This window comes from Alkalibacterium sp. MB6, from assembly GCF_009935905.1.
Taxonomy (GTDB): domain Bacteria; phylum Bacillota; class Bacilli; order Lactobacillales; family Carnobacteriaceae_A; genus Alkalibacterium.
Genome location: NZ_PREX01000009.1, coordinates 1 through 57,671 on the forward strand (window position 1 = coordinate 1; position 57,671 = coordinate 57,671).

General features: G+C 40.0%; 56 protein-coding genes, 2 tRNA genes and 2 other RNA genes. 54 read left to right on the forward strand and 6 right to left on the reverse strand.

Annotation, left to right across the window (positions count from 1 at the left end):
• The first annotated feature begins 100 nt into the window (after nt 1-100).
• The 6 genes from C3945_RS04755 (at nt 101) to C3945_RS04780 (ending at nt 4,978) form a co-directional block, all read left to right on the forward strand.
• Nucleotides 101-173, forward strand: a tRNA-Val gene (locus C3945_RS04755).
• Between the two features lie 31 nt (nt 174-204).
• Nucleotides 205-278: transfer RNA gene (locus C3945_RS04760), tRNA-Arg, on the forward strand.
• A gap of 258 nt (nt 279-536) precedes the next feature.
• Complete coding sequence (locus tag C3945_RS04765) at nt 537-1,022, forward strand: CtsR family transcriptional regulator (protein WP_161878551.1); 486 nt, start codon at nt 537-539, stop codon at nt 1,020-1,022.
• A gap of 3 nt (nt 1,023-1,025) precedes the next feature.
• A complete protein-coding gene (locus C3945_RS04770) occupies nt 1,026-3,521 on the forward strand; it encodes an ATP-dependent Clp protease ATP-binding subunit (RefSeq protein ID WP_161878552.1) in 2,496 nt (831 codons plus the stop codon).
• Nucleotides 3,522-3,697: 176 nt separating this feature from the next.
• Nucleotides 3,698-4,513: a manganese catalase family protein gene (locus C3945_RS04775; RefSeq protein WP_161878553.1), complete on the forward strand. Its 816-nt coding sequence runs from the start codon at nt 3,698-3,700 to the stop codon at nt 4,511-4,513.
• A gap of 105 nt (nt 4,514-4,618) precedes the next feature.
• Nucleotides 4,619-4,978 (forward strand): hypothetical protein, encoded by a 360-nt coding sequence (locus C3945_RS04780; RefSeq protein ID WP_161878554.1) that lies wholly within the window; start codon nt 4,619-4,621, stop codon nt 4,976-4,978.
• Between the two features lie 76 nt (nt 4,979-5,054).
• On the opposite strand, the gene C3945_RS04785 is transcribed toward C3945_RS04780, so the two are convergent.
• Nucleotides 5,055-5,918, reverse strand: coding sequence for a helix-turn-helix domain-containing protein (locus C3945_RS04785; RefSeq protein ID WP_161878555.1), 864 nt, complete (start codon nt 5,916-5,918; stop codon nt 5,055-5,057).
• 99 nt (nt 5,919-6,017) lie between these two features.
• Between C3945_RS04785 and tadA the strand changes: the two genes are divergently transcribed.
• Nucleotides 6,018-6,524, forward strand: a complete 507-nt coding sequence (tadA, locus tag C3945_RS04790) for a tRNA adenosine(34) deaminase TadA (RefSeq protein ID WP_161878556.1) — start codon at nt 6,018-6,020, stop codon at nt 6,522-6,524.
• Between the two features lie 39 nt (nt 6,525-6,563).
• Here tadA and proC read toward each other — a convergent pair whose 3' ends face one another.
• Complete coding sequence (gene proC / locus C3945_RS04795; protein WP_161878557.1) at nt 6,564-7,361, reverse strand: pyrroline-5-carboxylate reductase; 798 nt, start codon at nt 7,359-7,361, stop codon at nt 6,564-6,566.
• Between the two features lie 199 nt (nt 7,362-7,560).
• Here proC and C3945_RS04800 point away from each other — a divergent pair, with 199 nt between their 5' ends.
• From C3945_RS04800 to C3945_RS04825, 6 genes are all read left to right on the forward strand, one after another.
• Nucleotides 7,561-8,574 carry a branched-chain amino acid aminotransferase gene (locus C3945_RS04800; RefSeq protein WP_161878638.1) on the forward strand — a complete coding sequence of 338 codons (1,014 nt, stop codon included), beginning with the start codon at nt 7,561-7,563 and terminating at the stop codon, nt 8,572-8,574.
• A 60-nt stretch (nt 8,575-8,634) separates the two neighbouring features.
• Complete coding sequence (locus tag C3945_RS04805) at nt 8,635-9,039, forward strand: secondary thiamine-phosphate synthase enzyme YjbQ (RefSeq protein WP_161878558.1); 405 nt, start codon at nt 8,635-8,637, stop codon at nt 9,037-9,039.
• 189 nt (nt 9,040-9,228) lie between these two features.
• Nucleotides 9,229-10,128, forward strand: a complete 900-nt coding sequence (locus tag C3945_RS04810) for an ABC transporter ATP-binding protein (RefSeq protein WP_161878559.1) — start codon at nt 9,229-9,231, stop codon at nt 10,126-10,128.
• The gene (locus tag C3945_RS04815; protein ID WP_161878560.1) at nt 10,121-11,404 is read left to right on the forward strand and encodes an ABC transporter permease; all 1,284 of its coding nucleotides are present in this window, start codon (nt 10,121-10,123) and stop codon (nt 11,402-11,404) included. The genes C3945_RS04810 and C3945_RS04815 overlap by 8 nt, the downstream gene beginning before the upstream one ends.
• 90 nt (nt 11,405-11,494) lie before the next feature.
• Complete coding sequence (locus tag C3945_RS04820; RefSeq protein WP_161878561.1) at nt 11,495-11,956, forward strand: hypothetical protein; 462 nt, start codon at nt 11,495-11,497, stop codon at nt 11,954-11,956.
• Between the two features lie 55 nt (nt 11,957-12,011).
• Entirely contained in the window at nt 12,012-12,872 is an 861-nt protein-coding gene (locus C3945_RS04825) for a YtnP family quorum-quenching lactonase (protein ID WP_161878562.1), read from the forward strand.
• 49 nt (nt 12,873-12,921) lie between these two features.
• Here the strand turns inward: C3945_RS04825 and C3945_RS04830 are convergent, their stop codons facing one another.
• Nucleotides 12,922-13,641 (reverse strand): hypothetical protein, encoded by a 720-nt coding sequence (locus C3945_RS04830; protein WP_161878563.1) that lies wholly within the window; start codon nt 13,639-13,641, stop codon nt 12,922-12,924.
• A 199-nt stretch (nt 13,642-13,840) separates the two neighbouring features.
• Here C3945_RS04830 and C3945_RS04835 point away from each other — a divergent pair, with 199 nt between their 5' ends.
• From C3945_RS04835 to pepF, 23 genes are all read left to right on the forward strand, one after another.
• Nucleotides 13,841-14,407 (forward strand): GNAT family N-acetyltransferase, encoded by a 567-nt coding sequence (locus tag C3945_RS04835; protein WP_161878564.1) that lies wholly within the window; start codon nt 13,841-13,843, stop codon nt 14,405-14,407.
• An 80-nt stretch (nt 14,408-14,487) separates the two neighbouring features.
• A complete protein-coding gene (locus tag C3945_RS04840) occupies nt 14,488-15,762 on the forward strand; it encodes a cytochrome P450 (RefSeq protein ID WP_161878565.1) in 1,275 nt (424 codons plus the stop codon).
• A gap of 506 nt (nt 15,763-16,268) precedes the next feature.
• An RNA gene (ffs, locus tag C3945_RS04845) (signal recognition particle sRNA small type) lies at nt 16,269-16,358 on the forward strand.
• Between the two features lie 172 nt (nt 16,359-16,530).
• Nucleotides 16,531-18,255: a DNA polymerase III subunit gamma/tau gene (gene dnaX, locus C3945_RS04850; RefSeq protein ID WP_161878566.1), complete on the forward strand. Its 1,725-nt coding sequence runs from the start codon at nt 16,531-16,533 to the stop codon at nt 18,253-18,255.
• Nucleotides 18,256-18,287: 32 nt separating this feature from the next.
• Nucleotides 18,288-18,605, forward strand: coding sequence for a YbaB/EbfC family nucleoid-associated protein (locus C3945_RS04855; protein WP_161878567.1), 318 nt, complete (start codon nt 18,288-18,290; stop codon nt 18,603-18,605).
• A gap of 63 nt (nt 18,606-18,668) precedes the next feature.
• Nucleotides 18,669-19,265: a recombination mediator RecR gene (recR, locus tag C3945_RS04860; protein ID WP_161878568.1), complete on the forward strand. Its 597-nt coding sequence runs from the start codon at nt 18,669-18,671 to the stop codon at nt 19,263-19,265.
• Nucleotides 19,266-19,271: 6 nt separating this feature from the next.
• A complete protein-coding gene (locus tag C3945_RS04865) occupies nt 19,272-19,499 on the forward strand; it encodes a YaaL family protein (RefSeq protein ID WP_161878569.1) in 228 nt (75 codons plus the stop codon).
• 232 nt (nt 19,500-19,731) lie between these two features.
• On the forward strand, nt 19,732-20,367 hold the full coding sequence (gene tmk / locus C3945_RS04870; RefSeq protein ID WP_161878570.1) for a dTMP kinase: 636 nt from the start codon (nt 19,732-19,734) through the stop codon (nt 20,365-20,367).
• Nucleotides 20,368-20,396: 29 nt separating this feature from the next.
• Nucleotides 20,397-20,726 carry a cyclic-di-AMP receptor gene (locus C3945_RS04875; RefSeq protein WP_161878571.1) on the forward strand — a complete coding sequence of 110 codons (330 nt, stop codon included), beginning with the start codon at nt 20,397-20,399 and terminating at the stop codon, nt 20,724-20,726.
• Between the two features lie 18 nt (nt 20,727-20,744).
• The gene (holB, locus tag C3945_RS04880; protein WP_161878572.1) at nt 20,745-21,737 is read left to right on the forward strand and encodes a DNA polymerase III subunit delta'; all 993 of its coding nucleotides are present in this window, start codon (nt 20,745-20,747) and stop codon (nt 21,735-21,737) included.
• Nucleotides 21,738-21,886: 149 nt separating this feature from the next.
• Nucleotides 21,887-22,231, forward strand: coding sequence for a DNA replication initiation control protein YabA (locus C3945_RS04885; protein WP_161878573.1), 345 nt, complete (start codon nt 21,887-21,889; stop codon nt 22,229-22,231).
• 308 nt (nt 22,232-22,539) lie between these two features.
• Nucleotides 22,540-22,773, forward strand: a complete 234-nt coding sequence (gene nrdH / locus C3945_RS04890) for a glutaredoxin-like protein NrdH (protein WP_161878574.1) — start codon at nt 22,540-22,542, stop codon at nt 22,771-22,773.
• A gap of 2 nt (nt 22,774-22,775) precedes the next feature.
• On the forward strand, nt 22,776-23,147 hold the full coding sequence (locus tag C3945_RS04895; RefSeq protein ID WP_161878575.1) for a ribonucleotide reductase stimulatory protein: 372 nt from the start codon (nt 22,776-22,778) through the stop codon (nt 23,145-23,147).
• Nucleotides 23,134-25,320 carry a class 1b ribonucleoside-diphosphate reductase subunit alpha gene (nrdE, locus tag C3945_RS04900; RefSeq protein WP_237585481.1) on the forward strand — a complete coding sequence of 729 codons (2,187 nt, stop codon included), beginning with the start codon at nt 23,134-23,136 and terminating at the stop codon, nt 25,318-25,320. The genes C3945_RS04895 and nrdE overlap by 14 nt, the downstream gene beginning before the upstream one ends.
• Before the next feature lie 84 nt (nt 25,321-25,404).
• Complete coding sequence (nrdF, locus tag C3945_RS04905) at nt 25,405-26,367, forward strand: class 1b ribonucleoside-diphosphate reductase subunit beta (RefSeq protein ID WP_161878577.1); 963 nt, start codon at nt 25,405-25,407, stop codon at nt 26,365-26,367.
• Nucleotides 26,368-26,485: 118 nt separating this feature from the next.
• A complete protein-coding gene (gene nrdD, locus C3945_RS04910; protein WP_161878578.1) occupies nt 26,486-28,699 on the forward strand; it encodes an anaerobic ribonucleoside-triphosphate reductase in 2,214 nt (737 codons plus the stop codon).
• 1 nt (nt 28,700) lies between these two features.
• The gene (gene nrdG, locus C3945_RS04915) at nt 28,701-29,261 is read left to right on the forward strand and encodes an anaerobic ribonucleoside-triphosphate reductase activating protein (protein ID WP_161878579.1); all 561 of its coding nucleotides are present in this window, start codon (nt 28,701-28,703) and stop codon (nt 29,259-29,261) included.
• Between the two features lie 291 nt (nt 29,262-29,552).
• A complete protein-coding gene (locus C3945_RS04920) occupies nt 29,553-30,338 on the forward strand; it encodes a tRNA1(Val) (adenine(37)-N6)-methyltransferase (protein ID WP_161878580.1) in 786 nt (261 codons plus the stop codon).
• On the forward strand, nt 30,328-30,675 hold the full coding sequence (locus tag C3945_RS04925) for a GIY-YIG nuclease family protein (protein ID WP_161878581.1): 348 nt from the start codon (nt 30,328-30,330) through the stop codon (nt 30,673-30,675). Before C3945_RS04920 ends, C3945_RS04925 begins: the two co-directional genes overlap by 11 nt.
• Nucleotides 30,653-31,534 (forward strand): 16S rRNA (cytidine(1402)-2'-O)-methyltransferase, encoded by an 882-nt coding sequence (gene rsmI, locus C3945_RS04930; protein WP_161878639.1) that lies wholly within the window; start codon nt 30,653-30,655, stop codon nt 31,532-31,534. The genes C3945_RS04925 and rsmI overlap by 23 nt, the downstream gene beginning before the upstream one ends.
• Before the next feature lie 30 nt (nt 31,535-31,564).
• Nucleotides 31,565-32,383, forward strand: coding sequence for a hypothetical protein (locus C3945_RS04935; RefSeq protein ID WP_161878582.1), 819 nt, complete (start codon nt 31,565-31,567; stop codon nt 32,381-32,383).
• A 46-nt stretch (nt 32,384-32,429) separates the two neighbouring features.
• Nucleotides 32,430-33,374, forward strand: coding sequence for an NAD(P)-dependent oxidoreductase (locus C3945_RS04940; RefSeq protein ID WP_237585486.1), 945 nt, complete (start codon nt 32,430-32,432; stop codon nt 33,372-33,374).
• A 227-nt stretch (nt 33,375-33,601) separates the two neighbouring features.
• The gene (gene pepF, locus C3945_RS04945; protein ID WP_161878584.1) at nt 33,602-35,407 is read left to right on the forward strand and encodes an oligoendopeptidase F; all 1,806 of its coding nucleotides are present in this window, start codon (nt 33,602-33,604) and stop codon (nt 35,405-35,407) included.
• A 58-nt stretch (nt 35,408-35,465) separates the two neighbouring features.
• Here pepF and C3945_RS04950 read toward each other — a convergent pair whose 3' ends face one another.
• Nucleotides 35,466-36,743 carry an NAD(P)/FAD-dependent oxidoreductase gene (locus C3945_RS04950; RefSeq protein WP_161878585.1) on the reverse strand — a complete coding sequence of 426 codons (1,278 nt, stop codon included), beginning with the start codon at nt 36,741-36,743 and terminating at the stop codon, nt 35,466-35,468.
• Nucleotides 36,744-36,942: 199 nt separating this feature from the next.
• On the opposite strand from C3945_RS04950, the gene C3945_RS04955 reads away from it, so the two are divergent.
• On the forward strand, nt 36,943-38,379 hold the full coding sequence (locus tag C3945_RS04955; RefSeq protein ID WP_161878586.1) for a 6-phospho-beta-glucosidase: 1,437 nt from the start codon (nt 36,943-36,945) through the stop codon (nt 38,377-38,379).
• 159 nt (nt 38,380-38,538) lie between these two features.
• Nucleotides 38,539-39,513: a LacI family DNA-binding transcriptional regulator gene (locus C3945_RS04960; protein ID WP_161878587.1), complete on the forward strand. Its 975-nt coding sequence runs from the start codon at nt 38,539-38,541 to the stop codon at nt 39,511-39,513.
• Between the two features lie 48 nt (nt 39,514-39,561).
• On the opposite strand, the gene dapD is transcribed toward C3945_RS04960, so the two are convergent.
• Complete coding sequence (gene dapD, locus C3945_RS04965; protein WP_161878588.1) at nt 39,562-40,257, reverse strand: 2,3,4,5-tetrahydropyridine-2,6-dicarboxylate N-acetyltransferase; 696 nt, start codon at nt 40,255-40,257, stop codon at nt 39,562-39,564.
• A gap of 142 nt (nt 40,258-40,399) precedes the next feature.
• On the opposite strand from dapD, the gene C3945_RS04970 reads away from it, so the two are divergent.
• The 10 genes from C3945_RS04970 (at nt 40,400) to eno (ending at nt 51,479) form a co-directional block, all read left to right on the forward strand.
• A complete protein-coding gene (locus tag C3945_RS04970) occupies nt 40,400-41,536 on the forward strand; it encodes a pyridoxal phosphate-dependent aminotransferase (protein WP_161878589.1) in 1,137 nt (378 codons plus the stop codon).
• A 146-nt stretch (nt 41,537-41,682) separates the two neighbouring features.
• Nucleotides 41,683-42,279: an ATP-dependent Clp endopeptidase proteolytic subunit ClpP gene (clpP, locus tag C3945_RS04975; RefSeq protein ID WP_161878590.1), complete on the forward strand. Its 597-nt coding sequence runs from the start codon at nt 41,683-41,685 to the stop codon at nt 42,277-42,279.
• Nucleotides 42,280-42,429: 150 nt separating this feature from the next.
• Nucleotides 42,430-42,990, forward strand: a complete 561-nt coding sequence (locus tag C3945_RS04980; RefSeq protein WP_161878591.1) for a thioredoxin domain-containing protein — start codon at nt 42,430-42,432, stop codon at nt 42,988-42,990.
• A 136-nt stretch (nt 42,991-43,126) separates the two neighbouring features.
• Nucleotides 43,127-44,161: a sugar-binding transcriptional regulator gene (locus tag C3945_RS04985; protein ID WP_237585487.1), complete on the forward strand. Its 1,035-nt coding sequence runs from the start codon at nt 43,127-43,129 to the stop codon at nt 44,159-44,161.
• Nucleotides 44,162-44,192: 31 nt separating this feature from the next.
• Nucleotides 44,193-45,185, forward strand: coding sequence for a type I glyceraldehyde-3-phosphate dehydrogenase (gene gap / locus C3945_RS04990; RefSeq protein ID WP_161878593.1), 993 nt, complete (start codon nt 44,193-44,195; stop codon nt 45,183-45,185).
• Nucleotides 45,186-45,269: 84 nt separating this feature from the next.
• Nucleotides 45,270-46,271 carry a type I glyceraldehyde-3-phosphate dehydrogenase gene (gene gap / locus C3945_RS04995; protein WP_161878594.1) on the forward strand — a complete coding sequence of 334 codons (1,002 nt, stop codon included), beginning with the start codon at nt 45,270-45,272 and terminating at the stop codon, nt 46,269-46,271.
• A 217-nt stretch (nt 46,272-46,488) separates the two neighbouring features.
• The gene (locus C3945_RS05000) at nt 46,489-47,676 is read left to right on the forward strand and encodes a phosphoglycerate kinase (protein ID WP_161878595.1); all 1,188 of its coding nucleotides are present in this window, start codon (nt 46,489-46,491) and stop codon (nt 47,674-47,676) included.
• A gap of 112 nt (nt 47,677-47,788) precedes the next feature.
• Entirely contained in the window at nt 47,789-48,544 is a 756-nt protein-coding gene (gene tpiA / locus C3945_RS05005) for a triose-phosphate isomerase (protein ID WP_161878596.1), read from the forward strand.
• Complete coding sequence (gpmI, locus tag C3945_RS05010) at nt 48,545-50,074, forward strand: 2,3-bisphosphoglycerate-independent phosphoglycerate mutase (RefSeq protein ID WP_161878597.1); 1,530 nt, start codon at nt 48,545-48,547, stop codon at nt 50,072-50,074.
• Between the two features lie 103 nt (nt 50,075-50,177).
• Entirely contained in the window at nt 50,178-51,479 is a 1,302-nt protein-coding gene (gene eno / locus C3945_RS05015; RefSeq protein WP_161878598.1) for a phosphopyruvate hydratase, read from the forward strand.
• A 63-nt stretch (nt 51,480-51,542) separates the two neighbouring features.
• Here eno and C3945_RS05020 read toward each other — a convergent pair whose 3' ends face one another.
• The gene (locus C3945_RS05020; protein WP_161878599.1) at nt 51,543-51,743 is read right to left on the reverse strand and encodes a hypothetical protein; all 201 of its coding nucleotides are present in this window, start codon (nt 51,741-51,743) and stop codon (nt 51,543-51,545) included.
• A 262-nt stretch (nt 51,744-52,005) separates the two neighbouring features.
• Here C3945_RS05020 and secG point away from each other — a divergent pair, with 262 nt between their 5' ends.
• The 6 genes from secG to ssrA all read left to right on the forward strand — a co-directional run bounded on the left by secG (nt 52,006) and on the right by ssrA (nt 57,550).
• The gene (secG, locus tag C3945_RS05025) at nt 52,006-52,236 is read left to right on the forward strand and encodes a preprotein translocase subunit SecG (protein ID WP_161878600.1); all 231 of its coding nucleotides are present in this window, start codon (nt 52,006-52,008) and stop codon (nt 52,234-52,236) included.
• A gap of 183 nt (nt 52,237-52,419) precedes the next feature.
• Nucleotides 52,420-53,166, forward strand: a complete 747-nt coding sequence (locus C3945_RS05030; protein ID WP_161878601.1) for an alpha/beta hydrolase — start codon at nt 52,420-52,422, stop codon at nt 53,164-53,166.
• Nucleotides 53,167-53,168: 2 nt separating this feature from the next.
• Entirely contained in the window at nt 53,169-55,565 is a 2,397-nt protein-coding gene (gene rnr, locus C3945_RS05035; protein ID WP_161878602.1) for a ribonuclease R, read from the forward strand.
• A gap of 43 nt (nt 55,566-55,608) precedes the next feature.
• Nucleotides 55,609-56,073, forward strand: coding sequence for an SsrA-binding protein SmpB (gene smpB / locus C3945_RS05040; protein ID WP_161878603.1), 465 nt, complete (start codon nt 55,609-55,611; stop codon nt 56,071-56,073).
• A gap of 275 nt (nt 56,074-56,348) precedes the next feature.
• Nucleotides 56,349-57,065 carry a histidine phosphatase family protein gene (locus C3945_RS05045; protein WP_237585483.1) on the forward strand — a complete coding sequence of 239 codons (717 nt, stop codon included), beginning with the start codon at nt 56,349-56,351 and terminating at the stop codon, nt 57,063-57,065.
• Between the two features lie 123 nt (nt 57,066-57,188).
• Nucleotides 57,189-57,550: a transfer-messenger RNA gene (gene ssrA, locus C3945_RS05050) on the forward strand.
• Nucleotides 57,551-57,671: the final 121 nt, after the last annotated feature.

Genomic DNA, 57,671 nt, shown 5'->3' on the forward strand with positions numbered 1-57,671 from the left:
ACAGCCGTTAAGCTTCCCAGCGCCGAGGATAGTGAGGGGTTTCCCCTTGTGAAAGCAGGACGTTGCCGTGCAGCTCTTTTTTTATTTACAGCCCTTTTTTGGAGATTTAGCTCAGTTGGGAGAGCATCTGCCTTACAAGCAGAGGGTCAGCGGTTCGAGCCCGTTAATCTCCATTTTTTTATCGACAATTTTACCTTATCACATGCGTCCTTAGCTCAATTGGATAGAGCACCTGACTTCGGATCAGGCGGTTGAGGGTTCAAGTCCTTTAGGGCGCGTTTGCATTGACTATAAAAAGTGGTTTTAGAGCATCTTCTAAGATCACTTTTTTTTGTCTATACCATCTCATCCAGTCCATATCGTCTGTCACTTTTCATTTGCTTCAAGTATTGGTATAATAAGTATTAGTCAAAGATAGTCAAACTATTTCCCGATTTCTAAAAGAAAGAGAAAAGGAGGACACTGATCAGATACTTGATATTTAAATAAAAAAAAGGTAGACTCATCTTCAAGTATCATTAAATCAGTTTTAACTTATGAATAACCCGAATATGACTGACATAATCGAAGCCTATTTAAAAAAGGTTTTGCAACAAAAAGAACAGGTTGAGATTAGACGAAATGAAATTGCTGAACTATTCGACTGTGTACCTTCTCAAATTAACTATGTGATTAACACTCGTTTTACTATTCAGCGTGGCTATTTAGTTGAAAGCAAACGTGGTGGTGGTGGCTATATTCGTATTATGAAGGTGCAAGTCTTGGACGAATTGGATTTGCTTGATACAATGATTGAGGTTATTGGACTTACCATCTCAGAAGCAGATGCTAAATCAGTCGTGCAAAATTTATACGATGAAGAAATTATATCCAAACGAGAAGCGAAATTAATGCTTGTAGCGATGGATCAATCCCTATACACGGGAGAACGGTTCACAGACAACCGAATTAGAGCGAACTTATTGAGAACCATGTTAGCAAATTTAAGATATGAAGAGCCGAATCAAAGAAAGGCGGACTAATATATGAATGAACTATTTACAGAAAAAGCGAAAAAAGCGCTGCTTATTGCCCAAGAAGAAGCTAAAACTTTCCGCCATCGTTCGGTAGGAACAGAACATTTACTATTGGCTTTAATCATTGAAGACGAAGGTATTGCAGGAAAAACGCTTCGTGAGTTGGATATTACAGAAGAAGATATTAAAGAAGAGATTGAACACTTCTCTAGTTATGGACCAACCACCACCTCAGTCAGTTCGATATTACCTTACTCACCTAGAGCAAGACAAACAATAAAATATGCTACAGACGAAGCAAGACGGATGAAACGTCCTTTGGTAGGGACAGAACACTTGTTATTAGGTCTGTTGCGCGATGAAGACGTCTTATCAGCAAAAATATTAAATAATTTAGATGTTAATTTAGCTAAAGCCAGACAGTTGGTTTTGAAAAAGTTAGGTCAGCAAGATGTTTCCCCACGAAATAAAATGGGCGGTAGACGCTCGTCTAAGTCGGATCAAGGGAACTCCAGTGGCACACCAACACTTGACTCACTAGCACGTGATTTGACTCAACAGGCACGTGAAGATCGATTGGATCCTATAGTTGGTAGAGATAAAGAAGTTAGACGAATTATACAAATCTTAAGTAGAAGAACTAAAAACAATCCTGTCTTAGTTGGAGAACCTGGTGTCGGTAAAACAGCTATTGCAGAAGGCTTGGCTCAAAAAATAATAGCTAGCGAAGTGCCACCAGCATTAATTGGTAAACGATTGATGACTTTAGATATGGGATCTTTGGTAGCTGGGACGAAATACCGCGGTGAATTTGAAGAGCGAATGAAAAAAATAATCGATGAAATCTATCAAGATGGAGAAGTCATTCTCTTTATAGATGAATTGCACACATTAATAGGTGCAGGTGGAGCAGAGGGTGCTATTGATGCATCCAATATTCTTAAACCAGCTTTAGCACGTGGAGAGTTACAAACGATTGGTGCGACTACTCTAGACGAGTATCAAAAACACATCGAAAAGGATGCGGCACTTGAACGACGATTTGCATCTATTCATGTCGATCCACCATCAGAAATGGAAGCCGAAGAAATTTTGTTTGGCCTTAGAGATCGTTATGAAGATCACCACGATGTTCAAATTACCGATGATGCGTTACGCTCGGCTGTTCATTTGTCATCTAGATACATTACTACTCGTCAACTTCCAGATAAAGCCATTGATTTAATGGACGAATCAGCATCTAAAGTGAGAATGGACCAAAGTGATGCACCTACTCCTATATCAAAAGCAACTCAAGCACTGGATGAACTAGTTCGCAAAAAAGAAGAAGCAATTCAATCGCAAGATTTCGAAAGAGCTGCATTAATACGGGAAAAAGAAATGCGTCAGCGTAAAAAACTGGAAAAAATCGTTAACCAAAAAGATCGAGACGCACAAGACAGACTTCAAGTGACTGCCCATGATATTGCGGAAGTTGTTTCCCAGTGGACAGGAATTCCCGTTAATCAAATGGAACAAAAAGAAAGTCAACGATTGCTGAATTTAGAGAAAGTCTTGCATGAACGTGTTGTTGGACAATCAGAAGCAGTCGTTGCCGTATCAAAAGCAATTAGAAGAGCGCGTAGTGGATTGAAAGATCCCAATCGACCAATTGGCTCCTTTATGTTCTTAGGACCCACCGGTGTCGGTAAAACAGAACTTGCTAAATCTTTGGCAGAGGCAATGTTTGGAAGTGAAGAAGCATTAATCCGTGTAGACATGTCAGAATTCATGGAGAAACACAGCACGAGTCGATTGGTCGGCTCGCCTCCAGGGTATGTAGGATATGACGAAGGTGGACAATTAACCGAAAAAATTCGTCAAAAACCCTATTCAGTCATTTTACTTGATGAAGTTGAAAAAGCTCATCCCGATGTCTTTAATATTCTCCTTCAAGTCTTGGATGACGGCTTACTGACAGACGGTAAAGGACGTAAGGTTGACTTCAAAAACACTATTCTGATTATGACATCTAACCTTGGAGCTACAGCCTTAAGAGATGAGAAGTCAGTCGGCTTTGGTGCAGTGGATAAACGATTGGATTACGAAGCGATGTCTAAACGTATTCGTGAAGAGCTGAAAAATGCCTTTAGACCAGAATTCTTAAACCGTGTAGATGACACCATTGTCTTCCACTCACTTAAAAAGGAAGAATTGCGTGAAATCGTTAAGTTATTGACGAAAAATGTTGTGAATCGTATGGAAGAATTAGGAATCGAATTGAAAGTCACTTCAGCGGCGATGGATGTTATTGCAGAAGAAGGGTTCGATCCTGAGTACGGTGCACGACCACTCAGACGGGCGATTCAAAATAAAATTGAAGATCGCTTGAGTGAATCGTTATTAGCTGGGGAAATAAGCTTAGGCGACAAAGTAACAATTGGAGCATCCAAAGGTGACATAACGGTAAAAGTAAAAGAAGCCAATGGCGATTCGCAAAAAGAACCACAAACAACAAACCAATAGAGTGAAAAGCACGAGTATGACTGGTTAATGCCGGTTTATACTCGTGCTTTTTTGCTGTTAACTTTTTTATTAACATCTTTCAATAACAAGCCCTATCATTTGTATAAATGTTAGACCAATGATAAATTAGTCTCAGTTACATGATATCACTATAAAAACTAAAGGATAGACTATTTATGTTTATGCACAGCAAGAAATTGCAATACCCGTCAAAACCCAATAAGCCTGATGCGTTAATGGCACGTCGAATGCAGGAGATTTTAGGTGGACAATGGGGAGAAATGTCAGTCATGAATATGTACTTGTTCCAAGGTTGGAACACTCGAGGAAATGAGAAGTACAAAGACTTACTCCTTGATACGGCAACTGAAGAAATTGGCCACGTTGAAATGATTGCGACAATGATAGCTCATTTATTAGACGTTGCACCTTTATCCGTTCAGGAAAAAGCGGTAGCGGATGATCCAGCTGCAGCTGTTATGGGTGGAATGAACCCTCAACATGCGATTGTATCAGGTTTAGGCGCAGCACCTAGGGATGCGAACGGTAATGCATGGACCTCCAACTATATTGTTGCCAGTGGAAACTTATTAGCGGATATGCGTATGAACGTGACAGCTGAATCACAAGGAAGACTGCAAGTGGCTCGTTTATATGAAATGACAGACGATAAAGGCGTTCGCGACATGCTTGGATTTTTATTAGCACGTGATACGCAACACCAACTTCAGTGGATGCAGGCGATAAAAGAACTTGAAGAAAAAGAAGGATTAGTTGTCCCTCCAGTTCCTAAGGCTTATGAGGTAGAAGAGGTTAACCATACACTATATAACTTCTCTGAGGGAGAGGACAGTAAAAAAGTCGTTGACGGAGTGAATGCACCTGACGGTAAACCATTTAATTATGAAGAGGTTCCAAAAGCATTTGGAGAAAAACCAAAATTAAAACCAGCACCTAAAGAAGTGTACAATTCTAAACCTGTAGATATGTAACTTGAATGTGTTTGTCGTCAGTCTTATAGGAAGTCGTATTTTTGGTATAAAAGCTCCTTTTTTGTTAACATAAACTTACTATGAAATGAAAGGGCTGATAAATTAATGAAGAATATTGATGACACACAAAAGAGTATTTTGTTGGGCATGGGAGCCGCTTTTTTAGTAGGCATTGTCACTTTCCTTTTCTCTTCGGATAATCATTCGACCAGCAAGAAAGCTAAGAAGGCAATGAAGGTTCATAAAGCAAAAAAATATATGGATAAATTGCCAGGTCATAAGAGTCATACTCAAAAGTTTATGGATAAAATGCCTGGAAACAAAAGCCACACTCAAAAAGTAATGGACAAATTCCATGCAAATGATATGGAGGATAAGTTCTCTGATATGTCTTCAGATTTCATGGACTATATGAGTGATAAAGCGAAAGACAGCAAGAAATTTATGAAAAAAGTAAAAAGCTAACGACAAAAACTCCGACGGCAGCATATGCCTAGTCGGAGTTTTTTGTTTAGTTAACGATAAGCATGCTTTCAACAGCTTAAAGGACTAACAAGTAGCAAAGTAAGAGGTCATTCATATTCTTTAAAGATAAGCCGGTTGTTTGGTTAAAGCGGTCCATACGGTACTGAAGTGTATTGCGGTGAACGAATAACTGCTTAGCGGCCACACTGACGTTTCCTTGGCTTTCCCACATTGAAAAGATTAATTCTTTCCAATCACTTTGTCCTTCAATTTGCTTTTTTAATTCTTTGATAATCGTACTATTAGCCACAGCTTCATGCGTAAAATAACGAAGAGCCACGTCCGGAAGAGAGCTGATGCGATCATGCATATGAGCAACTTCTTGTTGGAATATGGTCTGTTCTTCTTTAAATACACGTAAGAGCTGGTTGTCAGGCTGCCAAAAGTGACCGATGTAAGCATTGGTTCGGATAGAGAAGTCATCTTCAAGGGTTTTAAGCATGCCCGTGATTTCATCTTGAGATAAAGAGTGAGCTGAATTGTCTTGTAAGACAAAGCACGTATCTCTTGTAATGAAAAAGACATCTAAAACAGGTTCAAATAGATGAAGCACCGAATCCATCCATATAGAATAATCAAATTGTTGATCCATTTTTTCAAGGTACAGTTGTATCAAACGCACTGGTTTAGTTGTTTGAGGAGGTTGTTCCTTCCTTCCTGACATAAACTGAGACCAGTCAGAATTGGAGATAGGAAAGGCGTCTGGCTCGCTTTCTTCCTTTAATAGAGAGAGAAGAGCCTGTTCTTTTTCGTTAATGGTTTCATTAGGAATATGAATCCACTTGTTTTTATAGGATAAGCGAAAGGTGTCTCTTTCTAAAAATGGTTGATCAGTTAATTCAGCATCGGGATATAAGTCTTTTATTTTAAAAAAGTCCACTGTTTTTCCTCCTTAGTAGCTTATACTTATTTTAACACTGTTTAAGGGAAGAAGAAACTAGGGTATAATGAAGAAAAGAAGACTAATGGAGCGGTATAGATGACGGAGTTCACTGAACATGAATTAAATAAATGGATGGATGAGGCTATAAAAGAAGCTAAAAAAGCGGAGGCAATTGGAGAAGTCCCCATCGGTGCGGTCATTGTTAAAAATAATGAGATCATTGGAAGAGGATTCAATCAGCGTGAAAGCACGCAATTAGCCACGACCCATGCAGAAATGTTGGCGATTGAAGAAGCGAATAAAACACTTAATAACTGGCGCTTGGAGGATTGCCATTTGTTTGTCACGCTTGAACCGTGCCTCATGTGTAGCGGAGCGATCGTCTTGTCTCGCTTGAAAAGTGTTCACTATGGGCCAGCCGATCCAAAAGGTGGAGCAGTGAGAACGTTAATGACAGCATTAGAAGATGACCGACTGAACCATCAGTGCGATGTTCACACCGGCCTCAAAGAAGAAGAGTGCGCAGCGTTGTTGACACATTTTTTTAAAGAGTTAAGGCGGAAAAAGAAAGAAGAAAAAGCTAAATTAAAACAGAAAGAATGAAAACAAGCGTGGATGACTAAGTATCCACGCTTGTTTTATTTAGTTATCTCTAGACATGTCTTGATCTTTTTTTATCATACTATCTACCGCTTCAATCAGTGCTCCAGAAAAATCTGATTTCACTAGACTTAACACAGCTTCAACAGTAATCCCACCGGGTGAGCTGACTTGGTCAATTAAATTCCAAGGGGAGTCATTAGATTGCAAGACTGTTTTTCCACTGCCTAAGACTGCTTGTGCGGCAATGTTAGTGGCTTGCTCTTTTGACATACCATACTTAACGGCTGTCCTGGCTAATGTATCAATAAATAAGAAGACCAAAGCTGGTGAACTGCCTGCTAATGCAATAAAGACACTTAACTGTTCTTCAGGGATAACAACCACATCACCGATTGCTGAAAAAAGATCCGTTGCCAAGGTCATTTTCTTTTCTGAAACGGCACTGTTTTCTATAACCGCGGTCATTGATTCCAGCACTTGAGCATTTAAATTAGGCATGGTTCGAATGACTTGTTTAGCATCGATATACTGGCTCAGTTGGTGATTTGTCACACCGGCCATTACAGAAAGGACAAGCTTGTCTTTTGAAAAGGTAAGAGGTGTCAGGACCTCTTCTACTTGATACGGCTTGACTGCCAAGATAATGACGTCTGACTCATCAATAACCGCTTGATTGGATACTAAACCTTTAATATGCCAAGTCTTTTCTACCTGAGTTTTCGACTCTTCTGAACGGGTTGAAAAGAACAGGTCACTTTTAGATACCACGTTTTTCTCTATTAATCCATGGGCAATGGCCTTTGCCATATTACCAAATCCGATAAAACCTATTTTCATTTCGTGTCATTCCTTTTAATCATTTTTAACAGTGTATCATACTAATGGATTCTTTTAGGAAGAAAAAAATAACAATTGATTAAAAAAATCTAATAATTGATAGAAAATTCTGGTATAATTCTTTCATGAAAAAGAGGTCACACCAAAAAGAGGGAGTCTTATGACTAACATATTACCTAAAGATGCTTTGGACTATGAGATGACGGATTGGAAACAGCTCGGATTCTCATATATAAGAACAGATTATAGATTTATTAGCTACTATAAAAACGGTGAATGGGATGAAGGCCAACTTATCACAGATAATGTCCTTCATATATCAGAAGGGTCAACTGCCCTTCATTATGGGCAGCAATGCTTTGAAGGGATGAAGGCATACCGAAGAGCAGATGGACAAATCAACTTATTTCGTCCTTATGAAAATGCTAAACGTATGAAAAAAAGTTGCGAACGACTTGTGATGCCTCCTTATCCAGAAGAAAAGTTTATCGAGGCTGTGAAAAAAGTAGTCCTGGCCAATGAAAAATGGGTTCCTCCTTATGAATCGAGAAGCACCTTATATATCCGTCCGTTCATGATTGGTGTAGGAGATAATCTGGGTATTCATGCTTCTGATGAGTATATCTTTTCTATCATCGTTATGCCGGTCGGGTCTTATTTTAAAAATGGCTTATATCCCTCAAACTTTTATGTAACGGAGTATGATCGGGCAGCTCCAAGAGGGACAGGAGCATCAAAGGTGGGAGGCAATTATGCATCAGGACTCTTACCGGGAAAAGAAGCAAAGAGTAGAAACTTTGCTGATTGTGTATACTTGGATCCAGAGACCCACACTAAAATTGAAGAAGTGGGTGCAGCTAATTTCTTTGGGATTACTCATGACAATGAGTTCTTAACTCCTAAATCCCCTTCTATTCTTAATAGTATTACGAGACGCTCGTTGTTATGGCTAGCCGAAAACCGGTTAAACCTATCTGTTAGAGAAGGCGATGTGTTTATCGACCAAATAGATCAGTTTAAAGAAGCGGGTGCTTGTGGAACAGCTGCGGTTGTTTCCCCAATCGGCGGGTTACAAGTAGGGGATCATTTTCATGTGTTTTACTCGGAAGAGGTTGTCGGACCAGTGACAAAACGTCTTTATAATGAATTGACGGGTATTCAATTTGGCGATATTGACGCACCGGAAGGCTGGATGATGACTCTTAATAGTTGAAATGATGTGATCATCTTTGGTACAGATAAGAGAGAGGATAAAAATGAAGGAGGAATCAGAATGTCTTTTTTGAAGAAAATAAGTGTAACGACTCATTCAAAGCAAGAATTTGTCATGCTCGACCGAGAACTCAATGAGGAGTTAAGAGAAAGTGGTGTCGAGGAAGGGATGATGCTAGTTTATTGCCCCCATACCACTGCAGGGATAACCATTAACGAAAATGCCGATCCAGATGTTAGGGTTGATTTAGACAAAGCGCTAAATGATACCTTTCCCAATCACGATTATTTTGTCCATGGAGAAGGAAACTCAGATGGCCATATGAAGTCATCTGTCATTGGAGCCAGCGAAACACTTATTATTGAAAAAGGGCAGCTCATATTAGGGACATGGCAAAGTGTGTATTTTGCAGAGTTTGATGGACCGAGACATAGACAGGTATATATAAAAATAATTGAAGGATAATCATAGTCAAAAAGGCAGTCGCGTGAATAGTGGCTGTCTTTTTTGCTTAATATCTGTCTTCATCTGTTTAATGGAAATGTGTCTTATTTGTGAAAAATAGTTCCGAAGTCGGATGCAAAGATGTTGAAAGAGGAGTAAACTAAATTCATGATAGTTACACATTGTACATAGGAAGAGAGGAAGAAGCATATGTTAGAAGTGAAAGGGTTGAATAAAACCTTTGGAGACCTTACTGCAGTAGATGAGGTCAGTTTTACGATTCGACCTGGAGAAATAATGGGTTTAATCGGACAGAACGGAGCAGGAAAAACAACAACGTTTCGGATTATACTTGATTTGTTAACGGCAGATCGAGGAGATGTGTTGTGGAATGGGGACATCATAACAAACAAAGTATTCAATACAGTGGGGTACTTACCAGAAGAACGTGGACTCTACCCAAAAGTCACTATTGAGAATCAAATTTTATACTTTGCACAGTTGCGCGGGAAAAAGCCAAAAGACATCAAGCCACTGATTGATGATTGGTTAGAGAAATTCCAAGTGAAAGGAAAGAAAACAGATAAAGTAAAAACCTTATCTAAAGGAAACCAACAAAAAGTTCAGTTGATATGCACATTGATTCATCAACCCAAACTCATTATTTTGGATGAACCCTTTAGTGGATTAGATCCAGTAAACGCCGATTTACTGGAAGAGGGGATTAAAGAAGCTCAAGCGAATGGAGCCTGTATTATATTCTCCAGTCACAACATGAACAACGTAGAAGATTTATGTGACTCTTTAATTATGCTTCGAAATGGGAAACAAATTTTACACGGATCGGTCAAAGAGATTCGTGAACAGTTTGGCCGGACACGGTTATTTTTAGAGTCAGATTTAACAAAAGAAGAACTGTTAGAATTTAATGGTGTGACTCATGTGGAAACCACCCGAGAAGGCATTTCTATTGTACATTTGAGATCAACTGAGGATGGGAAGGCCATCTTTAATGGGGCGACAAAACATGGTTATATTCCTATGTTTAGCCAGCAGCCACCGACATTAGAAGAAATTTTCAAACAAATGGCAGGTGAAAAAAATGAGTAAGTATTGGGTTATTACAAAAGAAGTCTACAAGAAAAACGTGAAATCATTTGGTTTTATTGCCATGGTGCTCTCTCCACTGATTGTTATGTTGTTCATCGGTGGTCTTATTTACTATTTCTCCAGGGAGGACGTCAATCAAGAGCCGGTTCAGATTGCGCTGATATCAGAAGAAGCGGGCTTATCTGATGTGTTCCAAGGAGGCGACTGGAACTTGGAAGTGGATGAATCGATAACAAGTGAGTCAGAAGCAGAAGATGCCCTTGTTAATGAAGCAATTGGTGGCTATTTAGTCATAGAAAGTGAAGAAGATACCTTGTCTATAGATATTGTCCATGCCGGGGAATTGTCTGAGTATATACCTATGTTTTCAGAACTATTTTCGAATTATCAGACGATGTTACGGGCAGGCACCTTGGATCTAACGCCTGATCAGGTCATGTCTCTTTCCGAACCTGTCGAATTAAATGAGCGACAAGTATCCATTGTGGAAGAGACGTTAACGACTGAAGACACGACAGACACTATGGTTCAGCAATTCGGTGCATATTTTGTCAGTATTGCGATAATGATATTTATTATGACCTACGCAGGGATTATTGCTGAAGAAGTGGCCAGTGAAAAAGGCACGCGTATTATGGAGATCATCTTGTCTAGTGCCTCAGTAACCAGTCACTTTTTTGGAAAATTAACAGGTGTCATGCTCATTTTACTAACACAATTAAGTTTGTATGCTGCTGTGGGCTTAGGAGCTTACTTCTATTTCAGAAACAGCGATTTCGTTCAGCAAATTACTCAAACCATAGATATTGGTGCCTTGCTTCAAGAGTTGATGGGCTTCACTATTATCTTCTTTATAGCAGGCGTGTTGATGTATGTGGTATTAGCTGCCTTCTTTGGCTCTCTTGCGACTAAGATGGAAGATGTCAACAAAGCCGTTACACCTATCGTCTTCTTAGCCTTAGCTGGATTTTACGTTGGGTTGTTCGCTTTCAATGTACCGGATCATATGCTAAATGTGGTGTTCTCTTATATTCCGTTGTTTACACCATTTGTTATGCCTTTTAGGATAGCAGCCGGAACTGTTAGCACACTCGGCATTTGGTTGTCTGTCGTTGGCACCATTGCGTTTGCCCTTTTAATATCGGTTGTCTCCTTAGCCTTCTACCGTTCAAACGTCTTAATTTACTCTGATACGAATATCATTGGAACGATTAAACGATCATGGAGCATTATGAAGAGTAATAAACAAGCGAAAAGAAGACGTGCAATTAATTAAAATCCTTACTTATTGCCCTTAAGACTAACTTAATTTAAACTAGTCTTAAGGGCTATTGCATTACTATCTTTTAAAAAAGGGTGATGAATGGTGTTGAAGTTTAGTGAATTAAGACCAGCTGAACGACAAAAAAGATACAAATATTTGATTGTTTACCCGTTGGGAATAGTTGTAGCCGTTTTAAAGATGCTAGAAGTGAATTTCTTTTGGATTCATACGGTACTTTACTTATCTATCCTGCAAGAACTCTATCTTTTTGGAATTATGGATGATCGATTCCCTTATACAAAAAGTGAGTTTGTTTTAGACGCCTTATGTCTTTTGCTCTTCCACCTATTTTCTAGCTGGGTGATTGGGCCTTATATACTGGAGATGTTCAGTTCGTTAGATTCTGATAGTCTCTATCATTTAATACTTTCGGCATCTGTGCCTCCCATTGTATTGTTTTTGTGTTGGTATGCCTATACACAAGTGGGCGTCAAATCAGATGATAATTGGAAATGGAAAATAACAGGGGTGTTTAGTTCGACTGAAACGAAAGTGAATGGCTAATAAATGAAAAGATGAATAGGTGTAAACAATGCGTGATGAAAGGAACGAATAGAGAATGGACACAATGACATTTCATGATATGACGCTTAATTGGCTTGAGGGCGGTGTTGTCTCCTTTGATGGGGGAGCTATTTTTGGTGTGGTGCCGAAAGGGCTGTGGACGAGAAAGTATCCGGTAAATGATAAAAATCAAATTGAAAACGCAACGGATCCCATTCTAATCCTTTATAAGGATAAACGCATTCTCATTGATTCGGGGATAGGGCAAGGGAAATTTACTGAAAAACAAAAACGGAATTTTGGAGTTCGTGAAGAATCTAAAGTGGCAGACCAGCTAAAGACATTGGACCTTAAACCAGAAGACATTGATATGATCTTAATGACGCACATGCATTTTGACCATGCGAGTGGTCTAACTCGCTATGAGAATGACCAACTGGTTTCAGTCTTTCCGAATGCAGCCATTTATGTTAACGAAATAGAATGGAATGAAATGAGACAACCAAATAGTCGCTCAAAAAGTACGTATTGGAAAGAGAATTGGGAAGCCATTCAAGAGCAAGTCATTCCTTATAGCCAAAGTATCGAACCCATTGAGGGTATTGAAATGAGTCATACAGGTGGACATAGTGCGGGGCATGCCATCATTAAATTAAAACAGCAGGGTGACACACTCATTCATATGGCAGATATTATGCCGACCCATGCTCACCAAAATCCATTATGGGTTATGGCTTATGATGATTACCCAATGGATTCAATTGTTAAAAAAGAGCAGCTGATGACAGAAGCGTATGAAAATCAGTATGGATTTATCTTTTATCACGATGCATATTACCGAATGATAAAATGGGATGAATCCGGGCAAGACATGATTAAATCTATAGAGAGATCTAAGAAAAAATATATAAATTAAAAAGATGCCGACAGTAGTCAAACATTGTCGGCATCTGTATTTATAATTTTTAAATAGCTAATAGGATAATAGTGTAACTAACCAGGCCAACCATAAAAGAAGTCATACCGTTTCCACGACAAGCAGGTAATTCATCTTTAATCGCATTGAGGATTAACCCACCTGCGACAAAGGCTTCAAGCAAGCCCATCACAACATGTGGAATATGAATAAGGACGCCAATAAGCCAACCAATTAATACAGCAGCAACTAACAATTTGATACCATAACGGTCATATAAATCTTCGAAATGATGTCTTAATACCCAATCATTGGTTAAAAAGTGAAGGCCGATGGCAAATAGGTAAAAGAAGGCAGTCACTGTTGAGGTAAACCCAATATCTGATAATAAAATTCCGATTATAAAGTTATATAGGAAATACGCACCAATATGAGCCCAGAATAGACCAGATGAACCGAAAGATTTATTCGCAATGTTTATACGAGTTGATTTTAATAACAATTCTAAAAAGTAAAACACAACAATACCAGCAAGGATAGATCCAAAGATAAGGTGAGAAGCATTCGTCGCACTTAGGCTGAAGCTTTCCATCACGTCGTGCTGATAGGATTGGATAGTTGGAATTAAATGGAAAAAGACATAAGCTAAAGAGATGCCTCCTACAAAAGAGGTGAATTGATTAACAGAGAATAAATGTAATTTGAAATATTTTGAACCCAAATGAATAAACGTAAAACCTAGAGCAACCATAATATTTGCAACTGACACTGTTGTTTCCTTCTTTCTGATAAGTTACTGACTACTCAGCAAAATTGATTATAGTCCTACCTCATGAGATAGTCAAGTAAGTTTCATGAAAGTTTCTGAAAATAGTTGACGAAAATATGGCGCTGCAAAAAGCTTGTTACTATAGGCTTTTATAAGAATGTTAGATAGAATAAAGCAACAGATTTTAAGGAGAATGCACATGAGTCACTACAAAGTTCTTTTAGCAAAACATAATCACCTTGAAACAGATCGTCTAATCCTTCGTCCGGTTACGTTAAAGGATACAGAAGACATGTATGAGTATGCCTCAGATGAAGAAACGACTTACTATGTATTTGATCGTCATCAATCACTCGACGATACAGAACGCTCAATCGTTCAATATTTTATTGAAGACCCCTTAGGAAAATATGGGATTGAGTTAAAAGAAACAGGGAAAATGATTGGAACGATTGATTTAAGAATTCGTCGAGAAGATCGACGGGCCATCATGGGTTATACATTGAACAAAGCTTTTCATGGGAAAGGGTATATGACGGAGGCCGGGAAAGCTATCTTGAAACTTGGTTTTGATGTGTTAGAAAGAGACTGCATTGCAGCTCTTCATGATGAACGCAACGTTGCCTCTGGGAAAGTAATGGAGAGACTGGGCATGCAAAAAGAAGGGACACTCAGACATGTCGAAAAATGGAAGAAAGGGGAGTACTTTAACGATGTGTATTACTCCATATTAAAAGAAGAGTACGATGCTATGAAGCTTAACTAACGAAGGGCTTTCAATTGCACTCTTCTATTCGTTATTCTTATACTTAGTAGTAAGTATGACGACTATGAAGGAGGAGCAAAATGCAATCAACAAGACCGTTTCCGAAAGAAAAAGTGTTAGAGAGTGGTTTAAACGTTTTAAGAGAAGGCTACATGTATGCACCTAACCGACATAGAGTGTATAAAGCAGATGCGTTTGAAACGAGACTATTAGGCAAGAAAGCGATTGTCATCGGAGGAGAAGAAGCGGCTAAATTATTTTATGATGAAGATAAAATGAAACGAGAAGGAGCAGTACCTGAACCGGCCAAAGCGACTTTACTAGGAAGAGGCGGTGTGCAACAACTCGATGACGAGAAACACCGCAATCGAAAACAGTTATTCATGCGCTTATTATCTAAAGACCGAGTAGATATCTGGGCGAAGCATTTTGAAAAACAGTTACTACTAGCTATTCAAGACTGGCTTTCAAAAGACTCAATTAATTTATATGAAGAAAGCCAAAAGATTTTGACTAAAGCAACATGTGAATGGGCAGGGGTCCCGCTATCTGAAAAAGATAGTGACAAACGAACTAAACAATTGGTCAGCACATTTGAAACGCCTATGACAGTTAGCCACAGACACGTGGAAGGTAGAATAGGAAGACATAAGCTGGAATCGTGGATGAAAACGTTGATTCAACAAGTTCGCGATGGGGAGTTAGATGTTAAAGAAGACACGGCTCTCTATCAGACGGCATGGTACAGAGAACTCGACGGAGAGCTACTCGATCTGAAAACGGCAGCAGTCGAAATGCTGAACTTTATTAGACCTCATGTGGCCTTATCTGTTTATTTCGCTTTTACAGCGTTAACCTTGCATCAATTCCCGGAAGAAAGAGAAAAATTGAACGGGAGCAACCCTTATCACCTTCATATGTTTATTCAAGAAATTAGACGGTATTACCCATTCTTCCCTTTTAACGGAGCGATTACCAGAAAAGACTTTGTCTGGGAAGGCTATTCATTTGAAGCGGATACCATGGTGGTTATGGACTTTTATGGAACGAACCATGATAACCGTATTTGGGACAACCCGTCCGTATTCAATCCTAGTCGATTCAGTGATTGGCATACTAGCCCAACGGATCAAGTTCAAATGAAATTGCTTGCGCAAGGTGGAGGAGATTACAATACCGGACACCGCTGCCCTGGAGAATGGAATACGGTAAGAGCGATGGAAATAGTGACCGATTACTTGGTCAATAAATTAACCTACACTGTACCTGAGCAGGATTTAGCTTACAGTTACGTGAAAGTGCCGACCATACCTAAAAGTGGCATGGTATTAACAGACATTGATTATATCGGCTAAGGTAGGGAGGAAGATACTTGAAAAAAGTGATGAAATGGTTAGTGCTTATCGGTATCGGTTTAATAGGCGGTATGGGTGGTCCGTTAACCCGAAAAAAAGAAGAGGAGTAAAGGAGGGGGAAAGAAGATGAAAAAGTTAAGATGGCTGACATTGTTACTCTTAATTATAGCGGCTGGATTGGTCTATTTTTCTGACGAATCATTAGATGAATTGGACAATCTGGATATGCTGAACTAGTTAATCAACTGATAGGAAAGAGCCCTTAGTCACTCGTCGATAAACGCTAGTGAGAAGACTAAGGGGTCTTTTTTTATTGAACAAAAACTATCCTCACAAAAGTTAATGATCAGCTAAGTAGGTAATAGTCATAAATAAATAGCATCAAATGATTTATTGGGAATCCTATTATAGCAAACGTGTTCAAAAAGTTGTCAAATCTATTTGATGAAATCTGTGAATAGACTAGTATTCAAATAATGGGTATGGTAATATAATAATTGCCGAGAGGCCACAGGGCAATGGTGGACGTATGAACCGTGTCAGGTCCGGAAGGAAGCAGCACTAAGTACCGTTCCTCCATGTGTCATGTGATTACATAGTCTTTATTTTTTCAGCACTTATTCATAGAAAAGATGTTCCTCAATGAGGGGCATTTTTTTTTTTTCGAAATAAGTTCACTGAATCGATTGGAAAGACCAAATTTCTTTTTCTTTTACTTGTATTTTAGCCTATAATGATAAAGAGTACCTTATAGAAAAGAGGGGGAAAATGAGCTACCAAGCATTGTACCGAGTATGGAGACCGCAACGGTTTGAAGACGTCGCTGGTCAAGAAGCGATTACTAAAACATTAAAAAATGCTATCAGCCAAGGCAACACTAGTCACGCCTATTTATTCTCTGGTCCAAGAGGGACAGGTAAAACAAGTGCCGCAAAAATATTTGCTAAAGCAATGAACTGTCCACATGTGTCAGAAGGCGAACCGTGTAACGACTGTGCATTATGCAAATCGATCACTCAAGGAAAACTGGGAGACGTTATCGAAATAGATGCGGCGAGTAACAATGGCGTAGATGAAATTAGAGATATTCGTGAAAAAGCGAATTATGCCCCAACTGAAGCAGTTTACAAAGTGTATATCATAGATGAAGTCCATATGCTTTCGATGGGCGCTTTTAATGCCTTGTTGAAAACGTTAGAAGAGCCACCAATGAACGTCGTATTCATTTTGGCTACTACGGAACCTCATAAAATACCGCTAACCATTATTTCCAGAACCCAAAGATTCGATTTTAGACGTATTTCACCTCAAGATATTATTCGACGAATGACTTATATTTTGAATGAAAAACAAGTCGATTACGAAGAAGATGCTCTTTTGGCTATTGCCAAAGCAGCGGAGGGGGGCATGAGAGATGCACTCAGCATTTTAGATCAGGCCTTATCATTCTCAGATGGCAAAGTGACACTGGATGATACACTAAGAATCACTGGGAGTATCACACAGGATTTGCTGATTGCCTTTATTGGAGCGGCGATGGATAATGACACAGAAAAAGGCCTAACCTTACTCCATCACATTCTGCAAGAAGGAAAGGATCCAAACCGTTTGGTTGATGATACCATTACCTTCTGTCGAGACATTTTGATATACCAAAAGACACAAGATGAGACTGTACTTAAAATGAGTAAGGTAGATGATTCGTTTATTCACCTTTCAAATCAGGCTCAACCTGAAAAAATTTACGAGATGATTCGAACGATGAATCAGACCCAACAGGAAATGCGATTAAGCACGCATGCCGAAGTCTATTTAGAAGTGGCTACTGTTCGCTTGACTCAGCCTATAGCAGTAAACACTGAAGCAAAAGCAAGTACAACTCCAATTCCGTCCGATAACCAAGAACTAAATGATATCAAACATAAATTAAAGCAGATGCAAAAACTGATTGATCAACTGAAACAAGGCGAGGGCAATAGAACAACCGAAGCAGTCGCTCCAGCTAAACGCAAAGCTAAGAAACAGTCTAGCTTTAAAGTGAATACAACTAAAGTGTACAAGGTTCTCGAACGGGCAACAAAAGAAGATTTAGCAAAATTAAAAGATGTCTGGCCAGATTTAATGGATGCTTTAGAGACCAGTCAAAAAGCAATTATGAAATCATCTCAACCGGTTGCTGCCAGTCCCAATGGTTTGGTGGTCACCTTTGAATATGATATTCTATGTGAAAGGGCGTCAAATGACACTCTACTAATTGAAGCAATCGGTGACTATTTAGAAAAAGTGATTGGCCATCGTGCGGAGTTGGTGTCCGTACCAGGTAGAGAATGGCCGGTTATACGTAAGGCCTTTATTCAACAAATGAAAAAAGGATCTCAAGATGATGATGAATTAAATGAGAATAAAGAAGAAGAAAAACAGCCCGTTGACGAGCCAGTAGTCACTGAAGCGTTTGAGCTCTTCGGTAAAGACATTGTCGAAGTGAGAGACTAAACTAGATGTGATAATAAGAAAGGATGTTAAACATGCGTGGAATGGGAAATATGCAAGGTATGATGAAAAAAATGCAAAAGATGCAAAAAGAAATGGAAAAGGCTCAAACAGAGCTAAATGAAACAGACTTTACCGGAACCGCTAACGATGACTTAGTGACTGTGGTTTTTACAGGAGACAAAAAGTTAAAGAGCGTCTCTATTAAAGAAGAAGTCGTTGACCCTGAGGATGTAGAGATTATTGAAGACCTTGTTTTGATTGCGGTAAATGATGCTTTGGAAAAAATTGACGAAACAACGGAAAGAACGATGGGTAAATACTCTAAAGGCTTGGGTATTCCAGGCATGTAATTTTATAAACGAGATGAATGTAAATCTGTATAATGAAAGGTTTACAATAGAAAGGAAACGGTTATGCACTATCCAGAGCCGATTGCACAATTAATGGAAAGTTATATGAAGCTGCCAGGTATTGGGGAAAAAACAGCAGCTCGCTTGGCCTTCTATACAGTTAATATGAAAGAAGACGACGTCACGCGATTTGCCAAATCATTAATTAGTGTGAAGCGTGATTTACAGTATTGCTCCATTTGTGGAAACATGACGCAACACGATCCGTGCGATATTTGCCGGGATAAAAACCGTGATCAGTCTATTATTTTAGTAGTGGAACATGCAAAAGATGTTATTTCTATGGAGAAGATGCAGGATTTTAAAGGCTTGTATCATGTCTTACACGGTGTGTTGTCACCAATTGAAGGAACAGGACCAGAAGATATTAATATACCTGTCTTAATTAAACGTCTTCAAAGTGACGAAGTAGTAGAAGTTATTATCGCGACTAATGCGACTGCTGAAGGTGAAGCAACAGCAATGTACTTGTCACGGTTAATTAAACCTTCTGGGATTAAAGTGACTCGTTTAGCACATGGCTTGTCGGTTGGCAGTGACATTGAGTATGCCGATGAAGTCACTCTACTCAAAGCTGTCGAAGGTCGAAGGGAAATGTAACTAGTCATGGGTTTGTTTAGAAAAAAAGGGAAGTTAAAGCGTGAGTACGATGATAAACTCATGACTTTGATGATTAAACAGAAAAAACAATGGGAAAACAGCAGACGATTTGAAGCCATTACAATCGAAGAGCATCCAAGAAGCTTGGTTCAGAAAAAAATGCAGAAGGCCAAGTGCTTTTACTTGTTTAAAGAAGCTCGCATCAGACGGATTGAAGGCAATTATTTAGATTAGCTGCTGAGTTGACTCAGTCGTAAAAAAACTATCAAATGAAGGGCCATTAAATGAGGCTGCTTCTTTTGATAGTTTTTTTATGTCTTCTTCTCCTCTTCGACTACGAATGCATATTGATACTCTAATGGTGAATAAGAGGATTCAAAGAGGGGTGTGGAAACATATGGACAAAGCGGTTCGCACTCACGTATAATGAAGATAAGAATACGGTGCGTTAAATGGAGGAAAATCAGTGAAAGGTATGTTTATAACCGTTGAAGGCCCGGATGGAGCTGGAAAAACAAATTTAATTAAGCGTCTGGTTAAGGCAATAGAAGCCGAAGACACCCGCCCATTAGTGGTGACGAGGGAACCAGGTGGAAGCCAGATAGCAGAAGAAATAAGAGAGATTTTACTTACACCACGGCATATGAATATGGATCCTCGAACAGAAGCCTTACTTTTAGCAGCTGGTAGGAGGCAACACGTGGTAGAGAAGATCAGGCCAGCTTTAGAACGTGGAGATAATGTCTTATCCGACCGTTTTGTCGACAGTTCAATTGTTTACCAAGGGCAGGCTAGAGGAATCGGTATTGACGTTGTGAAAGAGATTAACTCGTTTGCCGTTGAAGGGCTCAAGCCGGATTTGACCATTTATCTAGATGTCGATGCGGAAGTTGGACTCAACAGAATCAAGCATAAAGATTCAAATCGAAGTCAAGACAGATTGGAACTGGAAAAAGTTGCTTTCCATGACGAGGTCAGAAAAGGGTATCACACATTAATTGAAGAAGAACCCGAGCGCTTTGTCGTGATTGATGCCAGCCAAAGTGAAGAAGACGTATTCCAAGAGACATGGAGACGGGTTAAGGATCGACTAATTAAATAAATGAAAATGAAACGAGGAGGAAGTTAATTATGAAACTAATCATTGCGATTGTTCAAAATCAAGACAGTAGACGTTTGTCAGATGAATTTGTAGAAAATGGTATCCGTGCAACAAAATTATCCTCTACAGGTGGTTTCTTAAGAGCAGGAAATACGACCTTTTTAATTGGTGTGCAAGATAGAAAAGTGGACAGCGTCCTTGAATTAATTAAAGAAAATTGCTCGACCCGTAGCCAAACAATGATGAGTCCGCCATCATATGATTTCACACTGGAGACAGATTTGACCTATCCAGTTGACGTAGAAGTCGGAGGCGCGACACTATTTGTCCTACCGATTGATCAATTCTTACAATTTTAAGAGACAGGGAGACTAGAGATGTCGACCAATACAATTAAACAGCCGAGTATTCAGCGGCTGTTTATTCAATTACTGCAAACGAATCGTCTCCAGCATGCTTATCTCTTTGAAGGTAAGATGGGAACGGGAAAAAAAGACATGGCAAAATATGTCGCTAAAGGCTTGTTTTGTATTGAGCAAACGGGAGAGCCATGCCAAAACTGTCATGCCTGCAATCGAATAGAAACGAAGCAACACCCTGACGTTGTCGAGGTGGAACCAGACGGTCAATCCATTAAAATAGGTCAAATTCGAGAATTGAAAGAGGCATTCACCAAGAGTGGGTTGGAGAGCCGGAAGAAGATAGTAATCGTGGAAGACGTTGAGAAGATGACTAATCAGGCAGCAAACAGTTTATTGAAGTTCCTTGAAGAACCGGATGGAGACATATTGGTTATCTTACTAACAACGGCTAGACATAGACTGCTTCCGACTATTCTATCGAGATGCCAACTGATTCACTTTCCTCAGCTGTCCAAAAAGATGCAAAGAGAAAACCTTGAAGCCGCTGGTTTATCTGAAGACCGTGCTGCCTTATTGAGCCAACTAACTGCTGATACAACCGAGGCTTTAGAGCTAGCTGAAAATGACACATTAAAGGAGTTGATTCCTGTTGTCTGGAAATGGTTTTCGTTTATCTTCAAAAAAGACGGTCAATCCTTTGTCTTTGTTCATACAGATATCATGCCATTAGTGAAGGACAAAAAAGACCATATGCGGACACTCGACTTACTATTGATTCTTTTACAAGACATACTAAACAGTCAAGTATCCGAGGATTATGCAGTTGCTTACTTAAAACACAAGTCGGCCATACAAAAAATGGCTGATTCCGTATCGATAGTGTCATTAGCTCACATGATGGAACACGTGCTAACTGCCAAGAAACAGCTGGAAAGTAATGTTGCGGCACAAGGTGTTTTTGAAGATTGTACCTTGCAACTGATGACTATAATGACAGATGAGCACTAAATAAAAAGTAAAAAGACCGATCCAATAGTTTGAGTTCCTTTGGCTATTTGACTTCAATCATGGTATGCTAGTTAAAGATATGAGGTAGGTAAGATGACTATCTTAAAGAAAGTAGCAATCAGTAAAGAAGAGTAAAGAAGTGGTGAAAAATGGATAAAAAAGAATTATATGATACCTTTTCTGATCTAGAATCCCAAGCAGAAGCCACATTAAACATCATTAAACATGTAAAAGAAGAAATGTCCCATTTGACAGAAGAAAACAATGTCTTGAGAATGGAAAATCAACACTTGAGAGACCGTTTGGCTGAAATCACCAAACAACAATCAATTGAGAAACAGCTCACCGATACCGGTATGACTAAATCTCGTCTGAACTTAGAAAAGATTTATGAAGACGGCTTCCATGTGTGTAACTTGTTTTATGGTTCACGAAGAGATGGAGACGAGCCATGTGCCTTTTGTTTGGAAGTTATTTATGGTGAAAGAAAATAGAACCACTATATGTAGTGTATTGAAATTTTTTTTTAAACCTTTAAAAATAGGATACACTCCCGATTTCCGTGCGTTATAAGCGGATTGACGGGAGTGTGTTTTTTGTTTCACATACTATATGTTGTGGTTGGTAAAATTAATTACCGTATATGTAGTGTTTAATGCTTGCAATTTATATAGAGTCATGTAGAATAATAACTATCAAAGGAAAAGAAACGACCAATCGTTTCTAAATCGTTAGCTACTACATGTTGTATGTAGAAACTAATGTCAAATCCTGCATAGAGACCATAACGGAGGGAAATAAAATGAAAAAAGCACCAGTAATCGTGTATTCAAAGCCAAATTGCATGCAATGCAATTTTACTAAAAAGTTCTTAGAAGACAAAGGTATTCCATATGAGATTAAAGACATTGAGCAAAACGAGTCAGCAGTTAAGGAAGTAAAAAGCATGGGCTTTAGTTCGCTACCTGTCGTATTGGCTGAAGGCATTGAGGCGTTCCATGGCTTTAGACCGGATATTTTAAGCAAACTAGCGTAAAAATGAAAATCATTTATTTCACATTGACTGGACAAACTCGTAAATTTGTAGACAAGTTAAATATGGATGTGCTGGAGTTAAATCCAGCAGATCCATTTGTTTCTGTAAGTGAGCCCTTTATTATAGTGACGCCAACTTATGATAAAGAAATGACAGACTTATGGGATGACTTTTTAGAAACAGGAAACAACCAGGACTTTTTCAAAGGAGTTGCTGGTGGGGGTAATTTGAATTTCGGAAAGCTATTTGTCTTTACGGCTAAAGATTTAGCAAACGATTATCACGTTCCTTTGCTTCACGAGTTTGAATTTCAAGGAAATGACAATGACGTATTAAAATTGAAGAAAGCGGTGGATGATCTTGGCTTCAACTAGTGCAGTAAAAACCAATTCTAACGACGTAACCTATTTTAAATTAAACAATGAAATCAATCGCCCGGTAAATAATCAGATCCCTTTGCATAAAGACCAGGAAGCAGTTAAGGCTTATTTTAAAGAGCACGTCAACCCTATGACGGTTCAGTTTGATAGCGTATCTGAAAAATTAAACTACTTGATTGATAATGATTTTATCGAAGAAGGATTTATCAGACAGTATTCAGAAGCATTTTTAAACCAAATGTTTGAAGATCTTTACACTAGACAATTCCGTTTCCGTTCATTTATGGGAGCGTACAAGTTTTATACTCAATATGCGCTGAAAACAAATAATGGCGAACAGTATTTAGAACGCTTTGAAGACCGTATTGCATTTAATGCCTTGTTTTTGGCAAACGGCGACGAGGAACTTGCGTTAAAGATTGCTGATGAAATTATTAATCAGCGCTACCAGCCAGCCACTCCAACCTTTTTAAATGCTGGACGTAAACGAAGAGGGGAGTTTGTCTCTTGCTTCCTCATTCAAGCAACGGATGACATGAACAGTATCGGAAGAACCATCAACTCTGCTTTGCAGCTGTCTCGTATTGGTGGAGGAGTGGGCGTTAACTTAACGAATCTTCGTGCTGCAGGTGATCCGATTAAGAAAATCGAAAATGCATCTAGTGGTGTACTACCAGTCATGAAATTATTGGAAGACAGTTTTAGTTATTCCAATCAGTTGGGTCAACGAAACGGTGCAGGGGCTGTCTACTTGAATGTATTCCACCCTGATATTTTAAGCTTCTTATCAACTAAAAAAGAAAACGCAGATGAAAAAGTGCGTGTGAAGACACTGTCTCTTGGAATTGTCGTTCCAGATAAATTCTATGAGTTGGCCGCTCACAACCAGGAGATGTATTTATTTAGTCCGTATGACGTTGAACGCATTTATGGTGAGCCATTTGCTTATGTGGATATCACAAAAGAATACGACAATTTAGTCGCTAACCCAGAAATTAAAAAAACAGCTATCAATGCCCGTGAGTTGGAGAATGAAATCTCTAAACTGCAACAAGAATCAGGTTACCCTTATGTGATTAACATTGACACAGCGAATAGGGAAAACCCCGTTTATGGAACGATCACAATGAGTAACTTATGTAGTGAGATTCTTCAAATTCAAGAACCATCACTCATTAAAGATAACCAAGAATATGAAGTCATGGGAACGGACATCAGTTGTAACTTAGGTTCAACAAACGTGGTTAACTTGATGAATACGCCAGATTTTGGACAGTCAGTTGATACCATGGTTCGTGCATTGACTTATGTAACAGATCATTCAAGCATTGATGCTGTTCCAACAGTTAAACACGGGAACGATAAGTACCATACAATCGGTTTAGGAGCCATGGGCTTGCATACCTTCTTTGCTTTAAATAAGATGCATTACGGATCGCCTGAATCGATCGAATTTACAGATGCTTATTTCTTGCTGTTAAATTACTACACATTAAAAGCGAGCAATAAGATGGCTAAAGAACGTCAAACCGTTTTCCATAACTTTGAAAAATCCAAATACGCTGATGGTACGTATTTTGACAAGTATGTTAATGAAGCATTCACCTTTGAGTTTGATAAAAACCAAAAACTGTTTGAAGAGCGTGGCATTGCTATTCCAAGTGTTGACGATTGGAAAGCTTTGAAAGAAGACATTAAAGAGCATGGTTTATACCATCAAAATAGATTAGCTGTTGCTCCGACTGGTTCAATCAGTTACGTGAATGAGACGTCTGCAAGTATCCACCCCATTACTCGTTTGGTGGAAGAGCGACAAGAGAAGTTAACAGGTAAAACGTATTACCCAGCACCTTATTTATCTAATGAAACGATGCCTTATTACACGAGTGCATACGACACTGATATGAGAAAAGTCATTGATGTCTATGCTGCTGCTCAAAAACATGTGGACCAAGGTATGAGCTTAACTCTCTTCATGCGTTCCGTCTTGCCAGAAGGTCTTTACGAATGGAAAGAGGGAAGAACGAATAAACAAACAACACGTGACCTCTCCATTTTAAGACATTATGCTCACAATAAAGGGATTAAATCGATTTACTACATTCGTACTTTTACAGATGACGAAGAAGAAATCGGAGCAAATGCTTGCGAGAGCTGCACGATTTAACACATTACACATGCATGCGAACCTTGACATGAGGGAGGAGAGTCGGCAAGGAAGACTTTCCTCCTTAAATAAGGAGACAGAAAAATGGTAGAATCATACAAAGCAATTAACTGGAATCGTATTGAAGATATGATTGACAAGTTAACATGGGAAAAATTAGTTGAACAGTTTTGGACGGATACTCGTATCCCTTTATCCAATGACCTAAGGGACTGGAGCCGTTTAAGCTTGGACGAAAGAGATATGCTGGCTAAGGTATTTGGAGGCTTGACGCTCTTAGATACCCTACAGTCGCAAGACGGCGTATCGTCTTTAAAAAAATACAGCCGTACCCAACATGAAGAAGCGGTTTACAATAATATGGAATTTATGGAATCGATGCACGCTAAAAGTTACAGTGCTATTTTCAGTACATTAAATACCAAAGCAGAAATCGACCAAATTTTCGAATGGACGCATACGGATCCAAGACTTCAGAAAAAAGCACAAATCATCAATGCTATTTACCAAGAAGGAACAGAGTTGCAGAAGAAAGCAGCTAGTGTCTTTTTGGAGTCTTTCCTATTCTATTCGGGATTCTTTGCACCCCTTCACTATTTAGGGAATGGGAAATTAGCCAACGTTGCTGAAATTATTAAGTTGATTTTGCGTGACGAATCGGTTCATGGGACTTACATTGGCTACAAATTCCAAATTGGTTACAATCAATTAGAAGAATCGGAACAAGAAGAATTAAAAAACTGGACATATGATTTATTATTCAAGTTATTCGAAAATGAAATGGAATATACAGCGGATCTTTACGATGCCATTGGCTGGACAGATCGCGTGGGGACATTCTTAAGGTACAATGCAAATAAAGCCTTGCAAAACCTTGGCTTTGACCCTCTGTTTCCGGATTCAGCTGACGACGTTGATCCGATTATTATGAATGGCATTTCTACAGGAACCAGCAACCACGACTTCTTCTCGCAAGTAGGGAATGGTTATTTGGTTGGAATGGTAGAATCGATGGAAGATAGCGATTATCTGACGTGGACCACCTAATTACTAATGACAGCCTTCATTTGCCCACCTTGTAAAAAGGGTGGGTCGATAGGTTGGCTTACCTATTTTTTTGCACTTAAATGTGAATTATTGAACAATTAAGAAAGTAGTGATTAAGATGAATACTAACTTGGAAGAAATAGCCGTACAACAATTGGAATTAAACTTAGGAAGTGTAGTGGAGAATCAACCGGTATTGACTAAACGAGTGTTAAAACGAGATGGGCGTGTACAGACATATAATCGGAAAAAAATAACGGAAGCCTTGTTTCAAGCAAGCCAGCAGATGGATTTGTCTTATAGTATAGATGAATTAAAGGACATCTCATTGTCAGTTGAGGAGATGATAAGTGATGACGCAATGGATGTGGACACGAAAACGATTGATAAAGTCGTTCTTTTCGTACTCAGCAACTTAGGGATGACTGATCTTACAACAGCTTATGTGACAAGACGAAAAGAAAAAGCTAAAGAACGTGAGAACAGGCGCGATGTGAACATAATGATTCAGAGTTTACTGGAAAAGGAAAAATCGATTGTTAATGAGAACGCTAACAAAGATAGTAAAGTGTTTAATACACAAAGAGACTTAACAGCAGGGATTGTTGGAAAAGCAATAGGATTAAAACTACTGCCGCCTCATGTAGCCAATGCCCATGAAAAAGGAGATATTCACTACCATGATTTAGACTACACGCCTTATGCCCCAATGAGCAATTGCTGTTTAATTGACTTTAAGCATATGTTTGAAGAGGGGTTTCAAATTGGGAATGCAGAAGTCGAATCACCTAAATCCATTCAAACAGCAGCTGCACAGACAGCCCAGATCATAGCGAATGTGGCATCGAGTCAATACGGCGGATGCAGTTTCGACCGTATTGATGAAGTGTTGGCTCCTTATGCCCAGCTCAATTATGACAAACACCTTGCCACCGCTCAAGAATGGATCGAAGGGCATGAAAAGCAAGAAGCTTTCGCCAGAGAGAAAACAAAAAAAGACATTTATGATGCCATGCAGAGCCTAGAATATGAAATCAATACGCTATATACCTCTCAAGGTCAGACACCTTTTACAAGTTTAGGTTTTGGATTGGGGAAAAACTGGATAGAAAGAGACATACAACAAGCGATACTATTGGTCCGCTTGAAAGGTCTTGGTAAAGAAAAGCGGACGGCTATTTTTCCTAAGCTGATTTTCACGTTAAAAAGAGGACTCAATCTAGATGAAACGGACCCAAATTATGATATCAAACAACTGGCTTTAGAGTGTTCGACTAAGCGTATGTATCCTGACATATTAAGCTACGATAAACTGGTTGAATTGACAGGGAGTTTTAAAACCCCTATGGGATGTCGGTCATTCCTTCAAGGGTGGAAAGACGAACAAGGCAACGAAGTAGCTGCCGGTCGAATGAACCTGGGTGTGGTCACATTAAACGTTCCTCGGCTAGCTATTGAGGCAAAAGGAGACATGGACTGCTTTAACCACCTGTTGGAGGAACGTCTAGCATTAGTTAAGGATGCACTTTTCTTCAAAGCTAACCGAGTGATGGAGGCCGAACCATCCAATGCACCCATTCTGTATATGCACGGCGCTTTTGGTAAACGACTCACTAAAGATGATGACGTCTCTCAGCTCTTTTTGAATAAGCGTGCGACGATATCCTTAGGTTACATTGGTCTTTATGAGACAGCCACGCTATTTTATGGGGCAGAATGGGAAGATAATGAAGAAGCAAAGCAGTTTACGTTAACTATATTAAAAAAACTAAAGGCACAGGCAGATCAGTGGGGTCAGGAGAGTGGCATTCATGTCAGTGTCTATTCAACACCTAGTGAAAGTTTGACGGACCGCTTTTGTAAACTCGATAAAGACAAATTCGGCATAATAAAAGATGTCACGGATAAAGGCTATTACACAAATAGTTTCCACTACGATGTACGGAAAAACCCAACACCATTTGAAAAGTTAGAGTTTGAAAAAGAGTATGCACCGTATACAGGGGGCGGGTTTATTCACTACTGTGAATACCCTAAACTACAAAGTAATCCGAAAGCATTGGAAGCTGTTTGGGATTACGCTTATGACCGTGTGGGTTACCTAGGGACCAACACACCGATTGATCGCTGTTACCAGTGTGATTTTGAAGGAGATTTCAAGCCAACAGAACAAGGCTTCACTTGCCCGAGTTGCGGGAATACGGATCCTGAAACCTGTGATGTCGTGAAACGAACCTGTGGGTATTTAGGTAATCCACAAAAAAGACCAATGGTAGAGGGACGTCATAAAGAGATAGCCTCTCGCGTGAAACACATGAAGGGCAGGGCTTAGTATGCCAGCAAATCCAATCGAATGGACATCAAAAACCTTTAGTAAGAGTTATATTGCTGACTATAAAGCTTATAATTTTGTGGACGGAGAGGGAGTCAGGTGTAGTCTTTATGTGAGCGGCTGTCCCTTTGCCTGCAAGGGTTGCTACAATAAAGTAGCTCAAAACTTTTCATACGGCACCCCTTATTCAGTTGAATTGGAAGAGCGCATTTTAAAGGATCTAGAAGCCGAGTATTGCCAAGGACTAACTTTACTTGGTGGGGAACCCTTTTTAAATACAGATGTGACCTTGTCCTTATGTCGTAAAGTGCGAAAGCAGTTTGGAGATGAAAAAGATATTTGGTCCTGGAGCGGCTACACTTGGGAAGAACTATTGCAGGGCACTCAAGATAAACTAGAGTTGCTTCAATATATCGATGTTTTGGTAGACGGTCGATTTGAAAAACAGCTGAAAAATTTGAATCTTGCATTTCGTGGAAGTTCTAATCAACGTATCATTGATGTCAAACGATCCTTTGCCTCAAATACAGTCGTCTTGTGGAAAAATGGAAAATACCATTAACTTTTTCCTGCAGGATTCCTATTACGATGTATGTCTATCATTGACTAAAAAAGCTTTAACCTAGATGCTTGAGGTTAAGGCTTTTTTGATTAAGGTTAAAGAAAATGATGACCATTCAAGGTGAGTCGTCCATCTGAGTTGTAATCAAAAGCCTAAATGATTACAACTCAAGAAGGAAAGCCATTGTGAGTTGAAACCAAAGAACACATAGTAGTAGCTACTCTTACTTTAAAATAAAAACAGTATGAACCATCTCATGGCATCGATAAATTTGGTATAATGGATAAAACAATGATAAAGGAAGCTAAAGTAGTGACGATTCAATTAAAAGAAGATGAACGGGTAGATCAACTGATGCAGTATGGATTGGAAATCATCCAAAGTCCGTCTGTATTCTCATTCTCGCTGGATGCGGTCCTGTTGGGAGATTTCGCTAAAGTTCCGAAACATAACCGAGCGAACATTGTGGATTTGTGTTCAGGGAACGGTGCGGTTGCATTAATGTTAAGCCAGCAAACGGATAGTCCGGTAACAGGAATCGAAATTCAAAGTCGATTAGTCGATATGGCTCAGAGAAGTATCGAGTTGAATAAATTAGAGAATCAAGTATCTGTGATTAAAGCAGATGTAAAAGACATTAACCAACATATCCCAAAAGATTCGGTAGACGTATTGACCTGTAACCCTCCTTACTTCAAAATCTCAGATAAGAGTCATAAAAATCCGAATGAGCATTTAGCCATTGCCAGGCATGAGTTGCATTTAAATTTACAAGAATTGATGCAAGCGAGTTCGGGTTTACTCAAAATGAAAGGCAAAGCGTATTTTGTCCACCGTCCGGATCGCTTTTTAGAAATAATGGACGAGATGAGAAAAGTAAACTTAACGCCCAAACGAGTCCGGTTCGTCTACCCAAAGGAAAATAAAGAGGCGAACATGCTACTCATTGAAGGCATTAAACACGGGAAAGAGACAGGCTTTAAAGTGTTACCCCCTTTGTATGTGTACCAAGAGGATGGGACGTATTTTCCAGAAGTGAAACGAATGATTCATGGGGATGAGTCACATGATGCTTAGTTATTTTTACGTTCTTTACTGTAAGGACGGCACGCTTTACGGAGGGTACACAACGGATATTAATAGACGACTGAACGAACATAACTCTGGAACAGGGGCTAAATATACTCGTCCAGCCTATAGACGTCCTGCTCATATGCTTTATGCAGAAAGTTACGATACGAGAAGCGAGGCAACGAAAGCAGAGGCAGCATTTAAAAAATTAACACGACGTCAAAAAGAAAACTTTTTAAAAACGAACGGGGTCAAGTTTCCCCTAATTAAGCAAAAAGAGTGCATAGTGAATGAGTCAGCAGGGAGAAACGAGGATAATGATGGAAACACAAAAGAGCTTTGAACCAAAAGACAAAGGCAGCCTTTATTTAGTGCCAACACCTATCGGGAATTTGGAAGATATGACCTTTCGAGCAATACGGTTATTGAAAGAAGTAGACCTCATAGCGGCAGAAGATACGAGAAACACGCAGAAATTATTAAATCATTTTGACATAACCACACCGCAAATTAGTTACCATGACCATAATGTTAAAGAACGAACCGAGCAATTGATTCAAAAATTAGTGGACGGCCAAACGATTGCTCAAGTTAGTGATGCGGGGATGCCTTCCATCAGTGATCCAGGAGTAGAGTTAGTGAAAGCTGCCATTGAGGCTGGGATATCGGTTATTCCACTGCCAGGAGCCAACGCTGCTTTGACTGCATTAATCGCTTCAGGGCTAGCACCACAGCCCTTTTACTTTTACGGCTTTTTGCCTAGAAAAAAGAATGACCTTAAACAGGCATTGAATGACTTAAACAAACGCGAAGAAACACTTATTTTTTATGAATCCCCTCATCGGCTTAAGCAAGTCATCGGAGAAATGCGAGCGATATTTGGATATGACAGACAAGTCGTTTTAGCAAGAGAAGTAACGAAACGCTTTGAAGAGTTTATAAGAGGGAACTTAGAAGAAATCAGTGAATGGACTCTTAGCGAGCAGGTACGGGGTGAGTTCGTTATCATCGTAGAGGGGAATGCTCATGTAGTGGAAGAAGGTAACCCAGAATGGGAAAAATGGTCAGTTAAGGAACATGTGGAACACCTAATGGAAGAAAAGAACGTTTCTAGTAAAGAAGCAATAAAAGAAGTAGCTATTAGTCGTGATTTGCCAAAAAGAGAGATATACTCAGCTTATCATCAACTAGATGAACACTAACAAACTCAAGACAGAGGAGGAATACCAGCGATGGATAATACAAAAGTGGGCGTTATGAAGAAAGCATTATTAGGTGTCTTACTATCTTCAACATTAGTTCTGGCCGCATGCCAGATGACAGAGGAAGAGCCGATGGATCCGGTAGAAGAAACAGGGACTGAAACGTCAGAAGATAGTAAAGCAGAGGATACTGAAACAGAGGACACTGAAGTAGAAGATACGTTAACTGACGATGATGACCCAGAACTGATGTATAGTGAGATGCTTGCCCAAGCTCAATTATTAGTTGAATCAAATCAGTACGAAGAAGCCGCTGGGACCTTGACCCTGTTGCTTGAGTCCGACTTGAATAACTACCCTGATATAAAGGAACAAGCAGAAGCTTTGAATGCTGAAATAACGGAAAACCAGACAGGCATACAGTTAATCTCTGGTGGAACGGATATAGAAGCATCTATTTTCAAAGAGGAGCGCCAGTCCGAAATCATTGCTCAACTTTATCAAGACGAAACAGGTCAGGCAATTGAAGACGCCACAGATGAGCAACTGCACATTTGGATTGAACAAGACGAAGAAGATAGTCAAATAGAAGAATCAGACATGACAAAAGAAGAAGCAGAAGACTATGCTTTTGAACAACTGTTAGAGCGAGTGGATCTTGAAAACGACGCTTACTTCTTTTTTGTAAATCAAGAAGACGCTGAATGGGTTCAATTGGAAGCACGCGAATCAGTTGACCAAGATGGCGTTGCATGGTCTAATTTAATTGGCATGTACCGTTACAATATTCAAACGGATGAATTGCTTCAATTAGATTCAGCGACTGGGGAGTATAACAGCGTCGAATAAGATAACGGAAAACTAGAATAAAAAAGGGGAGATAGCTTTGTCTAAGGTGTTACTAAGTTACTATGAATTAACAGAAGAACAGCAGGATACGGTAAAAAAGTTGGATTCAGATATCGAGATTATTTCTTCATTAGGCGAAGCGGCTAACCTATCTGACATCAACATCATTTATGGTTGGGATAAAGAAGAGTGCCCTCAATTACTAGAAGATGACGATTCTCAAGTTCAATGGATTCAACTCAATTCCGCTGGCGTTGACTATGTCGATCTGGAGTTACTAGAGAAAAAAGGGATTCAGTTGACGAGTGCTGTCGGCATTCATGCCAATGCTATCTCAGAAAGTATCTTTGGTTTACTGTTAAACTATACGCGAGGCATCGGCTACTCTTTTAAAAAGCAATTGGAAGGTATTTGGGATAAAGATGTGCCACATATCAGAGAATTGACGAATAAAACCATAGTCATTGTCGGAGCGGGACACATTGGTACGCAGACAGCAAAACGAGCCAAAGCCTTTGATATGAAGACTATTGGAATTAACCGTAGTGGGCGTTCAGTCGATTTTATGGATGAACAATTTACTCAAGAAGATTTTGAAAAAGCCCTACCTAAAGCAGACGTTGTCGTCAATATCCTGCCGTCCACTGATGAAACTCAGAACCTGTTCAACCTTGATTTGTTTAAGAAAATGAAAGAGTCGGCAATCTTTATTAATGTGGGACGTGGAACGACTGTTGTCGAAAAGGATCTGTTAACAGCCCTAGAAGATGGTTTGATTGAATTCGCTGCACTGGATGTCTTTGAAGAAGAACCATTACCAAGCGATCATCCGTTTTATCAAAGGGAAGACATGCTCCTCACGCCACATATTGCTGGTAATTTAGATGATTACGCAGCTAGTTTATTTCCTATTTTTGAAGAAAACTTAGAAGCTTTTTCTAAAGGCGAAGACTTAACAGTCAATGTCGTGGATCTAAAAAGTGGTTACTAATTAATGTATAAGCTCTCTTTCTAAATGGAAATGATTTAGAAGGGGAGCTTTTTTTGCTAGTTTGATGTGAAAGAAGTCATATAAATGAAATGGCAAAAAGGTAATAAAATTATTAAAAAAACCTAACGATGCGAACAAGAACGTGCTATAATACGGTCATGACCTTTTTTGGCATAAAGATGACACTGCGTCACATGGCAGATATTAGATTCAAAGGGGAGAAAGACATGGCAGAAGAATTAAAAAACCGTTCAGATATAGCAGAGGAATTGAAATGGGATTTATCAGCTATATTTGAATCACAGGAAGCATTTGAAGAGGCAGCCGAACAGTTACCAAAAGATGTGCAGGCATTTTCCGATACATATAACGGGAAGATTCATGATGCGGATTCATTAATCGCTGCAGTGAAAGAATATGAAACCATTATCGCTAAAGCGTCTCATTTAGGGCAGTACGGTAGCTTACCTGTATCAGTGGATATATTAGACGGGGAAGCTCAGCAAGTTGCCAGACGCACATCAAATGTTCTTGCTGGAGTGAGTGCTCAATTAAGCTTCTTCCAGTCACAAGCTGAAGACTTGAGCGACAACGTGCTAGACGAAGTTGTATCAAAAGCACCTGAATATGACACTTACATTCGTAAATTAAAGCAGTCTAAAAAAGCGAAATTGGATCCTAAAGTGGAAGAAGCATTAGCAAGGTTAAGTCCAGTGACTGGAGCGTTTTCTGAAATCTTTGAACAAGCCCGTTCAGCTGATGCAGACTACGGAACCTTTGAAGTGGACGGAACAGTCTACCCATTAAGTTTTGTTTTATATGAAGAAGTGTATATGTACCATGACAACCCGGCTGTTCGTCGTGCGGCTTATGATCAATTCAATAAAGTACTGGGGCAATACCAAAACGTCGTAGCCACCGCTTATTACACGCATGTACAAAAAGAAAAAACGTTAGCAACCATGCGTGGCTATGATTCTGTATTTGATTATTTATTGGAAAGCCAAGAAGTCACTCAAAACTTATACCACCGTCAAATTGATATGATTATGACTGACTTTGCGCCTGTTATGCGTAAATACATCACACACTTGAAAGAAGTACACGGTCTTGAAAAAATGACCTATGCCGATTTGAAAGTCGATTTAGATCCTGAATTTACGGCTCCAGTCAGTATTGAAGAGTCGAAAGACATGGTTAAAGATGCTTTGGCACCACTTGGTGACGATTATGTTAATATGATTTTGAAATCTTACCCTGAACGTTGGGTTGATTTTGCACAAAACAAAGGCAAGCGTTCTGGAGCTTTTTGTTCAACGACTTATGGCAAACACCCATTTGTCATGGTAACTTGGACTGGACAGTTATCTGATGCTTACACTTTATTCCATGAGTTAGGGCACGCAGGACAAGGTGTTTTGTCAAACGAAAACAACCCATTAACGAGTTCACGTCCATCTTTATACATTATTGAAGGACCGTCTACCTTTAACGAGTTGTTATTGACTGATTACCTTCAAAACAAAGCAGATGATGCGAGAACAGAGCGAAATGTTCTGTCTAAAATGATTTCAAAAACCTATTTCCACAATTTCGTTACTCACTTGCTTGAAGCAGCCTACCAAAGAGAAGTGTACAAACTCATTGATGCTGGTAAGAGTTTCGATGCGAAAAAATTAAGTGAAATCAAGCGTAGTGTTCTAGAACAATTCTGGGGAGATTCTGTTGAATTAGAAGCAGGAGCAGAATTGACGTGGATGCGTCAGATTCACTACTATATGGGCTTATACCCGTATACCTACTCAGCTGGCTTGACTATTGCCACTCAAGCATTCTTGAAAATTAAGAGCGGAGAAGAGTCTGTTGATGGCTGGTTGGAGTTCTTGGCATTAGGCGGACAAAAAGTTCCGGCTGAAGCAACGAAAGTAGCCGGAGTCGATATTACAACAGATAAACCGTTATCTGACACCATTCATTATTTAGATCAAACGGTCGACCGCATTATTGAATTAACTGGCGAATTAACAAATTAAATACAAGAAAAAATCCCTGCACATTAATTGAGTGCAGGGATTTTTTGGTTATATAGGATTATGCTTTTTCTTCCAAGGCAGATAAAGCAGCATTCATGCCAGCCACTCTTCCGGTAATAAAGGCACCGGTAATATTATACCCGCCCGTGTAACCATTATAGTCGAGTAGTTCGCCAGTGAAATACAAGTGATTCATCTTTTTGCTTTCCAAGGTTTTGGGGTTTACTTCTTTTGTATGAACACCGCCACCAGTCACAAAAGCTTTTTCAATAGGCAAGGAACCATTTACAGTGAAGCGGAAATCTTTTAAATAGCTTGCGATAGCGGCTCGCTCTTGATTGGTTACTGTTTTAAATGCCTTATCGCTATCCACACCTAATTTATCTAAACCAAATAGAATGTAACGTTCGGGTCCGAATTGCTTGAGGGTATTTTTAGTGCTTTTATCCCCTTCGTTTTTTGCCAGACGTTCCAAGGTTTGGGTCAGTTCACCAAGCGATACATCAGGCAAGGAATCGATAGCCATCGTTGCTTCTTCCGTTTTATCACGTGTCATCGTTTGATGAACAAACATGGAACAACGCAAGACTGCTGGACCGGACACGCCGAAGTGAGTGAAAATCATGTCCATTCGATGTGAAATCACGGCTTTGTTTTTCTTGTTTAAGACACTTACATTAACATCTCTTAAAGACAAACCTTGAAGAACACGTTCAGTAATAAAGGGTTCATCGGAAGTCACGGGAACTTCTGTCGCATATAAAGGCTTAATCGTATGACCAGCTTTTTTTGCCCAGGCATAACCATCACCCGTCGAACCGGTCTTTGGCATAGCGCGTCCACCCGTTGATAGAATCACTCGTGAACTAGATAGTGTTCGCCCATCTTGTAACAAGACACCAATAGCTTGATTGTCTTCGTATAACACTGTTTCTACAGGCGCATCTAAAAACAAATCAATTTTCATGTCTTCCATAATTTGTTTCAATGTATCCACAATCGTGCGGGACTTATCTGTCGTTGGAAACATGCGTCCATGATCTTCTTCTTTTAAAGCAACCCCGTGTGAACGGAAAAAGGCCATAATATCATAGTTATCATATTGATGGAAGGCACCATATAAAAAGCGGCCATTTCCAGGGATATGATGAATAATTTCTTCTTTATCTCTATTGTTCGTTACATTGCATCTGCCATTGCCGGTAACTAATAATTTACGACCGACAAACTTATTCTTTTCAACCAGAGCGACCGTTGCGCCATGTTCTGCTGCAGATATGGCAGCCATCATTCCACTCGTTCCAGCACCGACTACGAGTACGTCATAATGAGTCATCAGTTGACCTCTTTTCTCTTTCATTTCAAAACGGCTTATCGCCGAATAACAACAGATACTTTACCATATATATGGAAATGAAACCATAGAGTAAGCGATTTTTTTTAATTAAAATTAGATAGACAATGCTTGTCTCGACCAATGCAAAAGGAGTATGCTTACCTTAGAAGACAAAAATCATTTCAGGAGGCACACAGGCATGGGATTCAGGAACGATTTTTTATGGGGTGGAGCAACAGCTGCCAATCAATTAGAAGGCGGTTACATTGAAGGCGGACGTGGACTGGCAAATGTGGACGTTTTGCCAATCGGTAAAGACAGACGGCCAATTATTTCGGGTCAAGTCAAGCATCTAGATTTTGATGAGGAAAACTACTTTTATCCCGCGAAAAAAGGGATTGATCACTATAACCGGTTCAAAGAAGATATTGCACTTTTTGGAGAAATGGGCTTTAAAACGTACCGATTATCGATTGCGTGGACACGTCTATTTCCTAAAGGAGACGAAGAGGAACCGAATGAGGAAGGGCTGAAGTTTTACGAAGACCTGTTTAAAGAATGCCACAAATATGGAATTGAACCGTTGGTGACCATCACGCATTTTGATTGCCCAATGCATTTGATTAAAGAGTATGGTGGCTGGCGTAATCGTCAAATGATTGGTTTTTACGAAAAGTTAACGAGAACCGTGTTTACTCGTTATAAAGGACTGGTCAAATACTGGCTGACATTTAATGAAATCAATGTGCTACTTAGAGGCTCATTTATGGGAGCAGGCATCTACTTTGAAGAATGCGAAAACCAAACAGAGATAAAATACCAAGCCGCTCACCATGAATTAGTGGCGAGTGCCTTAGCAACAAAAATAGCTCATGAGATTGACCCAGAAAACAAAGTAGGGTGCATGTTGGCAGCAGGAAATTATTATCCAAACACGCCTCATCCTAGAGATGTCTTCGCTGCACAACAAGCAGACCGACGAAACTACTTTTTCATTGATGTTCAGTCAAGAGGTGAATACCCAGCCTATGCCTTAAAACAGTTCGAACGCGAAGGCATCACGATTCCCTTTGAAGAAGGAGACAAGGAACTTCTAAAAGACCATACCGTAGATTTTATTTCCTTTTCTTATTATGCGTCACACGTTGCAACAGGCGATCCAGAAGTAACGGAACAAGCAGAAGGCAATATCTTTTCATCTGTTAAAAACCCATACCTGGAAACAACAGAGTGGGGCTGGCAAATTGACCCGCTAGGCCTTCGTATCACCATGAACGAGTTATATGACCGCTATCAAAAACCATTATTCATTGTAGAAAATGGTTTAGGTGCTACTGATGAGCCTGATGAAAATGGCTACGTTGAAGATGATTACCGGATTGATTATCTGGCTGCTCATATTGAACAGATGAGAGATGCAGTGGAATTGGATGGAGTCGATTTACTTGGCTACACCACGTGGGGTTGCATCGATTTGGTCAGTGCCGGAACGGGAGAAATGAAGAAACGCTACGGCTTTATCTATGTCGACCGGGATAATGAAGGCAATGGCACACTGAAACGTTCAAAGAAAAAATCATTTTATTGGTATAAAAAAGTGATTGAAACAAATGGAGAAGACTTAAGTAACGATTAAAGCGTGTGAAGAGACACAATCCTACAAAAGGGTGTGTCTTTTTTTTTGACTATGAGCACGCTTTTAAATAATACTAAATAAGTTTACCGCTTTCTATTGACTTTTTTTCTAGAATTGATAAACTTATCACGAAACCGGTTACAGGAGGAGAGTGAAGACATGGCAACGATTAAGGATGTGGCAAAACTGGCAGGTGTATCCGTAGCGACCGTATCAAGAGCGCTAAACGATAGTGGTTACGTCAGTGAAGAGTCTCGAAAAAAAGTAGAACAAGCCATCAAAGAGTTAGAGTTTACCCCCAATGAAGTGGCACGCTCGCTATTTCAAAAGTCATCTAAAATTATCGGCTTGTTACTTCCAGACATATCAAACCCCTATTTTCCCATTGTCGCAAAAGGTGTAGAGGATCGAGCTCAGGAAAAAGGATATATGGTCATACTAGGAAATGTTGAGGATAACCCCGAAAAAGAAACAACCTATATGAAGTTTTTCTCTCAATATAACATTAGTGGTGTCTTATCTGTCGCTGTCGTAAAAAATAGCAGACACACAAATGGCCCTTACGTTCTTTTGGAGCGAGCCAGTGATAAGGAAGATTATTCTGTGTCAACAGATGATGTTCTAGGTGGCCGATTAGCAGCAGAAGCCATTGCAAAGCATGCAAAAGGGAAGGTCATCGTCATTGCCGGACCAAAAGAGGTGCAGGGATCCGTTGATCGACTGATTGGGAATATAGAGGTTTTGAAAGAAAAATACATAGACTATGAAGTATTCGAATCAGGTACCTTCCAAATAAGTGATGCAGAAAAAATAGCATACGATTTGTTTGAGCGCTATACAGATTTTGATAGTGTCATTGCCAGTAATGATGTAACGGCTTTAGCTATCATAAAAGAAGCACATAAAAGAGGATTAACTGTACCAGAAGATTTACAACTAATCGGTTATGATAATATACCCTTTAGTCAATTGAGTTCACCAGGTTTAACAACGATTGGACAACCCGCTTATGACACGGGATACAAAGGGGCGACCTTACTATTGAATTTAATTGAAAAGAAACCGATTCATAACAAGAAAGTCAAATTGAAGCCTGAATTGGTGGTAAGAGAAACCTTAAGAAAAGAAAGCTAAATCAATCAAAGAAGCGACTACCAATTAAATGGAAGTCGCTATTTTGTTTTAAAGGTCTCTAAGGCTAGCCACATTGCTTGTTTTATCTGACGTTTGCTGATCCTTTTCTTTTAACACTCGGGCAGGGGTTCCGCCGACAACTGTATGCGGAGGGACATCTTTAGTCACCACAGAACCAGCTGCAACCACACTACCTTCCCCAATGCGAACCCCTTCTATGACTACTGCGTTGGCACCGATATAGACATGATCTTCGATAACAACAGGCTCAGCCGAAGCGGGTTCTACAACCCCGGCTAACACTGCACCGGCCCCTATATGGCAATGCTCTCCTACTACAGCTCGCCCGCCCAAAACGGCATTCATATCAATCATCGTCCCGTTGCCGATGACCGAACCGATATTGATAACGGCACCCATCATAACGACCACGTTATTTCCAATCTCTACTTTTTCGCGAATCAAAGCCCCTGGTTCGATTCGGGCATTCAATTGACTAATATCAAGTAAAGGTAGGGCACTGTTTCGTCTGTCAATTTCAATGACTTTATCTTTGACTTTATCTTTGTGCATATTGAGTACAGCAAAAACATCAGTATACTCACCGAAAACCACTTTTGACAACCCTTCTCCAAAGACAGTGCAACGAGGAAAATCAAGAGGTTCTGTCAAATTGACGTAGGCTTTTACAGGGGTCTGTTTGATTGATGAACTGATGTAATGAATAATTTCTTCTGCTTCCATAATGGTTTCCTCCACTTTAAAGTGCCTATTATTTTAACGAATATTAGAATACCATTAACAAAAATAATAATCTACTCATATTGTTATTTTTTTTCAGTATTGGTAAACTAATTTCATTCTTAAAAACAAGGGGACCTTTACTATGAAGGAATTGTTCAATCGCGACGTACTCCAATCAGAATCTAGTGCCATTCGCTACTTTAATGACTACGCTGTAGAAAATGGGGCGACTCATTTTTTAACATTAGGTGAACCCGATTTCGAGACACCTCAAACGGTTAAAGAAGCAACCGTTAAAGCATTAAATGATAATATGACAAGCTATGCCCCTTCTAAAGGGTTGCTTAGCTTACGTCAAGCCATTAGCCAATTTGAAGAACAAACTAATCAATTAATGTATGATCCTGAAGACATCATCATTACAGCGGGGTCAACTGAAGCCATATCGACAGCACTGGCAACCATCTTGAATCCTGGAGATGAAGTCATTGTCTTAAACCCTGCTTTTTCTCTTTACCGTCAATTGATTGAACTAAGAGGCGCCACGTGCGTGACAATTGATACATCCGCCAACCAGTTTCAAGTATCTAAAGAGATGGTAGAAGCTGCCGTGACGGATCGAACGAAAGCTATTATTTTAACGTCTCCCAATAACCCAACAGGAACGGTACTCGATGACTCATCCTTAGAGGTCATCCATGACATCGTCTTAGAAAATAACTTTTTCGTCCTATGTGATGAGGTATATAACCAGTTGATATTCGAGGAACGTATTCCTCTATTTGCTCAGTTTGAAGACATAAGAGACTACATTATTGTTTGCCAAAGCTTTTCTAAACCGTATGCGATGACAGGTTGGCGAATCGGTTACTTGATGGCGAGCACAGCCTTTATAGAACAAGCATTAAAAATTCACCAATACACCTTAACGTGTGTCACTACATTTATCCAAGAAGCCGCCATCGCTGCCTTACATTACCCGATTGATCATATGGTAGACAGTTACCGCAAACGACGCGATTATATGTATGGTCGACTAGTGGATATGGGAGTAGACGTTGAACTGCCTAAAGGCGCTTTTTATATGTTTCCTTCCATTAAGAAGTATGGCCTCTCTTCATGGGAATTTTGCGAGCGCCTCGTTCAAGAAGAAAAAGTCGCGTTAATCCCTGGAAGTTGCTTTGAAGCCGATGACTTCGTCCGTATCAGTTTTTGCGTGAGCCAGCAAACGATTGAAGAGAGCATGGATAGATTGGAACATTTTTTAAACCAGTTATAATAGACGAGTCTTCTGTTAAATAAAGATCATATTGGTCATATTTTGGTTTGACCTAATTTGACCAATGGTGTATAATTGCTAATAGATTCCATTGAATTGGGAAGTATGCTACACTGAATAATGATAAATTTAAGGAGGACGTTTAAATGAACTTAGTACCTACAGTAATTGAACAGTCACCAAGAGGGGAAAGAGCGTACGATATTTATTCCCGCTTATTAAAAGACCGTATTATTATGTTGGGAGGTCCCATTGATGATCAAGTAGCAAACTCTGTTATTGCTCAGCTATTATTCTTGGATGCTCAAGACCCTGAGAAAGACATTTACCTTTACATTAACTCACCAGGAGGAAGTGTAACAGCTGGACTCGCTATTTTTGATACAATGAACTTCATCAAATCAGATGTCCAAACCATCGCTATTGGTTTAGCAGCGTCTATGGGAAGTTTCCTACTGGCGGCTGGTGAAAAAGGCAAACGATTTGCTCTACCTAATGCTGAAGTCATGATTCACCAACCACTTGGCGGAGCACAAGGTCAAGCAACTGAAATTGAAATTGCTGCACGTCACATCTTGAAAACACGCGAACGCTTAAACAGAATCTTAGTTGAGCGCACTGGCCAAGATATGGAAGTAATCGAACGCGATACGGACCGTGACTTCTTTATGACGGCTGAAGAAGCAAAAGATTACGGTTTAATCGATGAGATTATGGACAGCACTGCAAAATTAAATAATTAAAATAGAAGTGGCCCGGTCTAACGACTGGGTCATTTTTTTGTACAAAGATAAGGCAAGTAAATGAGTGGGAAAGCAATGCTTATTACTGGTTTATCAATTTTTACAAGAGTATAATGATTAATAGAGGTAAAAATAGGAGGAGTCGGATAAATGGACACATCAGAAATAAAAAATGAGAAAGTAACAACAGAAGGAGGCATCCATTACGGCAAGCAAGATGCCCCAATTAAAGTGGTAGAATTTTTGAATTTACGCTGCCCACACTGCAAAACATGGTGGGATAATGCTTCACCTATTTTAGAAGACCATGTCAATAATGGACAAGTTGAACGAATAATCAAATTATATAATAAAGATAAAGAGAGCTTAAGAAGTGGCAATATACTCCACGACTATATCGAATATGAGGATACTGACCGTGCCATGGAAGATATTCATTTTTATATCGAACACCAAGAAGAATGGGGTAGCCTCTCTGAAGATGAGTTGGGTGAGTACGCTAAAGACAAACGCGGAGCAAGCAAACAAGACAACACACTCGAAGCGAATAAGATTATAGAAGAAACCCAACGGACGAATGTTTTATTCGTTCCTACAGTCGTTATTGAAGACTATATTGTGGATGCAAACACACTTAAAGAAGAAATAGCGAGTATCATTGAAGCGAAAATGGACCGTGACAGAGAGAATAGAAAACCGAACGAATTTTAATGGGCGTAAAAAGTCCCGATTATCTGCTTTGTTGGCTTGTTTTTTGCCCCGCCTTCTGTTACACTGTTAAAGTAAGCTAGAAAACGAGAAAGCTAAAAAAAGTGAAATAGAGTTAAGGGGAAGGTGCTTGTGCAATATGTTGTCTGTTATAGAAAAAGTTGCACCAGGAACTCTTCAAATCTTAAAACGCAGATATTTAATTCTTAATCACCTTCAAAAGTCCGGTCCAATTGGAAGAAGAGCGTTAGCTGATCTCTTAGGTTTTACAGAACGTTCCCTAAGAAGCGAAGTGGATGTCCTCCGTACCCAGGGCTTAATCAAAACGTCTACCCAAGGCATGCAATGCACGCCAGAAGGTATTACGGTTATATATAAATTGGAACAACTGATGAGTCAGCATATTCAGTCTCAAGAAAAAGAAGCAAGACTGGCGAGTTATCTAGGTATTCAACACTGTACCATTACGATGGGTAATTCAGATAAGAATCACGAAAGTTTAGTAGAAATGGCTAAAGTGGCAGCTGAAGTCATGGACTTTCTTCTCCCAGAAGGCAACAATACGGTTGCTGTCATGGGTGGAACAACCATGTTTGAAGTAGCAGAAGCAATGGATAAGCATATTGGACAAAATCGAACCTTGTTATTTGTACCTGCAAGAGGTGGCTTGGGAGAATCGATAGATATTCAAGCTAATGTTATTGCAGAAAACATGGCGCGCCGAACAGGCGGGAAGAGCCGAGCCCTTTATGCACCTGAGCACGTCAGAATGGAAACTTATTCATTGTTGCTAGAAGAACCAGAGATAAAAGAAACACTCGAAATAGTTGAAAATGCCTCACTTGTTTTATACAGTATAGGTGACGCCATTGAAATGGCTGAGCGAAGAGGCTTGGATAAGCAAACGCTGGATCAGTTAAGTAACGATCAAGCTGTTGCTGAAGCGTTTGGAGAATTTATAAATGTCGAAGGAGAAGTCGTTTATAAGCTCTCCCGAATAGGATTAAGATCATCTAAACTCCCTATGATACCGAATGTTGTTGCTGTAGCAGGGGGTACTCGAAAAGCGAGAGCTATCGAAGCACATATGAAAACTGTCCCTCCTCACACGTGGTTAGTGACGGATGAGGCAGCCGCAAATGAGATTTTAAAAGAGGTAGACTCTTTAAAATAAAAACTGAATTCCTTAAGGAGGAAATATTAATATGTCAATTAAAGTTGCAATTAATGGTTTCGGTCGTATCGGACGTCTAGCACTCCGTCGCATTCTAGAAATGGATACCGAAATGGAAGTTGTTGCTATCAATGATTTGACTAGTAATGATGACTTGGCTTATCTATTGAAATATGATACAGCTCAAGGACGTTTCCCGCATGAAGTAACAGTTGAAGGCGAATCAATCTATGTTGGTGGAAAAGAAATTAAAGCTTTTGAAGAAAAGGATGCAAGCCAGTTGCCATGGGGCGATTTAGGCATAGACATCGTATTAGAATGTACAGGATTTTATACGTCACCTGAAAAATCACAAGCTCACATTGATGCAGGTGCAAAACGTGTCTTAATCTCGGCACCAGCTTCAGGCGACTTAAAAACAATCGTTTATGGCGTAAACCATGACACTCTAGAAGCAGATGATAAAATTGTATCGGCTGCATCATGTACAACAAACTGTTTAGCACCAATGGTTAATGTGTTAAATAAAGAATATGGTATCAGTCGTGCATTGATGAGTACAATCCATGCGTATACAGCTACTCAAGCCTTACAAGATTCACCAGGTGGCCGTAAAAACCGCGCAGGAGCAGCAAACGCTATTCCAGCTTCTACAGGAGCTGCTAAAGCAGTAGGGAAAGTTATTCCTGAAGTCAATGGTTTAGTAGACGGTACTGCTGTTCGTATTCCAACAATTACCGGTTCAATGGTTGAATTATACTCTGTACTGAAAAAAGAAGTAACCGTTGAGGAAGTGAACTCAGCGATGAAAGCTGCATCATCTGACGCTTACTTGTACGAAGAAGATGAAATTGTTTCTTCAGACGTCATCGGTGTACCAGCGGGATCTATTTTTGATGCAACGCAAACTAAAATCATCGATAGTGATGATGGTCAATTAGTTAAAACAGTTGCATGGTATGACAATGAGTACGGCTTCACTGGAAACATGGTCGCTACATTGGAGTACATGGCTAATTTATAAGCCGTAAGATTATGGGGTTAAAGAATTGGTGGAAGCCAATTAATCTAAAAAAATATTCTAATTTCTCAAGGGGGAAATATATTTATGTCAGTAAAAGTAGCAATTAACGGTTTTGGACGTATTGGACGTTTAGCATTCCGTCGTATTCAAGATGTTGAAGGATTGGAAGTTGTAGCAGTAAACGACTTAACAGATCCAGCAATGTTAGTACACCTATTAAAATATGATACTGCTCAAGGACGTTTTGACGCAGACGTTACAATTGGTGAAGACAAATTCACTGTTAACGGAAAAGACATTAAAGTATTCAGCGAACGTAACCCACAAGATTTACCTTGGGGAGACCTAGGAGTAGATATCGTTCTTGAGTGTACTGGATTCTTCACTTCTCAAGAAAAAGCGGGTCTTCACTTAGAAGCTGGAGCTAAACGTGTTGTTGTTTCAGCACCTGCTACTGGCGACGTTAAAACAATTGTTTACAACGTTAACCACGAAACTTTAGATGGTACAGAAACAGTTATTTCTGGAGCTTCATGTACTACAAACTGCTTGGCTCCTATGGCTAAAGCATTAAACGACAAATTCGGTATTGAAACTGGATTAATGACAACTATTCACGCGTACACTGGAGACCAAATGACTCTTGATGGACCACACCCTAAAGGTGACTTCCGTCGTGCACGTGCTGCTGCAGAAAACATCGTTCCTAACACAACAGGAGCTGCTAAAGCAATTGGTTTAGTATTACCTGAATTACAAGGTAAATTGGATGGCGCTGCTCAACGTGTACCAGTAGCTGTTGGATCATTAACTGAATTACAAGTGATTCTTTCTAAAGAAGTAACAGAAGAAGAAGTGAACGCTGCAATGAAAGAAGTTGCTGATGAGTCTTATGGTTACAACGAAGACCCAATCGTATCTTCAGACATCGTTGGCATGACTTATGGTTCACTATTCGATGCAACTCAAACTAAAGTTGTTTCAGCTGGTGGCAAACAGTTAGTTAAAACTGTTGCATGGTATGACAACGAAATGTCATATACAGCACAACTTGTTCGTACACTAGAATACTTCGCTAACCTATAATTCGTAGCGAAAATCTAAACGTATTATAAATTAAACACACTGCATTGAATAAGCGGGGGAGCATTTACTCTTTTATTTAACTAAACAGATAATACATTGTGCGAGCATAGTGATTAGATCGTTTTATTAAATAAAGAGAATCGCGCTTCCCCGCTTTTTTGTGGGGTGAATGAGAAAGATAGAAAGGCTAGTTTATTTAGAGAGGTAGGATGCACTGATGGCAAAAAAGACAGTGAAAGATTTAGACGTAAAAGGTAAAAAGGTTTTAGTTCGTGCTGATTTTAACGTTCCAATGAAAGACGGCAAAATCACTAACGATAACCGTATTCAAGCTGCTCTTCCAACGATTCAATATATTTTGGAAGAAGGCGGAAAAGTGATTGTGTTCTCTCACTTAGGTCGTGTAAAAGCAGAAGAAGATAAAGAAGGTTTATCACTTAAACCAGTAGCAGAGCGTTTAAGCGAACTGCTTGGTAAAGACGTTACATTCGTCGCTCAAACACGTGGAGAAGAACTAGAAACAGCTATCTCTGAACTAAAAGACGGCGAGATTTTGATGTTCGAAAACACTCGCTTTGAAGACGTAGACGGCAAGAAAGAAAGCAAGAATGATTCTGAATTAGGTAAATACTGGGCAAGTCTTGGTGACTTGTACGTTAATGATGCATTTGGTACAGCTCACCGTGCACATGCTTCAAACGTTGGGATTGCCTCTAACTTAGAATCAGCAGCTGGTTTCTTAGTTGAAAAAGAAATTAACTTTATCGGTGGAGCAGTTGACGAACCAAAACGTCCATTTGTGGCGATCCTTGGTGGAGCAAAAGTATCTGATAAAATCGGCGTGATTGAGAACTTAATCGCTAAAGCTGACAAAGTACTTGTTGGTGGTGGCATGACGTATACGTTCTACGAAGCGCTTGGTAAAGGCATTGGTAAATCACTACTTGAAGCAGACAAAGTCGATTTAGCTAAAGAGTTGATTGAAAAAGCTGGAGACAAATTAGTCTTACCAGTGGATTCTGTTGTGGCTCCTGAATTTTCTAATGACGCACCGACTGAAGTTGTTGAAGGAGATATCCCTGAAGGACAAATGGGTCTGGATATTGGACCGAAAACAGTTGAGTTATTCGAAAAAGAATTAGCTGGTGCTAAAACAGTTGTTTGGAACGGCCCGATGGGTGTATTTGAAATGTCTAACTTTGCTAAAGGAACTAGCGATATCTGTGAAGTTCTAGCTAAATTAGAAGACGCTGTTACTATTATTGGTGGCGGTGACTCAGCAACAGCTGCTCAAGAATTAGGCTTTGAAGATGACTTCAGCCACATTTCTACAGGTGGCGGAGCATCACTAGAGTACTTGGAAGGTAAAGAGCTTCCTGGTATTGCAGCTATTTCAGATAAATAAGTAGTATGAAAACTGAATCGACGGCTGCAGTGTACCACGTTGCCGTCCGATTTAGTTAATGACAGTCGATATAGTGTAAGGGAACAACTCAAGGAAAGAAGGAATGAAGACCATGCGTAAACCTATTATTGCAGGTAACTGGAAAATGAATAAGACCGCTACAGAAGCAGCTTCTTTTGTCAATGAAGTAAAGGGTAATTTACCTTCACCAGACAAAGTCGATGCCGTTATCGGAACACCAAGTATCTTCATGCAAAGCCTGATTGATTTAGCAGTGGATACTGATCTGAAAATTGCAGCACAAAACTGCCATTTTGAAGACGAAGGGGCATTTACAGGAGAAACAAGTCCTAAAGCACTAGCTGACTTAGGCGTTTCTTACGTGATTATCGGACACTCTGAACGACGTGAACTGTTCCATGAAACAGATGAAGACGTTAATAAAAAAGCACATGCTGTCTTTAACAATGGCATGGTTCCTATCATTTGTGTAGGAGAAACATTGGAACAAAAAGAAGCAGGTCAAACAAATGATTTAGTAGCTAGCCAAGTAAAAGCTGCTCTAAACGGCTTGACAGATGACCAAGTGAAAAGAGCAGTCATTGCTTATGAGCCTATCTGGGCAATTGGAACAGGTAAAACGGCTACAGCAGAAGACGCTAATGACACCAGCTCTGTTGTTCGTCAAACAGTAGCAAGCCTGTATTCTCAAGATGTTGCTGATGCTGTTCGTATCCAATACGGTGGATCAGTTAAACCTGAAAATATTAAAGAATTAATGAGCCAACCAGACATTGATGGCGCATTAGTAGGTGGCGCAAGTTTAGAAGCAAGTTCCTTCCTTAAATTATTGGAGGCGGCTGAATAAATGAGCAAAGCACCTGTAGCCATCATTATTTTAGATGGATTTGGATGGAGAGAAGAAGAATACGGAAACGCAGTCGCACAAGCGAACAAGCCTAACTTTGACCGTTATTGGAATGAGTACGCTCATAGCACAATGAAAGCTTCTGGTTTAGCTGTTGGTCTTCCTGAAGGTCAAATGGGGAACTCAGAAGTAGGGCACACCAACATTGGTGCTGGCCGAGTGGTCTATCAAAGCATCACCCGTATTGATAAAGCCATTGAAGATGGCGATTTTGATACCAATGAAGTACTTGATGGAGCCATTAGCCACGTAAAAGACAATGATTCTGCTCTTCACTTTTTCGGCTTAATTTCTGACGGTGGCGTTCACAGTCACCAACGCCATTTGAAAGCATTGATTGAAACGGCTAAAAAGAAAGGTGTAGACAAGATTTTCGTTCATGCCTTTACTGACGGACGCGACGTTGCGCCGAATTCAGCAGCTGGTTTCATTGAAGATCTTCAAGGCGTATTAGCCGAACTAGGAACGGGTCACATAGCAACCGTTACTGGTCGTTTCTATGCAATGGACCGTGATACCCGCTGGCCTCGTGTGAAACGTGCTTATGACGCTATCTTCCACGGTGAAGGGAATAAAGTAACTGATCCCGTTCAAGCGGTTAAAGATAGTTATGCCAACGACATTATGGATGAATTTATCGAGCCAATCGTTGTTGAAAAAGACGGCCAAGCTGTTGGAACAGTGAAAGATAATGATGCTGTTGTCTTCTTCAACTTCCGACCGGACCGTGCCATTCAACTGTCACGTGCCTTAACTGAACCTGATTTTGATGAATTTGATAGAGGACAAACCCCTCAAAATATTAAGTTTGTTACCTTTACTCAGTACACTTCAGATATGAAGGCGGACGTTATGTTCCCACCTGTTTTCTTGAAAAACGTTTTAGGGCAAGTGTTGGCTGATAACGGACTAAAACAACTGCGTATTGCTGAGACAGAAAAATACCCTCACGTCACGTTCTTTATGAACGGTGGGACAAATGATGAGTTCCCTGGAGAGAGCAGAATTTTAATTCCGTCTCCTCAAGTGGAAACCTATGATTTGAAACCAGAGATGAGTGCGTATGAAGTCGCTGATGCGTTGGTTGAAGACATCAAAAACGACAAACACGATGCGATTATCTTAAACTTTGCTAACCCTGATATGGTCGGTCACTCTGGAATGCTAGAGCCAACGATTAAGGCCATAGAAGCGGTCGATGAGAACTTAGGACGTGTCGTTGACTTGATTATCGAAAAAGGTGGAACAGCAGTTATCTTTGCTGACCATGGTAACGCCGATACAGAGTTAACACCTGAAGGCAACCCGCACACAGCTCATACAACTGTTCCCGTTCCAGTTATTGTCACTAAAAAAGGCATAACCTTGAGAACTGACGGTAAATTAGCTGACGTTGCACCTACCATGCTTGACTTACTTGGAGTAGACAAACCAGAGGATATGACTGGTGAAACACTTATCCAAGACTAACCATATATTTTAAATTGTTCTTTATGATAAGAACGGGTAAAATAGAAGTAATCCAATGATTGAAAGCATTGCTTTTAATCAAAACTTAAAGGAGAGAAAATACATGCCATTTATTACAGACGTACTAGCACGTGAAGTTCTTGACTCACGTGGAAACCCTACTATTGAAGTAGAAGTTATTACAGAATCAGGCGCTTTCGGAAGAGGAATGGTTCCTTCTGGAGCATCTACTGGTGAACACGAAGCAGTAGAATTACGCGATGGAGACAAAGATCGTTACCTTGGTAAAGGCGTAACAAAAGCAGTTGACAACGTAAATGAAACAATTGCTGACGCTCTTATTGGTATGGATGTTCGTGACCAAATGGGTATCGACCAAGTTCTAATCGAATTAGACGGTACAGCTAACAAAGGTAACCTAGGAGCTAACGCTATTTTAGGTGTATCTATTGCTGCTGCTCGTGCTGCTGCTGATTACTTGGATCTGCCTTTATACAGATACTTGGGCGGAACAAACACGAAAGTATTACCAACGCCAATGATGAACATCGTTAACGGTGGATCTCACTCAGACGCGCCTATTGCATTCCAAGAGTTCATGATCTTACCTACTGGAGCACCTACATTTAAAGAAGCTCTACGTTGGGGAACTGAAATCTTCCACGCGTTGAAATCAATCCTTTCTGAACGTGGATTAGAAACATCTGTTGGTGATGAAGGTGGATTCGCACCTAAGTTCGAAGGAACTGAAGACGGTGTTGAAACAATTCTTGAAGCAATCAAAAAAGCTGGATACGAGCCAGGTAAAGATGTTTATCTTGGATTTGACTGTGCAGCTGCTGAATTCTACGAAGATGGCGTTTATAACTACGCTAAATTCGAAGGTGAAAACGGGGCAAAACGTTCTGCTGAAGAACAAGTTGATTACCTTGAAGAATTAGTTAACAAATACCCAATCATCTCTATCGAAGATGGTATGGACGAAAACGACTGGGACGGATGGAAACTATTAACTGAGCGCTTAGGCGACAAAGTTCAATTAGTTGGTGACGACTTATTCGTTACAAACACTGAAATCCTAAAACGTGGTATTGAAAACAATACAGCTAACTCAATCTTAATCAAAGTTAACCAAATTGGTACATTGACTGAAACATTCAATGCTATCGAAATGGCTAAAAAAGCTGGTTACACAGCTGTTGTGTCTCACCGTTCTGGTGAAACAGAAGATTCTACTATTTCTGACATCGCTGTTGCAACAAACGCTGGACAAATCAAGACTGGTTCATTAAGCCGTACAGACCGTATCGCTAAATACAACCAATTACTAAGAATCGAAGACCAATTAGGCGATCTAGCAGTTTACGAAGGCCTACAAGCTTTCTACAACTTAGCTGACAAATAATTTAGTCGATAAAAAAGACCTCCTTCAGTGCACATCGTGCTGAAGGAGGTTCTTTTTATACGCTTATTCTTGATCCAAGCGGCCAAATGCACTGTCACCTATAGCATCTAAGTTGCGATTGGCGATATCTTTTAAATTATCTCGTTCGGTTTCGGTAATGTCGCCATTTTCTCTTGACCGTTCAATCTGTTGAATTAAATCTTTAATCTGATCTGCATTAGCATTTACCAATCTCTCTTTAAAAACGTCAAAAGCTTGAGTCATGCAAATTCCTCCTTGTAAAGTATCTAGTCTAACGGTAAAAGATACCGTTCTTTTTTTCAACTATTAGCTATTGACTTGCTAGCGACATAACGTTAATAGAGTTAAATCGACTGAGACCGAAGTGGTTATCCTAACAGGAGAATCTGCTGACTATATCCACCAGTCATAAGCTCGAGATTGTCACATATATGTACTGGAAATACACGGTTACTTATGCTATATTTAACGGTAGGAGATTGTAAGAAGGAGGTTACCGGTTTACATGTATGATATTTTATTAACGTTGATGCTTATTTTATCTGTATTCATTATTATTGTGATCGCAATGCAACCAACTAAAACACAAAGTGCATCCAATGCTTTCTTAGGTGGAGCAAGTCAATTATTCGGCAAACAAAAAGCTAGAGGATTTGAAGCTGTCTTAATCAAAACGACAGTTGTCTGCCTGATCCTATTCTTTATTTTGGCTTTAGTGATGACACGCTTATTCTAATTTAAAACGATGACTGATAAAGCACTCCTGCTTATTCCTGAACTCTATTGTAGCCATTTATGGCGAGTTAAGGATAGCTCGGGTGCTTTTTCTTATGCTCAAAGGCTAGTTGTTGTGTTTTGGTACAAATATCTGTGAAAGTACGGTAAAATAGGAAGAGAATGAAAGGGGACTGACAGCAATATGAATTCAAACGCATTATTTTATGAAAGTGGTAAACGGGCGGTATTATTGTTCCATGCCTTTACAAGTAACTCAAAAGACATGTTAAGTTTAGGAAGAGCATTGGAGCGAGCGGATTACACGGTGTATGCCCCTGTGTTCTCTGGACACGGAACGGGTAATCCTGACGATTTATTCGATTACGGCATGAAAGATTGGGTACAAGACGGAAAAGACGCTTTAGCTTTCTTGAGAGAAAAAGGGTATGAAGAGATTGCCGTGTTTGGCTTATCTTTAGGAGGTATCGTCGCAACGACACTGTTGATAGAAGATGACTCGTTAAAAGGCGGTGGGGTATTCGCTTCTCCTGTCGTATCTGGTTTTGACACACGAGTACCAGAGAATTTCATGGAATGGTACGAAGCGATGAAAAAACAAGCAGGCTATTCTAGAGAAGAAATTGCTGGACAAAAAACGTCTGCCGAAGTGCAATTAGAAACGATTTTAAATGGGTTGAGTGACCATGTCTCATCACTGGAACCCACTTACACTAGCTTAGATAAAAAGATCTTTATCGGTCAAGGGGATGAAGACAAGATGATTGACCAACAGGCATCCGTTGCCTTTAAAGAAAAACTAGTTCAAGCCGATGTCGATTTTCATTGGTATAAAGGCGCACCACACGTGTTAACAACAGGCAGAATAGGAAAAGACTTGCAAGTTGACGTCTTAACCTTTCTATCAACGCTTGATTGGAATGGGGAGTAGATATGAGTAAAAAAGATCATCACAATCAAAAAGATAAAGAAAAAGAACAGAAAAGAAGAGAATTAAAAGAGCAGATTTATGCCTATATGGAAAAAGAAAATCGACCGGTAGAAGTGAGTGATATCACTGTAGCTTTAGATCGTAAAGGGGCAAAAGCCTTTCAAGAAACCGTCAAAGCCATAGCGGACTTGGAAAGAGAACAACGCGTTGTCTTGATGGATAGTGGTAAATTTAAACTGAAACAGGCTCCAGATGCCCTTATTGGGAAGTTTTTCGGAAATGATCGAGGTTTTGGTTTCGTCGGTATTGAAGACTTTGAACAAGATGTCTTTATTCCACCCAATGAAACCCAGGCGGCTTTAAACGGAGATACGGTGCGAATCGAAGTGACTAAAGAAGGAACGCCTTGGAATGGTAGAGGGCCAGAAGGAAGAGTGCTGGAAGTTGTTGAAAGACGCACACCATACGTCTTCGGCGAGTTCTATCCTTATGACGATGATCAAGTTAAAGAAACGGGTCTATACGGATACGTTAAGCCAAAAGACTTAAAATTCCCAGATGTAAATATCTTAATTGAAAGCAAAGGTCTTAGACCAGCGGCAGGTTCAATCGTCCAAACAGAAATCACGGACTACAGTGGCTTGGAAACCGGTGACGACTTAACCGGCATTATCCACAGAACGATTGGGCATAAAGATGAACCGGGTATTGAAATTCTAACCATTGTGCATAAGCATAATATCCCAAGTGAATTCCCTGAAGAAGTCATTAAAGAAGCTGAGGAAGCACCGGATTCCTTATCAGAGTCAGACATGGAAGGCCGTAAAGATTTACGCGATGAAGTGATCATCACGATTGACGGTGCCGATGCAAAAGACTTGGATGATGCCATTCAAGTGAAGAGACTGGACAATGGCAACTACTATCTAGGCGTCCATATCGCAGACGTGAGCACGTATGTAACAGAAGATAGCCATATGGACCAAGAAGCTTACGAACGAGGCACAAGCGTGTATTTGACGGACCGTGTGATACCTATGTTACCGCAGCGGTTATCGAACGGTATTTGTTCCTTACATCCCAATGTCGAACGTTTGACATTGAGTTGTGAAATGGAGTTTGACGCGCAAGGTCAGGTCGTCAATTATTCAATTGGCCCAAGTGTGATCAAGTCTAAATACCGCATGACCTACGTTGACGTTAACGCCATCTTAGAAGAAGACGATGAAGAGTTAAAAGAAAAGTATGCCGAAATTGTCGACATGCTAAAACAGATGGAAGAGTTGCACAATCTACTTGAAGTGAAACGTCAAGGCCGAGGGTCTATTGACTTTGATACAAGAGAAGCTAAAATTGAAGTGGATCCTCAAGGTATGCCGGTAGACATTCTCGTTAGAGAGCGTGGAGTCGGTGAACGTTTAATCGAATCCTTCATGCTAGCAGCCAACGAAACGGTTTCTGAGCACTACACTAAGCAGCATTTACCGATTCTATACCGTATTCACGACCAACCGGATGAAGGCAAAATGCAACGATTCCTGGAATTCGTGACGAACTTTGGTATAACGGTTAAAGGCTCTAAAGATGCCATTCGACCTAAAACCTTGCAGGCTGTATTGGATGAAGTGCACGGCAAACCAGAAGAAGCGGTTATCAGTATGCTCTTGCTCCGTTCGATGCAGCAGGCTAAATATGACGTCGAACCGATTGGACACTACGGCTTAGCAGCTGAGTTTTATTCTCACTTTACGTCACCGATTCGTCGTTACCCGGATTTAGTGTTGCACCGATTGATTCACTACTACAATGAAGTGGATTCTTCTCAACAAGCTAAAAATAAATGGGTTGCTAGACTGCCAGAAATTGCAGAACAAAGTTCCATTACGGAAAGACGAGCCGTTGATGCTGAAAGAGAAACGGATGAGCTGAAAAAAGCCCAGTATATGGAAGCGAAAATTGGCGAACAATTCGAAGGTGTTATAGTCTCGGTAACCGGCTTTGGCATGTTTATCCAGCTTCCAAACTCGGTGGAAGGCTTAGTTCACATTTCTAAAATGAATGATGATTACTATGAATTTAATGACCGCAGCTTAATGATGATCGGCACACGTACTGGTAAAATTTACCGAATTGGTCAAGCTGTCAAAGTGAACGTGTCAGCCGTCAACACAGAAACCTATCAAATCGACTTTGAATTGGTTGAAGATGAAGACACTGAGTTTGAGTACGTTGAAAAAACAGACAAGTCTAAAAAAGGCGGAAGAAACAGAGCCCATAAGAAAAGCCAGGGCAACAGAAAACCCGCCGGTCGAGCAGACGACCGCAGAGGAGAACCAAAAGGCAAGAAAAAAGGTGGCTCATCTAGACGAACCACTAAGAAACCACGCAAAAAGAAATAAATCTAGTGAATGAATCAATTAGATCATGAAGAGGGGGTATGTTATGCCCAAAGGAGAAGGCAAGTTAATTGCCCAAAATAGAAAAGCCCGTTACGAATATACCATCTTGGATACCGTCGAAGCAGGCATCGTATTAAAAGGTACAGAAATCAAATCCATTCGTGCAGGCCGTATTAACTTAAAAGACGGCTATGCCAGCATACGAAATGGTGAAATTTTTTTATACAACGTGCACATTGCACCGTTTGAACAAGGGAACCAATTTAACCACGATCCCGTCAGAACGAGAAAATTGCTTATGAAGAAAAAGCAGATTGATCGGTTGTTCGGTGAAGTGAAGCAAAACGGTGTCACCCTTGTTCCACTTAAAGTCTATATTAAAAATGGCTTTGCCAAAGTATTGATCGGACTGGCTAAAGGGAAGAAACAATACGATAAACGTGAATCCATTAAGCAGCAGGACCAAAAACGTCAAGTACAGCGTGCGCTTAAAGATCACTACAATTAAATAAGTCTGAACCATCATCCATCGTCTCTCGTGTTAGAAGACGGTCGGTGATGGTTTTTTTCTGTTGGTGAGTTGCTTAGAGACGCCTCCTCTAAGCAGTTCAAGTGGAGTTAGAAGCCTGAACTTTGTAGAGAACGATTCTCTAAGCAAGTCGAGAAGAAATGAGAGGCTGAGTTGCTTAGAGAGGGCTTATCTACACAACTCGGACCTCAAACCTTGCGAGGGAATTTGCAATCAAGTAATCACCATCGCTTAAATGAGAGAAGTTTGTTAGAATGGATAGAGAAAATGGAGAAAGAGAGGAAACAATCATGACGAGTAAAGGCGTTAAGATTTATTTTGTCAGACATGGTGAAACCTATCTGAACTATTATGGAAGAATGCAGGGATGGAGTAACGCTCCCTTGACTGACCATGGAATAGAAAACGTCAGACGATGCGGCAGAGGGTTAAGAGAGGTGACCTTTGATGCGGTTTACACCAGTGACTTGACACGGACGCAAGACACAGCCAGTTTGATCTTAGAAGAAAATGGACAGATTGATTCCATGGACATGATTCAAATGCGTGAGTTCAGAGAGGTCTTTTTTGGCTCCATGGAAGGCGAATATGGATCAGTAGCTTATGATAACATTAGAAAAGTGTTAGGGTACGAGAGCACGAAAGAGATGTTCAAAAACACCGATACACCTGAACGAATGAACGCATTCCGAGAAGCCGATCCAGAAGGACATGCGGAAGACTTTATGATGTTTTGGTCACGTGTGGAAAAAGGCTTAATGAAACTCATTGAAAAGCACAGAGATACAGGAGACACGATTTTACTTGTGGCTCACGGTGGAACGATTCGTTATATTCTGGAGAACTTGATTCCTGACTTAACCAATCCAAATCCATTACTCAACGCCAGTGTGTCCATCGCAAGGTATGAAGATGGCTTGTTCCATTTAGACAGCTACAATGACGTCTCACACTTTAGAGACGAAGAATAAAAGGCAAAGAGTAAACGGAATAAAGCGCAACAGCTTACCAAAAGTGAGTAGAAACCTTGTCTTTTAAGCCTTTCTATGCTATAATATCTATAGAGTCAAAGAAGACTCTAGTATTTTTAATCCGGGGTTGTTACGGATTCGACAGGCATAGATTGAGCTTGGGTTGCGTTCTGCAGGTTACGGCTGCATATCAACGTTACAGTTAAACTAACTGCAAACAATAACGAAACTTACGCTTTAGCTGCGTAAAACCAGCTAAACGTGATCCGAACTGGTATCGCCCACGTATCACGTTTGGGTCCTATATGAAGTGGGATACACTTGTTCTTTCCGTCTGTAAGAACAAGAAGAGCTTATCAGACTAGCAACACATGACGCCTGTTTTACGGCTAACGTGAAGCGAAACCTAAATGGTAAAACTATGAACGTAGACGCTTGAGTAGCAATGTGTCTGGACGCGGGTTCGACTCCCGCCAACTCCATACTCTAAAAGAATTGAAGTCTTATAATCGTTGGTGTGACAGCAATCTCACAACGTTATAGGGCTTCTTTTTTTGATGTGTGCAGTAGTAGTGTGCATACGAACGAATGTTTGCATATAAAACG

Bases quoted from the DNA above. Each gene is read 5' to 3' on its own strand.
- C3945_RS04765 (WP_161878551.1), top strand. From the start codon at position 537: ATGAATAACCCGAATATGACTGACATAATCGAAGCCTATTTAAAAAAG.
- C3945_RS04770 (WP_161878552.1), top strand. From the start codon at position 1,026: ATGAATGAACTATTTACAGAAAAAGCGAAAAAAGCGCTGCTTATTGCC.
- C3945_RS04775 (WP_161878553.1), top strand. From the start codon at position 3,698: ATGTTTATGCACAGCAAGAAATTGCAATACCCGTCAAAACCCAATAAG.
- C3945_RS04780 (WP_161878554.1), top strand. From the start codon at position 4,619: ATGAAGAATATTGATGACACACAAAAGAGTATTTTGTTGGGCATGGGA.
- tadA (WP_161878556.1), top strand. From the start codon at position 6,018: ATGACGGAGTTCACTGAACATGAATTAAATAAATGGATGGATGAGGCT.
- proC (WP_161878557.1), bottom strand. From the start codon at position 7,361: ATGAAAATAGGTTTTATCGGATTTGGTAATATGGCAAAGGCCATTGCC.
- C3945_RS04800 (WP_161878638.1), top strand. From the start codon at position 7,561: ATGACGGATTGGAAACAGCTCGGATTCTCATATATAAGAACAGATTAT.
- C3945_RS04805 (WP_161878558.1), top strand. From the start codon at position 8,635: ATGTCTTTTTTGAAGAAAATAAGTGTAACGACTCATTCAAAGCAAGAA.
- C3945_RS04810 (WP_161878559.1), top strand. From the start codon at position 9,229: ATGTTAGAAGTGAAAGGGTTGAATAAAACCTTTGGAGACCTTACTGCA.
- C3945_RS04815 (WP_161878560.1), top strand. From the start codon at position 10,121: ATGAGTAAGTATTGGGTTATTACAAAAGAAGTCTACAAGAAAAACGTG.
- C3945_RS04825 (WP_161878562.1), top strand. From the start codon at position 12,012: ATGGACACAATGACATTTCATGATATGACGCTTAATTGGCTTGAGGGC.
- C3945_RS04835 (WP_161878564.1), top strand. From the start codon at position 13,841: ATGAGTCACTACAAAGTTCTTTTAGCAAAACATAATCACCTTGAAACA.
- C3945_RS04840 (WP_161878565.1), top strand. From the start codon at position 14,488: ATGCAATCAACAAGACCGTTTCCGAAAGAAAAAGTGTTAGAGAGTGGT.
- dnaX (WP_161878566.1), top strand. From the start codon at position 16,531: ATGAGCTACCAAGCATTGTACCGAGTATGGAGACCGCAACGGTTTGAA.
- C3945_RS04855 (WP_161878567.1), top strand. From the start codon at position 18,288: ATGCGTGGAATGGGAAATATGCAAGGTATGATGAAAAAAATGCAAAAG.
- recR (WP_161878568.1), top strand. From the start codon at position 18,669: ATGCACTATCCAGAGCCGATTGCACAATTAATGGAAAGTTATATGAAG.
- C3945_RS04865 (WP_161878569.1), top strand. From the start codon at position 19,272: ATGGGTTTGTTTAGAAAAAAAGGGAAGTTAAAGCGTGAGTACGATGAT.
- C3945_RS04875 (WP_161878571.1), top strand. From the start codon at position 20,397: ATGAAACTAATCATTGCGATTGTTCAAAATCAAGACAGTAGACGTTTG.
- holB (WP_161878572.1), top strand. From the start codon at position 20,745: ATGTCGACCAATACAATTAAACAGCCGAGTATTCAGCGGCTGTTTATT.
- C3945_RS04885 (WP_161878573.1), top strand. From the start codon at position 21,887: ATGGATAAAAAAGAATTATATGATACCTTTTCTGATCTAGAATCCCAA.
- nrdH (WP_161878574.1), top strand. From the start codon at position 22,540: ATGAAAAAAGCACCAGTAATCGTGTATTCAAAGCCAAATTGCATGCAA.
- C3945_RS04895 (WP_161878575.1), top strand. From the start codon at position 22,776: ATGAAAATCATTTATTTCACATTGACTGGACAAACTCGTAAATTTGTA.
- nrdF (WP_161878577.1), top strand. From the start codon at position 25,405: ATGGTAGAATCATACAAAGCAATTAACTGGAATCGTATTGAAGATATG.
- nrdD (WP_161878578.1), top strand. From the start codon at position 26,486: ATGAATACTAACTTGGAAGAAATAGCCGTACAACAATTGGAATTAAAC.
- nrdG (WP_161878579.1), top strand. From the start codon at position 28,701: ATGCCAGCAAATCCAATCGAATGGACATCAAAAACCTTTAGTAAGAGT.
- C3945_RS04920 (WP_161878580.1), top strand. From the start codon at position 29,553: ATGATAAAGGAAGCTAAAGTAGTGACGATTCAATTAAAAGAAGATGAA.
- C3945_RS04925 (WP_161878581.1), top strand. From the start codon at position 30,328: ATGATGCTTAGTTATTTTTACGTTCTTTACTGTAAGGACGGCACGCTT.
- rsmI (WP_161878639.1), top strand. From the start codon at position 30,653: ATGGAAACACAAAAGAGCTTTGAACCAAAAGACAAAGGCAGCCTTTAT.
- C3945_RS04935 (WP_161878582.1), top strand. From the start codon at position 31,565: ATGGATAATACAAAAGTGGGCGTTATGAAGAAAGCATTATTAGGTGTC.
- pepF (WP_161878584.1), top strand. From the start codon at position 33,602: ATGGCAGAAGAATTAAAAAACCGTTCAGATATAGCAGAGGAATTGAAA.
- C3945_RS04950 (WP_161878585.1), bottom strand. From the start codon at position 36,743: ATGACTCATTATGACGTACTCGTAGTCGGTGCTGGAACGAGTGGAATG.
- C3945_RS04955 (WP_161878586.1), top strand. From the start codon at position 36,943: ATGGGATTCAGGAACGATTTTTTATGGGGTGGAGCAACAGCTGCCAAT.
- C3945_RS04960 (WP_161878587.1), top strand. From the start codon at position 38,539: ATGGCAACGATTAAGGATGTGGCAAAACTGGCAGGTGTATCCGTAGCG.
- dapD (WP_161878588.1), bottom strand. From the start codon at position 40,257: ATGGAAGCAGAAGAAATTATTCATTACATCAGTTCATCAATCAAACAG.
- C3945_RS04970 (WP_161878589.1), top strand. From the start codon at position 40,400: ATGAAGGAATTGTTCAATCGCGACGTACTCCAATCAGAATCTAGTGCC.
- clpP (WP_161878590.1), top strand. From the start codon at position 41,683: ATGAACTTAGTACCTACAGTAATTGAACAGTCACCAAGAGGGGAAAGA.
- C3945_RS04980 (WP_161878591.1), top strand. From the start codon at position 42,430: ATGGACACATCAGAAATAAAAAATGAGAAAGTAACAACAGAAGGAGGC.
- C3945_RS04985 (WP_237585487.1), top strand. From the start codon at position 43,127: ATGTTGTCTGTTATAGAAAAAGTTGCACCAGGAACTCTTCAAATCTTA.
- gap (WP_161878593.1), top strand. From the start codon at position 44,193: ATGTCAATTAAAGTTGCAATTAATGGTTTCGGTCGTATCGGACGTCTA.
- gap (WP_161878594.1), top strand. From the start codon at position 45,270: ATGTCAGTAAAAGTAGCAATTAACGGTTTTGGACGTATTGGACGTTTA.
- C3945_RS05000 (WP_161878595.1), top strand. From the start codon at position 46,489: ATGGCAAAAAAGACAGTGAAAGATTTAGACGTAAAAGGTAAAAAGGTT.
- tpiA (WP_161878596.1), top strand. From the start codon at position 47,789: ATGCGTAAACCTATTATTGCAGGTAACTGGAAAATGAATAAGACCGCT.
- gpmI (WP_161878597.1), top strand. From the start codon at position 48,545: ATGAGCAAAGCACCTGTAGCCATCATTATTTTAGATGGATTTGGATGG.
- eno (WP_161878598.1), top strand. From the start codon at position 50,178: ATGCCATTTATTACAGACGTACTAGCACGTGAAGTTCTTGACTCACGT.
- C3945_RS05020 (WP_161878599.1), bottom strand. From the start codon at position 51,743: ATGACTCAAGCTTTTGACGTTTTTAAAGAGAGATTGGTAAATGCTAAT.
- secG (WP_161878600.1), top strand. From the start codon at position 52,006: ATGTATGATATTTTATTAACGTTGATGCTTATTTTATCTGTATTCATT.
- C3945_RS05030 (WP_161878601.1), top strand. From the start codon at position 52,420: ATGAATTCAAACGCATTATTTTATGAAAGTGGTAAACGGGCGGTATTA.
- rnr (WP_161878602.1), top strand. From the start codon at position 53,169: ATGAGTAAAAAAGATCATCACAATCAAAAAGATAAAGAAAAAGAACAG.
- smpB (WP_161878603.1), top strand. From the start codon at position 55,609: ATGCCCAAAGGAGAAGGCAAGTTAATTGCCCAAAATAGAAAAGCCCGT.
- C3945_RS05045 (WP_237585483.1), top strand. From the start codon at position 56,349: ATGGATAGAGAAAATGGAGAAAGAGAGGAAACAATCATGACGAGTAAA.